We start from the raw sequence: 56,129 nt of genomic DNA, 5'->3' as shown, positions 1-56,129 counted from the left end.
TGAAAATTCCAATTCTAAAAATCCCAAATTCCAAATCCGGAGTTTGGGATTTTTGTTTTTAACCGCAAGGGGCGCAAAGGTTTTCGCAAGGTTGGCAAAGTTTAATTCTAGCTTTGCGAACCTTGCGCTTTTTTCCTTGCATGCTTTGCGGTTAAGATATGAAATAGACCTTTAAACATGTATCAAAGGAATTAGTATTTAATACAGCTGAAAAACGTCCAGGCAATAAAAAAAAGCTGTAAAGGAATTCTAAACCACAAATAAGATATTCCGGGTCCGTTGGTGCTTCCGTTTTGAAAATCAATATTTTTTAAGGCGCCGTTAATATTAGCAGGCAATACTAAAAGTAGAAAAACAATTAAGATCCAGCCACAGTACATTTTTGTATTTGGAATTAAAAGTCCAATTCCCATCAGGATTTCCAATATTCCCGTAATGAATACCAATTCTCTTTTTAAAGGAAAAAAATCCGGCAGCATCATTATCATGCCTTTTGCGTATATAAAATGCCCGACAGCTGTAAAGACCATCATTATGCACATAGCAATTCTCCCGGCCAAAGGCAGATTGTAGTTGTGGCTGCCTGTTTTTGTAAAAATTATAGATACGATAAAACTAACAAGTAAAATAAATAATGGTTTCATGTTTGTTGATTTTTGTATTGCAAATTTGCACTGTAATTCAATGCCAGACAATGAACCCGGGTTAAGAAATTCGTTTTCTTATTCTGCTTAACGCTTGTGGTGTGATACCAATATAAGAGGCAATATATTTAAGAGGAATCAGCTGGAGTAAGTGAGGCTGCTCGGTAAATAAATTCAAATAGCGCTGTTCTGCCGATTCTGTGAGCAGTGATAGTTCTCTTTTTGATTTTTTTAGAAAAAGGGCTTCACTGGCCATTCTGCCGATAGTATTGCCGATGGCTGTTTCGGCATAGATATACTGAAGGTCTTCGTAACTAATACTCCATAAAATGGTATTTGTTATAGCTTTTATGTGATAACCGGAAGGTTTTTGTGTCAGAAAAAAATCATAGGCGCTTACAAAATTTCCTGAAAATGCAAACCCAAAGGTAAGATCATCTTCAGAAGCCGGAATACTAAATTGCACGATTCCTTTTTCGATGAAGGATAGATATTTTTCCTTTTGGCCGGCGGTCACTATATATTCCTTTTTCAGGAATTCTCTTTTTAAAAGTCTGGAAGAGAAAATGTGCCAGTCCGAATCCGAAATTGGTACAAGTTTTTCAAAGTATGTTTTTATCTCCTCCATTTCTATTTATCTCTGAAAATTGTATTTTAATAATTTAAAGAATAAAAGTAAAATTTAAAAATGTATTATTTCAAAAAAAGTAATAGATAAAGAAGCAGAAATTGGCGCATTATACGCCAATTTCTGCTTTAGTGTAAGATTCTTAAAACGATATGATTATATCTTCTTAGCCTTTAAATTAAAAATGAAGACTTGTTATACAACTTATATATTTTAAAAAACAACCGGTAAGGTTTATTCATTTTCCTTTAAATATTTAAGGATTTCATGAAAGGCATTTTTGCTTGTAAATCCGAATTTCTCATCCAGAACGGAAGCTGGAGCCGAATATCCAAAATGTTCAAGTCCGAAAACTTTTCCTTTGCTTCCCACAAGATTTTCAAGATTAACGGGAAGTCCGGCTGTTAAACCGAAAACCAGTCCGTCTTTCGGAATAATACTTTCCTGATATTCTCTGGATTGTGATCTGAAAAGGCCTTCTGAAATAATTGAAGCCACATTTATTTTGATTTTACTACTGTTTTCTAACTCATGGGCAGCTTCAATAAGTGTACTTACTTCTGATCCGTTTGCGATTAAAGTAAGGTCTGGATTTTCATTCGATTTTACCAAATAACCGCCTTTTTTGGCGTTGGAAGCATCTTCGAATCTTGAAGTTCCGCCTGACGGAATAGCTGCAATCTCCTGTCTTGAAAGAATCAGTCCTGTTGGCGTTTTCTTATTTTCAAGTGCCAGCTGCCAGGCTACTGAAGTCTCAATGGCATCGGCCGGACGAAGTGCTAAAAAGCTTTGTTTGCCCGAATGATTTTTTATTTTTTCCAATAATCTAATCTGTGCTTCCTGTTCAATCGGCTGATGTGTCGGTCCGTCTTCGCCTACACGGAAAGAATCGTGTGTCCAGACATATTTTACGGCAAGTTCCTGAATTGCAGCCAGACGAATCGCCGGTTTCATATAATCTGAAAAGACAAAGAATGTTGCTACTACAGGAATTACGCCACCATGAAGTGCTATTCCGTTGGCAATTGCCGCCATAGTGAGTTCGGCAACACCGGCCTGCAGAAATCCTCCGTTGAAATTATTCTTTTGTAAAACGGAAGATTTTTTCAGGAAACCGTCTGTTTTATCACTGTTGGATAAATCGGCAGAAGAAACAATCATGTTTTCGACATTTTCTGCCAGATATCCTAAAACTGCCGCAGAAGCATCGCGGGTTGCCGCGTTTGCTTTCTGGGTAATCGAACTGAAATCCAGTTCCGGTAACTCACCGCTGAAGAATTGTTTTATCTTTTTAGACAATTCCGGATTTTGGTTTTCCCAGGCCGAAATCTGCGCTTTTCGCTCTGAAGCTTCTCTTGTTTTTTGGTTTAAAATAGTTTTATAATGAGCTTCCACATCGGTATAAACAGCAAATGAATCTTCAGGATCTGCTCCGAGATTCTGCAGTGTTTTTACGAAATCAGCTTTTGTGGCTCCGATTGGTTTTCCGTGAAGTTCGCACTGCCCTTCGTAAATATTTCCATCCGACGTGACGCAGCCTTTTCCCATAATCGTTCTTCCGATAATCAAAGTGGGTCTTTCCAATTCGGCATGAGCCGCATTCAGCGCTGAACGGATATGGGTGTGATTGTGACCGTCAATTGTAATTACTTTCCATCCCCATGATTCATATTTCATTGCCGTATTTTCGGTAGTGACTTCATCTGTCATGGAGGAAAGCTGCACATCGTTGGAATCATAAAACATGATGAAATTGTTCAGTCCCAGATGTCCGGCAATTCTTCCTGCACCCTGCGAGATTTCTTCCTGAACGCCTCCATCGGTTATAAAACCGTATATTTTATGATCGAATAAATTATCAAATCTTGCCGATAAAAATTTCGCTGCAATTGCGGCTCCGACACCCATTGCATGGCCTTGGCCTAAAGGTCCTGATGTGTTTTCGATTCCTCTTTTAACATCAATTTCAGGATGTCCGGGAGTAACCGATCCCCATTGTCTGAAATTTTCTAAATCTGTTTTTTCATAATTCCCAAGCAGGTAATATTGCGCATACATCAGGGCCGAAAGATGTCCTGCATCCATAAAAAAGCGATCCCTGAAAATCCAGTGCATGTCAGAAGGATCGTATTTTAAGTATTCAGAATATAAAATATGCATAAAATCGGCCCCGCCCATTGAGCCGCCGGGATGGCCGGAATTGGCTTTTTCGACCATCGAAATGGCCAAAGCCCTAATGTTATCTGATGATAACTGGTCTATTGTCTTGTTCATTTTTTTAGTTTTTTTAATTCGTTAACAGCGATAGAATGTTATTTTTCTATCTGAATAATTTGAGAGATGAGGTTGTTTTTTATTTGGTTTTTTTCATCCGGCTGACCACCTCCAACTGCAAGTTTAACTTTTCCTTCATATTGCTTTAGGCTGCCTTCGGCGGTAACATAAGACAGGTCTTCAGGGGAAAGATTAAAGGAAATTGTTTTACTTTCGCCCGGTTTTAAATGAAGCCTTTCAAATCCTTTCAGACTTTTCAGCGGTGCTTTTACAGATGAATCCTGATTGATTACATACAGCTGGGCAACTTCATCCCCCTCAGTTTTACCGGTATTGGTTATGCTTACAGAGACAGAAACAGTTTCACCCTTTTTTATTTTAGAAGAAATGTTTAGCGCATCATATTTAAAGGAAGTATAGCTAAGACCATATCCGAAACCAAAAAGAGGAGTACCCTTAAAGTAACGGTACGTTTTATTGTTCATACTGTAATCAACAAAAGGAGATAAATCTGAATCGCTGGCATAAAAAGTTACGGGCAGTCTTCCGGAAGGATTGTAATCCCCAAAAAGAATATCAGCGACTGCCGTTCCTGCCGCCTGACCTCCATACCAGGCATTTAATACTGCGGGAATATTTTCTGCTTCCCACGGAATGGCAATTGCACTGCCGGTCATCATGACAAAAATCACTGGTTTTCCGGAAGTTTTTAGTACTTTCATCAGTCTGGTCTGTGCTTCCGGAAGCAGGATAGAGGTACGGTCGCCGCCTGCGAAGCCGGGAAAGTTAACCGGCATTTCTTCGCCTTCAAGCTGAGGGGATATTCCGCCCACATAAATAAAGGCATCGGCATCTTTATTTCGGGCTACTAATTTTGCAAAATCAGTTTTCTCAAAATTTCCGGTATGTAATGCTACGTTTGCTTTTCCCTCTCCCTGCCAGTATTCCAAAACTAACTTGTAAACGGTATTCTTTTTGGTATTTAAATTAAATGTTTTTTCTCCCCATCTGTTTTTTTTCCATGCGTCAATCACTTCTTTTCCATCGATTAAAAAACGATAGCCGTCATCAGCGCTTACTTCAAATGTAACAGAGCCATCCTTGTCTGCCTTAAAATTAGTACTGTAGCGTGCCGAAAAATGGTTTGCTTTAATGTTTTTAATAACAGCTTGGCCTTCCTGCCAGAAGTTGTTTATCTCTGATTCAGTCCGTATTGCTGCCGGATTTCCCGACAAATCGGTGTTGTCGTAATATTCTGCTTTAAAACCCTGTTTTCCTTCGTAAGAATAGTGATTTTTAAAATTCTGATATATTAATAAAGTATCATTGGTAAAGCCTGTTGCTTGTTCATAAACCACTTCAGTAATGCTGCCCACTTTTTCTTTGATGCCATTTAAAACAGTTGTTAATTTAGTTGGCGTTCCGTTGTAATTTCCCAGTATTGAAATAGAATTGTCTGCATTAGGACCAAGAACGACGATCTTTTTTAACTTTTTACTCAGCGGTAGTGTGTTTTTTTCATTTTTTAGCAAAACCATTGATTCTCTGGCCATTTTTAAGGCATGTTCAGCATGCTCGGTACTCTCCAGAACAGAAGACGGCGTCTGTGCATATTTAACCATCGTGACAGGATCAAACATTCCCAGCCTGAATCGTATCATAAATAACCTTTTAACGGATATATCGATTTGTTTCTCAGTGATTTTTCCATTTTTTACTGCCTGAACCAAAGCTTTGTAAGCATCTGTACCACAATCGATATCGGTACCGTGAAAAACGGCATCAGCCGAAGCTGATTCTGCATCAGGATGGGTTTTATGATTCTTAAAGAAGTCGTCAATTGCCCAGCAGTCCGAGGTCACATAACCATCAAATTTCCATTGGTTACGGAGGATATCTGTCATCAGGATGTCACTGGCACAACAGGGCTGTGTTCTAAAGGCGTTATACGCACACATAACTCCTGCGACTTTTGAGCCGGTCACTAACTTTTTAAACGCGGGAAGATAGGTATCCCATAATTCATAGGGTGTAACGTCAACATCAAAAGTATGACGCAAAGATTCAGGTCCGCTATGTACGGCGTAGTGCTTGGCACAGGCTGCTGCTTTTAAGTATTTGGGATCGTCTCCCTGCAGGCCTCTGACAAAGGAATCTCCCAAAATACTGGTCAGATAAGGATCTTCGCCATACGTTTCCTGTCCACGTCCCCAGCGCGGATCGCGAAAGATATTTATATTAGGGGTCCAGTACGTAAGTCCCATATAGCGTTCGTTGGTCCGGTTTGATTCCAGGGCTTTATTGTAGATGGCTCTTCCTTCCAGAGCGGAATAGTCGGCCATTTTAAAAAGAGAATTTTTATCAAATGTTGCAGCCATGGCTATTGCCTGAGGATAAACCGTTGTTTTATATGGAGTTCGTGCCACGCCGTGTAATGTTTCGTTCCACCAGTCATACGCTATTATTCCAAGCCGCGGGATTGCCGGGGAGGAATTGAGCATCTGTGCTACTTTTTCTTCAAGTGTCAACCGGCCTACCAGATCATTTACCCGTTCTTCAAAAGTCAGATTCGGATCCTGAAATAAAAACTTTCCGGGCTTTTCCTGTCCGAAGCAGCAACAGGTGATAAATAACAGTAGTATATATTTGGTTTTTTGTGATTTCATAAGCTTTGGTTTTTTAGCATTTATAAATGGAGTAATATAAATTTTACTTTTGTGTTCAAACAACCGATTGTGTAAAGAAATAACTTTTTTTTAAAATAAAAAAATTATGTTTTGTGAGATATTTGATAAAGTGATAATTTCTTATAAAAAATAATTAAATATTCAGAATAATGTTTGTAATATGCTAAATGTGTAACGAATGGATTGTTATATCATTAAAATACTTACATTTACTGATTATAGTATTATAATTCATGGAAGAGCACAGACATGTAACGATATATGATATTGCCGAGAAGCTTAATCTTGCAACATCAACAATTTCAAGAGCTTTAAAAGATCATCATACCATCAGTGATAAGACAATCAAAAAGGTAAAGCAGACAGCGAAAGAAATGGGATTTGTTCCTAACACTCTGGCAGCAGGCTTGCGGGGTAATACATCAAAAACTATTGGTATTTTAATTCCAACCATAACGCAGCCCTTTTTGTCTTCTTTAATAAGTGGTATTGAAATTACGGCCCAAAAATCTGAATATTCAGTTATCATTATGCAGTCGCATGACTCCTACGAGATGGAAGTAAATTTAGCTAAGTCTTTGTATAGTAACAGGGTAAGCGGAGTAATCTGCTCTCTTGCAATGGAAACCAAGGATACATCTCATTTTAAACAATTTTCTAATAACAATATTCCCCTCGTATTTGTTGACAGGGTACCGAGAGATTATGATACGTTTCGTGTTGTAATTAATAATTATCTGGCGGGTTACAAGGCAACAACGCACCTTATAGAACAAGGATGCAAAAGAATTGCACATCTAACAGCCGGATCAGAATTTGGTACACTTTATAATGAGCGAAAAAGAGGCTACATGGATGCTTTATTAGAGCATGAACTTCCTATTGAAGATAAACTGATTATAAATTTAAAAGAAATGACATATGAGGATGGGGTTAAGGCTTGTAATCAGTTATTTGACTTAAAGCCTCCTCCTGACGGTCTTTTTGCTCCTGGGGATATTCTTGCCGTAAGTGCAGTGCAGACGGCTAAAAAAAGAGGGATTAAAATCCCTGAAGAGTTTGCGGTAATTGGATTTAACAATGATCCAATCTCTGAAATCATTGAGCCTAATATTTCTACTATAACGCATCCTGCCGAGAAAATGGGTAAAGCCGCAGCTGAACTTATTATCAAAAATCTAAAATCGGTTAAGGAAGAGGATGCTAAAGAAATTACATTTTTAAATACACAAGTCCTCGTACGGGAATCTTCGAAGAGGATTTAAACATTATTTATTCCCTGCTTATAACCTGTTAATATGTCTGTATTAACAGGTTATTTTCTTTTTATATAATTCTCTTCTTTAATTCTGAAGCTGCTGATTTTAATTTCTGAAAAAAGGGTAAAAAATTAAAAAAATCGATTTTTATTTTTTTATTGTCATATTTTTGTATTTTAGCACAACCGATTGCAACTCGTTTATTTTTTTTAATCCTCTATTTTTTTAGCAGTTTTTTTGCTAAATAGATTGTTTTAAATATAATTTTTGATTTGTGGCTAAAGATTTAATTGAAAGAGAGCAAATAAAATGATAACTATAAAAAAAACTTTTTTCAGATCTGTTTTACTATTTTTCGCAGTTTGCTGGTCTGTATCGGCTCAAAAAGATTATAAATTATGGCTGCAATACAATAAGGTTGCTAACGCTGACCTGGCGGCATCATATCTTTCCACTATTCAGGGAATCGTTTCTTTGGGAAATTCCGGGACGGTAAAAATTGCCGGTGCAGAGTTAGCATCAGGTTTGGAGGAAATGTTGGGAAAGAAATTTGAGAATAAGGCAATAACTTCGGGAGGAACTATTATTATTGGATCTAAAGAATCGTTAAGTTTCGAAATCCGGAAAGAAATTGGAAATTTTGATCTGATTAATAATGAAGGTTTTATAATCAAATCAATTTCCGTGAAAAATAAAAAGCACATTTTGATTACGGGTAAAAAAGATATTGGGGTTTTATATGGCGTTTATAGTTTTTTGAGATTGATTCAGACTCATCAGGCTATTAAAAATCTAAATATCGCCGATGCACCAAAAACAAATATCAGAATACTGAATCACTGGGATAATTTAGACCGTACGGTAGAGCGCGGATATGCCGGCTTCTCCTTATGGAACTGGCAAAAACTACCGGATTTTATCGATCAGCGTTATATTGATTATGCGCGTGCCAATGCATCAATCGGAATTAACGGAACAGTTTTGACCAATGTAAACGCAAATGCCCTAATCTTAACACCTCAATATTTAGAGAAAGTGCAGGCTTTGGCTAATGTATTCAGACCTTATGGAATAAAGGTTTATTTAACAGCTCGTTTTTCGGCACCGATTGAAATTGGTGGTTTAAAAACGGCAGATCCCAAAGATGCTGATGTAGCAAAGTGGTGGCAGGATAAAGCAAAAGAAATTTATAAAAGAATTCCGGATTTTGGAGGATTTCTGGTAAAAGCAAATTCCGAAGGTCAGCCGGGGCCACAAAATTACGGAAGAGACCACGTTGACGGAGCCAATATGCTGGCCGATGCAGTGGCGCCTTTTGGAGGTGTAATTATGTGGCGGGCATTCGTATATTCCGAACATGATGCTAATGATCGAGCCAAACAGGCATACGCCGAATTTGTGCCTTACGACGGAAAATTCAGAGAGAATGTGATTGTTCAGGTAAAAAATGGTCCGATCGATTTTCAGCCTCGTGAACCTTTTCATCCCATTTTCGGGGCAATGCCTAAAACACCTTTGATGATGGAATTTCAAATAACACAGGAATATCTGGGGTTTAGTACGCATTTGGTTTTTCTGCCCAAATTATTTCAGGAAGTTTTAGAATCTGAAACCTATCAGAAAGGTAAAGGTACAACGGTTGCGAAAGTAATTGATGGTACTTTAACTTCTTCCAAACTCACCGGAATTGCCGGTGTTTCGAATATAGGAAATGATCTGAACTGGACCGGACATCCTTTTGCGCAGGCCAATTGGTATGGTTTTGGTAGACTGGCATGGAACCCTTATTTAGACTCGGAAACTATTGCTGATGAATGGCTGAGATGTACATTTTCTAACGATGAAAACTTCATAAAACCAATTAAAAAGATGATGATTGAATCAAGAGAAGCAGTTGTCAATTATATGACACCTCTGGGTTTACATCATATTATGGACACCGGTCATCATTATGGCCCCGGTCCGTGGGTTTCTAATTTATCAAGGCCGGAATGGAATCCGGTATATTACCATAAAGCAGATAAAAACGGAATAGGTTTCGACCGTTCTAAAACGGGAACCAATGCTACAGCACAATATGCTCCCGAAGTGGCGAAAATTTTTGACAGTATGGAAACCTGTCCGGAGAGCGATTTATTGTGGTTTCATCATGTTTCCTGGGATTATAAATTAAAAAACGGTCAGACACTCTGGAACGGTCTGGCACTGAAATATCAGGAGGGAGTGAATCAGGTAAAAGAAATGCAGAACATCTGGAATAAAACTCAAAAATACGTTGATGCTGATCGTTTTAAGGAAGTTCAAATGTTATTGGAAATTCAGTATAAAGAAGCAAAATGGTGGCGTGATGCCTGCCTGCTTTATTTTCAGCAATATTCGGGTAAGGAATTGCCGGCCGGAGTAGAGCCGCCAAAAGAGTCCTTAGACTATTTTAAATCACTAAAATTTCCTTTTGCACCGGGAAATTAATATTCAAATTAAAAAATTATGAACACAAAAACGGCAATTGTAACCGGAGGGAATTCAGGTCTTGGGTTTGCAACAGCAAAAAAACTCTGCGATAACGGGATCAGAACCTATATAATCGGAAGAACAAAAGAAAAAACGGAAGAGGCCTGCAAAGAAGTCGGACCCAATGCAATTCCGGTACTTTTTGATCTTAATAATATTAATGGAATTGCAGAAATGATTGAAAACCTGACCAGGGAAAATCCAATTGATATTTTGGTAAACAATGCAGGAATCAATCTGAAAAAAGAATTTTCAGATGTGACCGATGAAGATTTTTTATCTATAATTCACACCAACCTGCTTAGTGTTTTTGCAGTGAGCAGAGAGGTTGTAAAAAACATGAAAGAAAATGGAGGAGGAAGTATTGTCAACATTAGTTCTATGGCTTCACAATACGGAATTCCGAAAGTAATTGCCTATTCTGCCAGTAAGGGGGCAATTGAATCCATGACACGTGCAATGGCCGTGGAATTGGCGCCCTTTGGGATTCGGGTAAATTGTGTAGCACCGGGTTTCATCAAAACAAAAATGTCTGCAAAAGCACTGGACAATGATCCCGAAAGAAAAAATAAAGTACTTTCGAGAACGCCAATGGGTGTTTTGGGAGAACCATCGGATATTGCAGATGCCGTTTATTATTTTGCCCTGAACGAATCAAAATATACAACCGGAACTATTTTGCCCATTGACGGAGGAAACAGTATTGGTTTTTAAAAATCTTAAAGAATAAGATTATGATAAAAATGCAGCAAACCATGCGTTGGTTTGGTCCTCAGGATAAGGTGACTTTAAAAGATATAAGGCAAGCCGGAGCAACGGGAATCGTGACGGCACTGCATCAGATTCCGGTTGGAGAGGTGTGGACCATCGATGACATTGAAGAAAGGCAGCAAATGATTAGCGAAGCCGGATTAAACTGGACAGTTGTAGAAAGTCTGCCTGTTCACGAAGAAATAAAACGCGCGACCGGAAATTACCTGCAATACATTGAAAACTATAAAATTAGTGTCAAAAACCTGTCAGAGTGCGGTATAAAAATTATCACGTACAATTTTATGCCAATTTTGGACTGGGTTCGCACAGACCACAATTTCATCAATGAAGACGGGAGCAGAGCGTTGTTATATAATCAGGAAGCCTTTACTTATTTTGATGTTTTTTTATTAAAAAGACCCCATTCAGAAGATGATTATTCTGAAACAGAAAAAGAAAAAGCATTCCAATTTGGAAGTACACTTTCGGAAGAAGAAAAAGCATTACTTTTTAAAAATGTGTTATTAGGATTACCGGGCAGCAAAATTAATTTTACAGCGGAACAAATTCTTTCGCTATTAGATAATTACACGCATATTACCAATGAAAAATTAAGGGAAAACCTGATTTATTTTTTATCAGAAGTAGCTCCGGTGGCTGCTGCGTGTGATGCTAAATTGGCCATACATCCGGATGACCCGCCATTTTCGGTTTTAGGCCTGCCCCGAATTGTTTCTTCCGAAGAAGATATCAGAGCCATTTTGCTTGCTGTTCCCTTAAATTCTAATGGACTGTGTTATTGTACTGGTTCATTGGGAGCGCATCCGAAAAATAATCTGGAAAGAATTATTGATGATTGTGGTGACAGAATTCACTTTTTGCATCTTCGAAATACCTTCCGTGAAAGCGAAACTGTTTTCAGGGAATCAGAACATCTGAAAGGCGATACGAAAATGGAAAGTATTGTTGAAAAAATTCTTCTGCTAATGAATTCCACAAAAGTAAGTTTGCCAATGCGTCCGGATCACGGTTTTCTGCATGCGGTTGATGAAGAAAAAGAAACATATCCGGGATATTCTTTGACAGGAAGATTAAAAGGGCTTGCCGAACTACGGGGATTGGAAATGGGAATCGCTTATAAACTGAATGAATTATTGTAAACACAGCTAATAAAGATTAAAGACTTTACAATTTAATTTTCTTTTGTACCCGTTATAATTGAAATACTAAAATTAACTACTAACCTTAAACCAGGAAAAATGAGATTATTTAATTACTCTTTACTGCTCTTGTCTCTTATCATTTTAAGCGGCTGTAATGCAAAAAAAGAAAAAGAAAAAAATACGGCTTCTTTAAGTGACCGCTATAAAAATGATTTTTATATCGGAACGGCCCTCAGTGCAGATCAGATTGAAGAAAAAAATCCCGCGGTTGATTCATTAATCAAAAAAGAGTTTAATGCCATAACAGCTGAGAATATCATGAAATCGATGTTTATACATCCTTTTAAAGACCAATATGACTTTACCCTGAGTGATAAATTTATAGCGTATGGAGAGAAAAATAAAATGTTTATTCACGGTCACACCTTAATCTGGCACAGTCAGCTGGCACCATGGATGCAAAAAATTAAGGACAGTACGGAAATGAAGGCTTTCATGAAAGATCATATTACGACAATTGTTACGAAATATAAAGGCAGGGTTGATTCCTGGGATGTGGTCAATGAAGCTCTGAACGAAGACGGGAGTTTAAGAAAATCGATTTTTTTAAATACGCTTGGGGAAAGATATCTTGTTGATGCTTTCAAATTTGCGGCTGCTGCCGATCCGAAAGTAGATTTATATTACAATGATTATAATAATGAAGAACCGGCCAAAAGAGAAGGAAATATTAATTTAATCAAAAAAATAAAAGCAGGCGGAGGAAAAATTGACGGCGTTGGAATTCAGGCGCATTGGAAATTGCAGCATCCTTCATTGGAAGAAATTGAGAAAAGTATTTTAGCTTATTCTGCCCTTGGTATTAAAGTTGCTTTTACCGAACTTGATATTTCTGTATTGCCAAATCCAAAGGATTTAAACGGCGCTGATGTAAATCAGAATTTTGAATCCAATGCTAAGATGAATCCTTATCCTCAAACACTTCCGGATTCTGTACAGGTTAAACTGGCTGAGCGTTATGCTTCGATTTTTAAATTATTTTTAAAGCATAAAGATAAAATCAGCCGTGTAACATTTTGGGGAGTTCATGACGGACAGTCGTGGTTAAACGACTGGCCTATAAAAGGAAGGACAAATTACCCATTATTATTTGATAAAAACTTAAAACCTAAAAAAGCCTACAACAGTGTAATGGAGTTAAAAGAAACAAAACAGTAAAAATTTCTCCCAAAAAACTTTTTTTTTGAAAAGTACGCAACCGAATGTGCATTTTGTTTGTTTTAACGAAATAGTTAAAGATGAAGTTGCTGATTCTGTTTTTTTACATAAATTTACACAACCGATTGTTTTATAAATTACGTATTTTAAAATACCAATAAACTATTTGAAATCTTAGAAAGATAAAATTTGATTTCATACCAAATTAACCACATTACCAATGAATTACATTTCACAAAAATTATCCATTAAAGAAAAAATCGGCTATAGCTTAGGGGATCTTGCAGCAAATTTGGTTTTCCAGACTTTGATGACTTACCTGGCGTATTTTTATACTGATATTTATGGATTGTCTCCTACCGATTCGTCCATCATTATGCTTGTCGTGGGATTAGTGGCAGCTTTTGTTTTTAATCCTATAATAGGCGTACTGGCAGACAGGACCATTACAAGATGGGGTAAATTCAGGCCCTGGATTTTAATAACCGCTATACCGTTGGGCGTCATTGCATTATTGGCTTTTACAACGCCTGATTTTTCGTATCATGGAAAAGTAATTTATGCCGTTGTAACCTACACTTTATTACTGCTGTTTTATGCCAGTAATAATTTGCCGTATTCTGCCTTGAGCGGTGTAATTACAGGCGATATGAAAGAAAGAAACAGTTTGTCGTCGTATCGTTTTGTTGCCGTTATGTTTGCCCAGTTCTTTGTTCAGGTTTTTATGCTTGGGATTATTAAAAGTGCCGGAAACGGAGACAAAGCTGTAGGTATCGAAAAAGTAATGACCGTTTTGGCTATTATTGGTACCATCATGCTGCTTATTACTTTTTTAACGACAAAAGAGCGTATTATTCCAAAACCGGAACAAAAATCCAGTGTTCGTGAAGATTTAAGTGATTTGATGAAAAACAAACCCTGGGTAATTATGCTAAGTCTTACAATGCTGGTATTCATTACTCTGGCAATGAAAGGAGGGTCTTACGTATATTATTTTGAGAACTATGTCAATAAAGAACAGCTGGCACTTTTTATACAGCCAATTTTAGATGTGTTGTCAAAAATAGGATTGAATCATTTTGGGAATGATCCCGTTTCTGCAGGTTTTGGATTATTTAATGCGGGCGGAATTATCTTTATGATCGTGGGAATTACTTTGTCTAAAACTTTGGCTGATAAATACGGAAAGAGAAATATATTCGGTTTGTTTTTATTTATTTCGACCTTATTTATTATCGCCTTTTATTTCTTTCCGCCTACTGCTATCGGCTTTATGTTTTTCTCACAGATTTTGCATGGATTTTTCTATGGAATTACAATTCCGCTTTTGTGGGCAATGATTGCTGATGTTGCCGATTACTCAGAATGGCTCAATAACCGCCGTGCTACAGCTATTATCTTTTCGGCAATGATGGTAGGATTAAAAGCAGGTCTTAGTATTGGAGGTTCACTGACAACTTTGTTCCTGGGGTATTTCCAATATGTGCCAAATGCTCTGAGCCAAACAGATTTTGCGATAAACGGAATCAAATTACTGGTCAGTATTTTTCCTGCGATACCTTTTTTAACGGGTGTTGCGCTATTATTTTTCTACAAAATTGATAAAAAAACAGAAGTACAAATAGAGACTGATTTAAAAAGCAGAAGAACTTAATTATTTTATATAAAACAAAAATACCACTATGCCTGAAGATAGTATTGAAGAAATTAATTTCGATCAAATTAATAAAGAAGCGATTTCCCAGCCTTTGGTTTCCCATATTTACACTGCAGATCCGTCGGCACATGTATTCAATGGTAAGATTTATATTTATCCCTCTCACGATATTGATGCCGGTATTCCTTTTAACGATAACGGAGATCATTTTGGGATGGAAGATTACCATGTGTTTTCAATGGAAGACATTAATTCTGAAACTGTAGATAATGGTGTGGCGTTACATGTTAATGATGTGGCGTGGGCAGAAAAACAAATGTGGGCTCCTGATGCAGCTTGTAAAAACGGAAAATATTATTTGTATTTTCCGGCCAAACGTTCAAATGGAATTTTTCAAATTGGAGTTGCCATAAGCGACTCTCCTGTTGGTCCTTTTTTACCACAGCCTGAAGCTATTAAAGGAAGTTATAGTATTGATCCGGCTGTTTTTGAAGACACGGATGGAAAGCATTATATTTATTTTGGCGGCATTTGGGGCGGACAGCTTCAAAAATACCGAAACAATAATTATAGTCAGGATTATGAAGAACCTGCTGAAAATGAACCTGCTTTAGGTCCTCTAGTGGCTTTACTTAGTAATGATATGATCGAATTTGCCGAAGAGCCAAAGGAGATCAAAATTCTGGATGAAAAAGGAGAAGTTCTGCTGGCAGGAGATAATGACAGACGTTTTTTTGAGGCTTCCTGGGTACATAAATACAACGGAAAATACTATTTCTCCTATTCTACGGGTGACACGCATTTTATTTGTTATGCTATTGGCGATAACCCCTACGGGCCTTTTACCTATCAGGGCCGAATTTTAAACCCTGTAGTGGGCTGGACCTCACATCATTCGATTTGCAAGGTAGAGGAGGACTGGTATTTATTTTATCATGATTCGAGTTTGTCAAAAGGGATAACACATTTGCGAAGTATGAAAATGACAAAAATAGCATATGACGAAGATGGTTCAATTCTTACAATAGATCCTTACGGTATCAGAAGATCAGCAGAGTAAAGTTGACGAAAAGTAATAGGTTTAAATTTTATTTTCTATGAAAAAAGGAGATGAAAAAGTTAGAAAAATCGCCGGACAATATAGTGGAAATCGAATAGAAGTTGATTGTGTTATTTTCAATTTTGAAGAGGATAGTCTTAAAGTTTTACTGGTGAAACAAAAGGAGCACCAGGAAAATGTAAGCTGGGGACTGGCTCATGATTATATTAAAAAAGGGGAAACAATGTCAGGTACAGCCCAAAATATTATAAAGAAATATATTGGCTTTGATCAGTTTTTTTTAGCACAGCTAAAAGCTTTCGGCTATTCATCCCGATCTTCATCACAGGAAGATATTGCAATTGGATATTATGCATTGGTAAAAAGAGGGAGCGCAGTAAACAAAACCTTAAACGAGGATGTAAAATGGATCGGCCTTCATGAAATTACAGGTTTAAACGAGAGACATAAAATTATTTTAGATTACAGTGTCAAAGAATTGCGAAAGAGTATGTGCAGCAGCGCAATTGGATTTAATTTATTGCCCGAAAAGTTCACATTGTTACAGGTGATACATCTTTACGAAGAAATTTTAGAAATCGAAATAAACAAATCTAATTTCAGAAGAAAATTATTTCAGATGGATCTGGTAAATGATTCCAATGAAAAAGAAGCGGATGTCTCGCACAGGGCAGCACGGTTTTACAGTGTAAATTTAAAAAACAACGAAATGCTGGCTCAGAAAACACTCGATTTCAATTTTTATGGTAAATCACTTTTTATGGAGTAAATAATACCATTGCAGCAAACAGTAAGCAAAAAAGAGATTTAAAGTACGGAGAAAATATTGGTTTTTGTCTTACAATAAAACACCAATTAAAAAAAGTACCTGGATAAGGACTTCAGTTTTTTAACTGATTTTTCAGTATCAGGAACCAAAGCAGGGGCATTTATTACCTATTACGAAGATTCCGGGTAGTAGTGCCGACAAATTTAATTTAAAGAGAATCATTATAGCGTTATGTATTATATAGGATATGACATCGGAAGTTCGTCTGTTAAGATAGCGGTGGTAGAAGCCGAAACAGGCAAAAAAATAATTGTTTTGAATGAGCCTCAGAATGAAATGGAAATCATGTCGCTGCACCCGGATTGGGCAGAGCAGGATCCCGGGATTTGGTGGCAGCACATCTGTACGGCTACCAAAAGAGCCATTCGCGAAGCCAATATTGAGGCTTCAAAAATTCAGGGAGTGGGTATATCGTATCAGATGCACGGTTTGGTTATTATTGATAAAAATGGTGAGCCGCTTCGTAATTCCATTATCTGGTGTGACAGCCGTGCTGTAGAAATTGGGAATAAAGCTTTCGACGAAATCGGCCACGAAAAATGTTCAGAGCATTTATTGAATTCTCCGGGAAACTTCACCGCTTCAAAACTTAAGTGGGTGAAAGAAAACGAGCCTGAAATTTACAATAAGATTTATAAATATATGCTTCCGGGAGATTATATCGCCTATAAACTGACAGGAGAAGTCACAACAACTAAAAATGGGCTGTCTGAAGGAATGCTTTGGGATTATAAAGAAAACAAGGTAGCAAACTGGCTTTTGGACTATTACGGAATTGATCAGTCTTTGACACCAAAAATAGTAGAGAACTTTACCAATCAGGGAATCGTAAACGAAAAAGCCTCAAAGGAATCCGGTCTTCCTGTTGGCATTCCGGTTGTTTACCGTGCAGGAGATCAGCCTAATAATGCTTTGGCTTTAAACGTACTGAATCCGGGCGAAGTAGCAGCAACAGGAGGAACCTCTGGCGTTTTTTATGCGGTAAGCGAAATGTCTTCGGGGAATAAAACAAACAGAGTAAACAATTTTGTACATGTTAATTACGAATTAGATACGCCCCGAATCGGTAAATTGTTAAATATCAACGGAGCAGGAATTCAGTATCGCTGGCTTCGAAATAACATGGGAACAGAAACGTATGAAACCATGAACCGTAAAGCTTCAAAAATAGCGGTAGGATCAGAAGGTGTTGTGGTAATTCCTTTTGGAAATGGTGCCGAGCGTATGTTCAACAATAAAAACATAGGGACACATTTTTTAAATCTGAATTTAAATATTCACAACAGCGCACATTTGTTCCGGGCATCCCTGGAAGGAATTGCTTTTTCTTTTGTGTACGGGATGGAATGTTTAAAGGAGGATAAGGCTACAATAAATGTCATTAGGGCGGGAAATGATAATTTATTCCGTTCTGAGATTTTTTCCAATACGGTTGCCACTTTGATTGGGCACGAAATCGAAATTTACAATACAACAGGAGCAGTTGGTGCCGCAAGGGCAGTTGGCTTAAAAGACGGAGATTATAATAAATTTGGTTCAAGTATTACAACCAACGATCACGTAATGACCTTTTTACCGCTAAAAAATGCAGCACCTTATGAAGAGGCATATCAAAAATGGAAACAGGAATTAGAAATAATATTAACATATAAAAAATAAAGAAATGATAGTTTTAGGAAATAAAGAATACTATAAAGGGATTGGCCAAATTAAATTTGAGGGCAAAGAGTCAGACAATCCGTTAGCGTTTAAATACTATAATCCGGATCAGATTGTAGCCGGAAAAACAATGCGTGAGCACTTTAGATTTGCAATTGCCTATTGGCATACTTTCTGCGGACAGGGAAGTGATCCGTTTGGACCGGGAACTCAAAAATTTGCCTGGGATCAGTCACCGGATCCTATTCAGGCGGCGAAAGACAAAGCCGATGCTGCTTTCGAATTTATCAGTAAAATGGGATTTGATTATTTCTGTTTTCACGATTATGATTTAATTGCCGAAGGCCCCACTTTTGCTGAATCTGAAAAGCGTCTGGCGACCATTACGGAATATCTGAAACAGAAAAAAGCAGAATCGGGAATTAAATTGCTTTGGGGAACTTCAAACTGTTTTTCTAATCCGAGATTTATGAACGGAGCGGCAACAAATCCGGACTTTAATGTGGTGGCAAGAGCCGGAGGCCAGGTAAAACTGGCTTTGGATGCAACTATTGCATTAGAGGGTGAAAATTATGTTTTCTGGGGAGGAAGAGAAGGGTACATGTCTCTGCTGAATACAGATATGGGACGAGAACTGGATCATATGGCGCAATTTTTAACCATGTCCAGAGATTATGCAAGAGCGCAGGGGTTTAAAGGAACTTTCTTTATTGAACCAAAACCAATGGAGCCTTCAAAACACCAGTACGATTTTGATTCGGCAACAGCAATCGGATTTTTGCGTGAATACGGTTTAGATAAAGATTTTAAAATTAATATTGAAGTAAACCATGCTACTCTGGCCCAGCATACTTTTCAGCACGAATTAGAAGTAGCTGCAAAAGCAGGAATGTTAGGAAGTATTGATGCCAACAGAGGAGATTATCAAAATGGCTGGGATACAGACCAGTTTCCAAATAACATTCAGGAGACTACAGAAGCCATGCTTGTGTTTTTAAAAGCAGGAGGATTACAAGGCGGAGGTGTGAATTTTGATGCTAAAATCAGGAGAAATTCAACTGATCCGGAAGATGTTTTCCTGGCTCATATTGGTGGTGCTGATACTTTTGCAAGAGCATTATTGACAGCTGACAAAATTATTACTTCTTCTCCATATGAAAAACTAAGAAAAGAAAGATACAGTTCTTTTGATTCCGGAAAGGGTAAAGATTTCGCTGACGGAAAATTAAACCTGAAAGATTTATATGACATCGCAAACCAAAATGGTGAACTAACACTTCAGAGCGGTAAGCAGGAATTATTTGAAAATATTATCAACCAGTACATTTAATTATTAAAAGACGTCACTATTTTGAAGCTATAGTTTAATAGTGAAAACGAAATGGGAAAGAAAAAACAGATTCTTATGTTTGATGGCTTTAGAACGTTAAAGTCGTGCAAAGCAATTTTCATGGAATTTGATGATTTTTCCTGGTGAAATGAAGAGAATGTGTGTTACGGTTATGACTTTTTTATGGTAAGTGATTCAATAAATAGTTTTATGGTTAGTTACTGTTTTTTGTGATTACGCAACTAAAAAGAATGTCTGTTTGGTAAAATTCTTGATGTGGGTTATTTTTTATCATATGTTTTTTGAAGATTAAAACAAATCGGAATACACATTTTCTTTCACTAAAAAATAGTGGATTTGATTCATCATAATAAAGATTAACTTTCAAAAAAAAGTGAATTGTTGATCTCAAACTTAAACAAAAGAAAATGAAATTTTTTATAGATACGGCCAATTTAAACGATATTAAAGAAGCACAGGCGCTTGGCGTTTTAGACGGTGTGACAACAAATCCTTCTTTGATGGCAAAGGAAGGGATTACAGGAAAAGAAAGTATATTGAAACATTATCTGGATATCTGCAATATCGTAGATGGTGATGTTTCTGCAGAAGTTATTTCAACAGATTTTGAAGGAATGGTAAGAGAAGGAGAAGAACTCGCCAAGCTGCATCCGCAGATAGTGGTTAAATTACCGATGATTGCCGATGGCGTAAAAGCGTGTAAATATTTTTCATCAAAAGGGATCAAAACCAATGTGACTCTGGTATTTTCTGCCGGACAGGCATTATTGGCAGCCAAGGCAGGTGCTACTTATGTTTCTCCGTTTTTAGGAAGACTCGATGATGTCTCAACAGACGGAATGCATTTAATTGAGGAGATCAGGGAAATTTATGATAACTATGACTATAAAACCCAGATTCTTTCGGCGTCGATCAGGCATACCATGCATATTGTTAACTGTGCAAAAATAGGTTCAGATGTCATGACAGGCCCGCTCTCTGCTATTAAAGGATTATTAAAACATCCGTTAACGGATATAGGACTTAACCAATTTATTGAAGATGCAAAAAAAATGAATTTATAATTTTTTTCATCTACTTTAACGAATCAAAGTTTGCTGTTTTTAGTAAATTTATACCACTGCCAAAACTCCTTTTCAATTTAATTGGAAGGGAGTTTTTTCTTTTTAGCAACAACCGATTGCCTGTTGTTCTATTTTGATCTCTCTTTATTAAAAATGTAGCGGAACAATAGGTAATTGGCCTGTCTATCCTTTATTCCCTGTTTGTATTTTTGATTTTAACACTATTTTTACTTTAAAAAAGATGTTTATGGCCCTCTAGTTTCATTATTGGAGAGGCCTTTTTTCTTTTATGTTTTTTTTAGTGAAAGATGGAGAATGCCATAATATTATTAAAATTAGAATTAAAACCAATTGGTAAAATGAATATTGCTTAATATTTTGTCTTAATAATTATTTACTATGTTTTTTATAGTGCTTTTTTTTATCGATTCTCAAAAAAAAATAACAAACAACCGATTGTGTATAAATTGTTTTTTTTTATATTTGTAATAAATACACTTATTAACTAAACCAAAATCTAATTTTAACTATCTAACATCAATTTTTATGAATAACTTTTTTGTTACAAGTAAATTGAAGCATCAAAAATGCTTTTATTTTTTGATCTTAATGTTTGCGCTATCGCTCCACTCGGGTGCGCAGACAAAAGTTACCGGAACCGTATCAGATGCCAATGGTCCTATTCCCGGTGCTAATGTGAATTTAAAAGGAACAAAAAATGGAGTAAGCACCGGTTTCGACGGTACTTATACGATCAATGTGCCTTCTAACGGTATTCTTGTTTTTAGCTTTATAGGTTTAAGAAACAAAGAAGTAACAGTAAATGGACAAACCCAAATTAATGTAAGTCTTGAAGAAGATTCAGCGCAATTAAAAGAAGTAGTTGTTATTGGGTACGGAACGCAAAGGAAAGAAGCCGTAACCGGATCCGTAGCATCTATTGGAGGAAGCGAATTGAATGAAGTACCCGCTGCCAACGTAACCCAGGCATTACAAGGAAGACTTGCAGGTGTAGATTTAACTCAGACTTCGACAAAACCTGGAGCTGCCATGCAGATTCGTATACGCGGTACCAGATCTTTAACGGGAAGTAATGATCCTTTAATTGTTTTGGACGGAGTTCCGTTTGCAGGTTCTATAGGAGATATAAATCCTGTAGATATAAAATCTGTAGATGTTTTAAAAGATGCATCAGCAACAGCTATTTATGGTTCGCGTGGTGCAAACGGGGTAATATTGATTACAAGTAACAAAGGACGTAAAAATCAAAAAGCTACGTTTAATTATAATGGATTCAGTGGTATCAAGCAGGTTTTTGGTAAATACGATATGATGAATGGTGCAAAATTTGCGGCGCTTCGCGATTATACCACTTTATATACAGATGGTATTGATGAAGCAAGAGGTACCAATACAGACTGGCAGAAGTCGCTTTACGGCGCTGGTGAAATGGTTAGTCATGATGTAAGTGTTTCCGGAGGTACGGAGCGCGGAGCGTATAATGCGGGCTTGGGTTATTATAAAGAAGAGTCTGTTTTGCCTGGCCAAAAATACGAGCGCTACAGTATTAGAGCCGGATTAGATCAGCAGATAGGCAGCGCTTTCCGTATAGGATTTAATACGAATAGTAACTATTCTGTTACTAATGGAGATAATATAGGTACCGGGACTATTCTGGGAACCTCTCCATTAGCCAATCCCTACAATCCCGATGGATCTCTAAAAAGAACAGTTAGAATGGGAGCAGATGAAAACTGGGTTTACACCAGAGAATCCATTGATAATTTAGGAGAATCGTATGTGAATCAAACCAGAGCTTTCAGTTCTTATAATAATATTTTTGCCGAGGTGAAAATACCGGGAGTAGAAGGTTTGAAATACCGTATGAATACCGGTTTAAATTTACGTTTGTCCAATAGTGGTTATTATGAAGGGCAGGGAGTATTTGATGTAAATCCTACTACCATTTCTAATGCCTCTATCACCAACACATTATCAACGCAATGGCTTATTGAAAACCTTATCACATACGATAAAACTTTTGCAGAAAAACATACCGTAAATTTTGTTGGATTATATTCAAATGAGCAGTTTACAGGTAATACTTCACAAATATCAAGAAACGGAATTACTTCGGATGCATTTCAATTTTACAACTTAGGTCAGAGTGAAGAAGAAGCAGTTATAAATCCTGCCAATCAGGATTACACACAATGGGGATTAAGCTCCTATATGGCCAGAGCGATGTATTCTTACGATAATAAATATTTTATTTCGGGAACAATTCGTTCAGATGGTTCATCACGATTGTCCAAAGGAAATAAATGGGTAACTTATCCGGCAGTTTCTGCAGGATGGACAATTTCAAATGAATCTTTCATGAAAAAACTTTCATGGGTTAATTTATTTAAAGCACGTGCAGGTTACGGAGAAACTTCTAATCAGGCTGTAGATCCGTATCAAACTTTGGGAGCGTTAAGTACAAGACCTTATAATTTTGGAAATACGAATTCTACAGGTGTATATGTTACAACATTGCCTAATCCGGATTTAGGATGGGAATATTCTACAACATGGAATTACGGATTAGATTTTGCATTCCTTAACAATCGTTTGTCAGGAACAATCGAATATTACAAAACAAATACAAAAGATTTGCTGCAAAGAGTAAATCTTCCGGCAACATCAGGAGTTAGCAGTTATGTTGGTAATGTTGGTGAAACTGAAAATAAAGGTTTCGAAATAGCTTTAAACGGAGTTATCCTTGATAATCCAAAAGGGTTGAGCTGGACCGTTGGGTTCAATTTATATGCCAATCAAAATAAGTTAGTAAAACTTGCTTCGGGAGCACAAAGAGATGAGGCTAACTCATGGTTTGTAGGTTATAATATCAATTCTATTTATGATTACGAAAAAGTTGGCATCTGGCAGGAAGGCGATCCCTATATGTCTACATTAGAACCCGGACCTACTGGTATCAACCAACAAGGAACAGTGGTAGGATCTATCAAAGTTAAATATACGGGAGGTTTTAATCCGGATGGAACACCAACACGTGCCATTAATGCAAGTGACAGACAAATAATCGAAACAGACCCGGATTTTCAGGGTGGTTTTAATACCAATTTAACGTATAAAGGTTTTGATTTTTCTGCAGTTGGAGCATTCAAAAGCGGCGGTGTTTTAATCAGCACACTTTATGGAGGTAACAGTTACTTGAATCTTTTAAATGGCAGAAGAAGTAATGTTGATGTAGATTACTGGACACCGGATAACAGAGATGCTGAATTCCCTAATCCAAGAGGAATTAGAAGTGGTGATAATCCAAAATACATTTCTACTATGGGCTATTTTGATGCGTCATACGTAAAAATCAGAGCATTAACTCTTGGATATACTTTAGATCAGGAATTTATGAGAAGTTTTGGTATTCAGAAGCTGAGACTTTATTTTACAGCGCAAAATCCGTTTGTACTTTTCTCTCCTTACAACAGAAAATCAGGAATGGATCCTGAAACAAATTCTTTTGGAGATGAAAATCAGGCCGTAACAGGTACTTACCAGCGCAGGTTTTTGGTTATTGGAACCAATACACCTTCGACCAGAAATTTTTTATTCGGACTTAATTTAACATTTTAATCAAGAAGAACCATGAAACGATATATTTTTAAAAACTTAATTATAGGATCAGTAGCTTTGTTCTCCTTTGCGGGCTGCTCTGATATTTTAGAAGAAAAACCACATGATTTTTATGAACCTGGTTATTTTAAAACAGAACAGGGAGTGCTACAGGGATTAACCTCGCATTATGCACATTTGCGCTGGATATACGGGCAGGCTTATTATTACAATTCCGTTCAGACCGGTACAGATGAAGCTACTTACGGACAGCAAGCCGACGGAAATTTCAAAGATCATGACTTATCAGGAGTTGGGATTATAAATGCCACTTCGAGCAGAGCCGATGTCGTATGGAATAATTCTTATAATGATATTAATACGGCAAGCGGAATTATTGAAAATGGTGCAGCAGTAGGTGTATCAAGCAGCTTAATTGCCGAATCTAAATTTTTCAGGGCTTTTGATTATTTTTTATTAGTACAGAATTTTGGAGGCGTTCCCTTAGATTTAGGAACAGGCGAACTAAAATTTAATAGTAAACCGTCAAGATCTTCAAAACGAAATACCGTAACAGAAGTATATACCAAAGCTATTTTTCCTGATTTAGTAGCAGCAGTAAAAGAATTGCCTGATGCGCCAAGATTAACAGGTACGGCAACTAAAACTTTAGCTCGTTTAATGTTAGCAAAAGCTTATTTAACATATGCATGGTGGTTAGAAAATCCTAACAATATTCCTACTTATCCGGATACACCAAGAACAGATCCTGACGGGCACAACGCGCAATGGTATTTTCAGGAGGCTTATAATATAGCTTTGGAGGGAATTAATAATCCGGGATCTTATGCATTATTGCCTTATTATTATGATGTAAACTTAGGATCTAATGACCGTAACAAAGAATTAATGCTTTATGCAGACCATACAGAAGCCAGCGAATATTATAACGGAGCAAGTCTTACCTATGGCAGCGGAGGTTCACCGGATAATTTTGCAGGCTGGATGGGAACATGGAATTATACTGCTATAAGAAGTAAAAATGCTTCCGGAGCTTCAGTTTCTACAGTACAGCGCGCGGCTGATCAATTCTTAGGACGTCCATGGGTAAGGATGGTGCCGCCTATTGAAGTCTTTACAAAAACTTTTGCAGATAAAACAAACGATTCAAGATATGACGGAACATTTGCAACTGTTTATCGTGGCAACTGGAATTTGCTTGGAACAGGATTAACCGATGTAGCAACATTATATAATGCTAACGGATTACCGGTAAAACCGGGTGATGCTATTGTGACTTTTCTTAATGATGAACCGGCTACACCCATTACATATCCTGCCGGGGCAGGCGATAACGGTGTTGGTGCCGGAGTTCTGCCAGGCAGATCTGATTATGTAATTTCTCCACTGGGAATAAGCAGAATCGTATATCCGGGTTTATGGAAATTAGGACCATACCGTACCGATAATGCCGGAGGACTAGGACAGCCAAATGCCGGAAGTACAAGACCTTATCCGGTGGCTAAATTCTCAGAACTTTATTTTGTTGCTGCAGAAGCGGCGGTAAAAGGAGCAACAGGTACCATGAGTGCCAGAAGCCTTATCAATGTAATTCGTGCCCGTGCCGGAAAATGGCGTTGGGATAATAATGGTAAGGTGGCCAAAAATGCAGACAATAGTGCTTTGTTAATAAGTGAAACTCCCGCCGTAATTGATATTAATTATATTTTGGCTGAACGTTCCCGCGAATACTACGGTGAAGGATATCGCTGGTATGATTTGGTACGAACTCAAAAATGGAATGAACTTGCCGGAAAATATACAATCGGCGGATCAAATTACGGACAGCATACACCTGCAGTTGTAACAAGAACAATACAGCCTTATCATTATCTGCGTCCTATTCCGCAAGGGCAAATAGATGGTATGGAAATGTCTGATGCAGATAAAAAAGCTTACCAAAATCCGGGATACAATTAATAAATATTTTGAAAATAAACAAATTTATAAGTTAGTTGAAGCTTAGCCGAGGGATAATTTCCTCGGCTTTTAAATTGTGAATCCAATTTGGAAATAGAACACGAATGACCCGGATTTAAGCTGATTAGCGTGGATTTTTTTAGTTAAAATCTGGTAAATCTGTATAAAATAAAATAAGAAATCCGTTTAATCCGCGTCATCAGCGTTCAAAAAATGTTTCTATCTTTAATTTCAATATTTTAAATAAGGCACCTCTGTCAGGTGCTAAAAAAACAAGAAAAAATACAAAATGAAACAGCGACAATTAGTTCTCTTATTAGCCATAACGTTTCTCTTTTCTTTTAAAGGAGTTGCAGTTAAAGACACGATTATCAAAGGACAGAAGGGGAAACCTCCAGTTTTTTCTAATGTTATTTATCAGGGAGATGACAAGATTTATAAAAATTATCCATTAAAACCGGATGAGTTTTATACGCCAATCTTACAGGGATGTTATCCCGATCCTGCTATTACCAGAAAAGGAGATGATTATTTTATGGTTTGTTCTTCATTTGCGATGTTTCCCGGAGTGCCTATTTTCCATTCCAAAGATTTGGTAAACTGGACAGACCTGGGAGGTGTATTAAATAAGGTATCCGAATTTAATCCCCATGATACAGGCATTAGTGCCGGGGTGTACGCGCCGGGGATAACCTATAATCCTCATAATGATACTTTCTATATGATTGTAACAGCATTTTCAGGAGGTCTGGGCAATATCATAGTAAAAACAAAAGATCCCATGAAGGGATGGGGAAGTCCCGTAAAATTAGGGTTTGAAGGAATTGATCCCTGCATATTCTTTGATGATAACGGAAAAGGTTATGTCGTTCATAACGATGCTCCCGATAAAGGAAAGCAATTATATGAAGGCCATCGCGTAATTAAAATTTGGGAATACGATCTGGCAAATGATAAAGTAATTCCGGGAACCGATAAAATTATAGTAGACGGAGGTGTAGACCTTTCTAAAAAACCAATATGGATTGAAGCGCCTCATTTGTATAAAAAAGACGGTCGCTATTATTTAATGTGTGCAGAAGGAGGTACAGGAGGAAATCACAGTGAAGTTATTTTTGTGAGCGACAGCCCGAAAGGACCTTACCTGCCTTCCTCAAATAACCCAATTCTGACCCAAAGATATTTTCCGAAAGACAGAGCAAACAAAGTAGACTGGGCAGGGCATGCAGATTTAGTTCAGGGACCTGATAATAAATATTACGGCGTATTTCTTGGCATTCGTCCGAATGATAAAGACAGAGTAAATACTGGACGTGAAACTTTTATGCTTCCGGTAGACTGGTCAGGAACTTTTCCGGTATTTGAAAACGGATTAGTGCCTTTAGAACCAAAAATTAAAATGCCAAAAGGTGTTACCGAAAACAAAACAGGCAAAGACGGATTTTTCCCAAATGGAAATTTTACGTTTACCGAAAATTTTACTTCTGATAAATTAGATTACAGATGGATTGGGCTGAGAGGACCTCGTGAAAACTTTATTTCACTAACTAAAAAAGGACTGCAGATTAAGCCATTTGAAGTAAATATTAAAGAAGTTAAACCAACTTCTACACTTTTTTACAGACAACAGCACAATACTTTTTCTTTTGCAGCTACGATTGATTATAAACCCGAATCTGAAAAGGATCTGGCCGGAATTGTATGTTTACAAAATGAACGTTTTAATTATGTTTTTGGTGTAACAAAAAAAGGCAAGGATACTTATATCCTGTTGGAAAGAACAGAAAAAGGACAGTCCAGAGTTATTGCAAGTGCTAAAATTGAAATTAAAAAACCACTGCGTCTGCAAGTAAAGGCTGCAGGAGACAGTTATCAGTTTAGTTATGCTGTAAATGGTGTTGATTTTGAAAATTTAGGAGAAAGTGTCTCAGGAGATATTCTTTCAACAAATGTGGCAGGAGGTTTTACAGGAGCTTTGGTGGGATTGTATGCAACAGCTGCAAATGATGCTCAGCCGGAATAAAAAAAGTAATGCCAGGAAAGCTTAAAAAAAACACTTTTCGATTTTAAAGTGTAATGCTAAGAACTAAGGCCACCGTTGGCATTAATTCTATTAATAAATAAAATAGTGCACCATGATTCGATTCAAGTTGAAATTTCATGCGTTATCGCTCCTGTTATTTTTAGCAGCCCCTACATTTGGGCAGTCTGTTAAAAAGAAGCAACAGCAGACAACGCCGCAGTATGTCGTAAATCAAAAGGAGGCACAGGCTTTTGAGATCGCTGCGAATGGTATTTCAGCTTCAATTTATATGGATCCCAATGACTGGAAAGGCGTGATTCGTGCAGGAAAAGATTTGAGTGATGATATTCGGAAAGTTACCGGCAGCGCTTCCCCGGTTTTGGAGCATATAACACCGGGGAAAAACGCTATTGTGATCGGGACTATAGGCAAAAGCAGGACTATTGATAAATTAATTGCAGCAAAAAAAATAGATGTTTCCTCCATAAAAGGGCAGTGGGAATCCTTTTTAATTCAAACAGTAGACGGCCAGTTAATAGTAGCAGGAAGTGATAAACGAGGAACTATTTACGGCATATATGATATTTCCGAAAAAATAGGTGTTTCTCCCTGGTATTTCTGGGCTGATGTTCCCATTAAAAAAACAACTGAACTTTATGTAAAACAAGGCAGATACATTCAGGATTCGCCAAAAGTAAAATACCGTGGTCTTTTTATCAATGATGAGGAACCTTCATTCGGGCAATGGGCAAGAGGTGCTTACGGCGGTATCAATTCGAAAATGTATGCTACTATTTTCGAATTGCTGTTGCGTTTAAAAGCCAATTATTTATGGCCGGCAATGTGGGGAAAATCCTTTAATGAAGACGATCCTCTTAATCCGGTAACGGCCGATGAATATGGAATTGTAATGGGAACTTCACATCATGAACCCATGATGCGTTCCCAGAAAGAATATACAGAAAGGAAAAAAGAAATTGGGGAATGGAATTATGCCACGAACAAAAAAAACATTGATCAGTTTTTTTACGAAGGACTGCAACGCAATAAAAATTTTGATAATCTTATTACCATTGGCATGCGCGGTGAAGGTGATGTGGCAATGGGAGAAGGTAACGATGCAGAAAATATCAGGACACTTCAAAATGTGATTAAGGGACAGCGCGAAATTATTCAAAAAGTATATGACGACAACGCAGAGAATCATCCTCAGGTTTGGGCCATTTTTACAGAAGTACAGCGCTATTATGATGCCGGATTAACAGTACCCGACGATGTAACTCTTTTATTTTGTGATAACAATTGGGGATACATACGACGTACTTTTCCCGAGAAAGAAAAGAATCGAAAAGGAGGAGCCGGAATGTATTACCATATCGACATGAACGGAGGCCCCTGGAACGACCGCTGGATCAATACCACCACTATTCCGAAATTACAGCAGCAATTTAATTTAGCCTATCAATCCGGGATAGATAAAATATGGATTGTAAATGCAGGAGACCTTAAACCTAAAGAGCTTCCTATTGATTTTATACTCCGTTTCGCATGGAATCCTGATGCAATTCCGGCTGATAAAACCCGGGAGTACACAGTTGACTGGGCCAGCAGCATATTTGGAAACGAGCATGCAGAAGAGATTGCCGATATCGTATCAAAATATACTAAGTATAACCTTTGGCGCAAACCCGAAGCACAGGTTGCCAACATTTTCAGTATTGTAAATCATCACGAATCAGACCGCGTACTAAAATTATGGAAAGATTTGTCAGACAAAGCAGAAGCACTTCAGTCAAAAATACCCGCCGGAGCTCAGGATGCCTACTATCAGTTAGTTTTATATCCGGTAAAGGCTTCGGCCGGTGTCGCAGAAATTTATCTTGCAGCAGATAAGAATAACCTTTATCGAAAACAAGGAAGAATGACTGCTAACGACTACTACCAGCGTGCCCGGGCTCTTTTTGAAGAGGACAAAAAATGGAGTACCTGTTATAATGATTCCATAGCACAAGGGAAATGGAAAAACATGATGAACGACATTCATATAGGCTATAAAATATGGTCAATGCCCAAAGCCAATAGTCTGCCTGATATGCAAGAAATCAAACCATTGCCTGAACCCGCCATTGGAGTGGCTCTCGAAGGCAGCGAATTGTCATGGCCCGATACAGCTGAAAAAGCGGCATTGCCCTTATTTGACGGCCTGACCAAATCCAATTATTATATTGATGTATTTAACCGTGGCACAGGATTTTTTGAATTTTCAGCTATAGTAAATAAGCCGTGGGTTAAATTGAGTCAGTACAAAGGTGTAGTTGAAAACGAAACACGTATTCAGGTAGAGATTGACTGGGACGCTTTGAACAGCGGGACTTTTGATGCAGTAATTGAAATCAGACAGGGAAAAAAAGTAATACCGGTGCAAATTACCGCTGTAAAAGCAGCAGTACCGGAAATTAACGAGCCCTACTTTGGAAGTTTAACCGGAGAGTTTTCCATACCCGCAGATAAATACAATGCCAATATACCGGGAGAATCTGCCAAATGGGTGGTTTTGCCGGATTTAGGCAGATCAGGTGCCTGTATGGGAATTGACCCGGTTACCGCGCTAAGCGCAAGTACAGAATCCGCTTCACGATTAGAGTATAAAGTGTTTCTTTCGAAAAAAGGAAAAGCAAAATTTTGTATAGGTATTCTCCCTACCCAGGATATTAACCCGCAGAGAGGACTTCGAATTGCAGCAGCACTGGACAATCAGGCTCCGGAAATTGTAGATGCCCGCAAAGGCCTGGTAGATACTTTTGGGGAATATACCCCTTCAAATTTAGCGCATTCTAAAGTATTAAAACCACTGCCCGCCTTAAACAAGGATATTGATTTTATTGGAAATGGAAAACTCCGACGAAATGAGGTCTTTGATAATTTAAGATGGCTTGATGTCGAACTTGATGCAGAAGAACCGGGAATTCATACCTTAAAAATTTTTATGATTGATCCGGAAGTCGTGCTCGAAAAAATTGTAGTGAATCCCGATAATAAATATCCCAGTTATTTTGGAGCCGTTCCGGTGTGGCATAATGAAAAATAAAAATAGAAAGGCAGAAGAAAAAGCAGAATCCGTATTGTAAACCAAACAGTTTTAAAACTTTAAAAAATAAAAATGAAAAAGGACTATTTAAAAAGGCTATTGTTTTTACATCTTTTCCTTTTAATCTTAGGATGTAAAGGTACTGACAGCGCAATAAAAATGCCGAAGAACTCAAATACCGGGAGCTGGGTTGGTACCTGGGCCTGTGCCCAGATGCAGGTAGAACCAAACAATATGCCTCCTTCGCCGGGTCTTTCAGAAAATACACTGCGACAGGTCATCAGGGTTTCAATTGGAGGAAAGCACATGAGATTGCGTTTTTCTAATATATTTAGTGATCAGCCAACTGTTCTGAAATCTGTTAGCGTTGCAAATGTTGTCAATGCGCCGGCTATTGATCCGAAAACTCAAAAAATACTTAGCTTTAACGGAAATCCGGGAATTACCATGAATGCCGGACAGGAAGTGTTTTCAGATGCTTTTGATTTTGAATTGCAGCCAGGCCAGCTTTTAGCTATTACCATTCATTACGGTGCAACTTCATTAAAAACATCAGGACATCCGGGCTCGCGCACCACATCTTATATTCTTCAGGGGGATAATCTTAACAATGAAGCTTTTGACGGAGCGATAAAAACAGATCACTGGTATTCGATTATGGGACTGGATGTCAGTGTCGGTGAAAAACCGGCTGCTATAGTCTGTCTGGGAAATTCTATTACAGACGGGCGTGGCTCGGGCACCAATAAGCAAAACAGATGGACAGATATCCTGTCGGCCCGATTATCCGCAGATAAGAAAACCGAAAATATAGGAGTTCTGAATTTAGGAATTGGAGGAAATTGTGTCATTAAGGGAGGATTAGGACCTACTGCACTGGATCGTTTTGACAGGGATGTACTTTCCCAAAATGGTGCAAAATGGCTGATATTGCTGGAAGGCATAAATGATATTGGAGGAATTAAACGCGCTGAAGAGGCACCTGCTAAAGCTCAGGAGCTTATTGAAGCCTATAAAGTAATGATTGATAAAGCACATGCGAGGAATATTAAAGTTTACGGTTGTACTATTTTGCCTTTTCAGAAATCATTCTATGATGCTCCTTACAGGCAGGAGGCAAGGAATCTTGTAAATGCATGGATTCGAAATAGTAATGCGTTTGATGCTGTAATTGATTTTGATAAGGCAATGGTTTCAGAAACAGACTCAGGAACTATTTTATCAAACATGCATGACGGCGACTTTTTGCACCCGAACGAACTAGGTTATTTTACAATGGGACAAGCTGTAGATCTTGATTTATTCAAGTAATAAAGTGTGCCGTTTCCTTTTTAAAATTGAATTATATTTTTCACTATTCAGCCTTCAAATGATTTTTGACAATAAAAAATATCTATATTATGAAATTAATAACTAGACTTTTCGCATTTGCAGTTCTTTTTTCAATAACACAAAAGGGGTATTCCCAGGATTCCAACTTTCATATTTATCTGAGTTTTGGACAGTCAAATATGGAAGGATATGCCAAAATAGAACCACAGGATAAAGTAGGTGTCGATGATCGGTTTCAGGTTTTACAGGCAGTCAATTGTCCTGAACTGAAACGTGAAAAAGGAAATTGGTACACCGCCATTCCGCCTTTGTGCCGTTGCAGTACCGGACTAACGCCGGTTGATTATTTTGGACGAAATCTGGTAGCCAATTTACCTAAAAATATAAAAGTTGGCGTAATCAATGTAGCCGTTGGAGGATGCAAAATTGAACTTTTTGACAAAGATAAAGCAGCAGAATATGTAGCAACGGCGCCAGACTGGATGAAAGGCATTCTTAAAGAATACGACGGAAATCCTTATGGGAGACTTGTCGAAATGGCAAGAATTGCGCAGAAAAAAGGGGTCATTAAAGGTATTCTACTGCATCAGGGAGAATCGAATACAGGAGATACACTTTGGACAAAAAAGGTCAAAATTGTCTACGATAATTTAATGAAAGATCTAAATCTGGATCCGAAGAAAGTGCCTCTGTTATCGGGAGAAACTGTAAACGAAGACCAGAATGGTAAATGTGGAAGCATGAATAAAATTATTGCGACACTGCCAAAAACGATTCCAAATTCGTATGTTATTTCATCTAAAGGATGCACGGCAGAACCAGACTTTTTGCATTTTAATGCTGCAGGTTACAGAGACTTAGGAAGACGTTATGCTGATAAAATGCTTTCGTTATTGGGATATAAATTGGCTGATGGAAAAACGCCTTTTATAGTGCAGGCTCCCCTTGGTTTTGACCAGTCAAATTCAAATATACCCACCGGAAAGGTAGAAAGCATCAGTTACGAATCCAAAACAGTTGGTTCGCTGAGAAAAGCAACCGTTTATACGCCTCCTGGATTCAATAAAAAGAAAAAATATCCGGTACTATACCTTTTACACGGAATAGGCGGCGATGAAAAAGAATGGCTAAACGGAGGAAATCCGCAAATTATATTAGACAACCTTTTTGCAGAAGGAAAAATTGAACCCATGATTGTAGTCATGCCAAACGGAAGGGCAATGAAAGACGACAGTGCAACCGGAAATATAATGGCGCCCGATAAAGTACAGGCTTTTGCTGCTTTCGAAAAAGATTTGCTAAATGATCTGATTCCGTTTATCGAAAAAAAATACCCGGTTCTCAAAGACAGAGAACACCGCGCGATCGCCGGATTATCAATGGGCGGAGGACAATCCTTAAATTTCGGATTGGGGAATCTGGATAAATTTGCCTGGATAGGCGCTTTCTCAGCAGCTCCCAATACTAAAATGCCCGAGGAATTACTCCCTAATCCTGAAGAAGCAAAAAAGAAATTAAAACTACTCTGGATTTCCTGCGGTGATAACGACTGGCTTATCGAAAACAGTAAGAGAACGCACCAATATTTATACAAAAATGATGTGCCTCATATCTATTATATCGAGCCCGGAGTCCACGATTTTAAAGTTTGGAAAAACGGTTTATACATGTTTTCACAATTCTTATTTAAACCAGTTGATCAGTCTGTTTTTGCTGCATATACAATTTTAGGCAACCCTGCGGAAACCAATATTCGTAATGCAAAGTATCCTCAAATATTACCGGATAACAGGGTGCTTTTTAAAGTCAATGCTCCCCAAGCATCAAAAGTACAGATCGATTTGGGAAGAAAATATGATCTGACAAGAGATTCAGAAGGATTTTGGACAGTAACTACAGATATAATCAACAAAGGATTTAATTATTATTCCCTGCTGATTGATGGTGTTGCAGTCGCAGATCCGTCAAGTCAGACATTTTACGGTATGGGGCGTATGGCAAGCGGTATCGAAATTCCAAATAAAGAAGGAGATTTTTATGCTTTAAAAGATGTTCCGCATGGTGACATTCGAATAAATCAATACTTTTCAAAAGCCACTAATTCCTGGCGTGAAATGTATGTGTATACACCGCCGGGTTATGAAAATGCTACAGAAAAATATCCGGTTTTATACCTGTTACATGGCGGAGGTGAAGATCAAACCGGTTGGGCTACACAAGGTAAGGCTAATTTAATTTTAGATAATTTAATTGCTGAAAATAAAGCAAAGCCAATGATAATTGCCATGCTTGACGGCAATATGGGAAATACAGGCGGAATTGCAGGTTTTAATGAAAATGCACTTAAAACTTTTGAAAATGAATTAAAAACCGGAGCAATACCTTTTGTAGAAAACCATTTTAAAGTTGCGAAAGACTCTAAAAACAGAGCCTTGGCAGGACTATCAATGGGTGGTTTGCAAACGCTTTATGCGGGCGTTAAAAATTCAGACCTGTTTTCGTATATCGGCGTTTTTAGTTCAGGCTGGTGGGCAAATAATACCACTTTATCTGATCCGCAATACGAGTTTATGAAAAATAATGTTGGGACGATTAATACGAACATCAAAGAATTTTGGATTTCTATGGGAGGTAAAGAAGATATTGCTTTTGAAAATTGTAAAATAATGATGAAAAAGTTCGATCAGCTCGGAATCAAATATAAATACAGTGAGTATTCAGGCGGACATACCTGGCCGGTTTGGAGGCACGATTTATTTATGTTCGCACCATTATTGTTTAATAAATAAAGTACAATGAATAGATTTTTAACATATATCATCACACTTCTTACATTTAGTTTTAATATTTCAACTGTAGCTCAGTCTTTTATAACAACTCAAAAAGCTGGAGATGTTGTCGTACTAAAAGAGAAATCATCACCTCTTTCTTTTTTTGTGAGTACTGGAACTGATGCGGGAATTTTGCGTGCAATCACTAATTTACAAGTTGATTTTGAAAAAGTTACGGGAGAAAAACCGTCGATCTTAAATCAGAAACCAAACTCATCATCACCACTAATTATTATCGGAACAATCGGAACCAATTCTGTTATTGATGATTTAGTTAAGGCAAATAAAATCGACGGAAAACAGCTCAAGGGCAAAAATGAAAAGTTTAGTATTCAGAACATTAAAAATCCATTTAAAGGAGTAGAAGAAGCCATTGTTATTGCCGGAAGTGACAAACGCGGAACGATTTACGGCATTTACGAATTATCGAAACAAATTGGCGTTTCGCCCTGGTATTACTGGGCTGATGTTCCTGTGGAGCAAAAAGAAGCTATTTATTTTGTAAAAGGAATATACAGTGACGGAGAGCCTGCGGTGAAATACAGGGGAATTTTTATCAACGACGAAGCACCGGCATTAAGTGGCTGGTCTAAAACCACATTTGGCGGATTTAACAGTAAGTTTTATGAGAAAGTTTTTGAATTACTGCTTCGGCTAAAAGCCAATTATATCTGGCCGGCCATGTGGGGAAATGCATTTTACGATGATGATCCCGCCAGCGGACCTCTTGCCAACGAAATGGGAATTATCATCGGTACATCACACCACGAACCCATGGCTCTGGCACAAACCGACTGGCACCGATATATTAAAAAAAATAACCTCCCGAATGTTTGGGATTATAATAAAAATAAAACCGTTCTGGATGAATTCTGGAAAGGAGGATTAGAACGCAGCAAAAATTGGGAAAAGCTTATAACCGTAGGAATGCGCGGAGACGGTGATGAAGCCATGAGCGAAGGAACCAACATCGCTTTGCTGGAAAATATCGTAAAAGAGCAACGAAAAATTATTGCTGACGTAACGCAAAAAAAGCCGGAAAAAACACCTCAGGTATGGGCTTTATACAAGGAAGTACAGGACTACTATGATCAGGGAATGCGGGTTCCGGACGATGTTATTTTACTTTTTTGTGATGACAATTGGGGAAATGTGCGCAAACTGCCCGATCTTTCCAAACCCCTTCATAAAGGCGGTTATGGCATGTATTATCATTTTGATTATGTGGGAGGCCCAAGAAATTCAAAATGGATTAATATCAGTCCGATACAAAGAGTCTGGGAACAAATGAATCTCAGTTATAAACACGGAGTTGATAAAATCTGGATTGTCAATGTAGGAGATCTAAAACCAATGGAATTTCCGATCAGTTTCTTTTTAGAAATGGCCTGGAATCCTCAAAAATTCAACTCCCGGAATCTTTTCGAGTTTACACGGAAATGGGCCGTTGAGCAGTTCGGACCGGAACACGCCAAAGAAATCGCCCGACTATTAAACACCTATCCAAAATTCAACCGAAGAGTAACTCCGGAGATGCTGGACAGTAACACCTACAGTCTGGAAAACTACAATGAATTTGAAAAGGTAGTGAATGATTACAAGAGTTTAACACTAGACGCTTATCGAATTTACAATGATATTCCCACTACTTATAAAGATGCCTATTTTCAATTGGTTTTATACCCTATAGATGCCTGCAGCAACCTTTACGAAATGTATTTTGCACAGGCCAATAACAGAAAACTGGCAGCGGAAAAAAACAGCCTTGCCAATATTTTTGCGGATCAGGTGAAAAGCAATTTTGCCAGGGATTCTGTTCTTCAGAATAAATACAATAATGAAATTTCCGGAGGGAAATGGACTCACATGATGGATCAAATGCGTATCGGATACAAAAACTGGCATGATTCTCCTAAAAACAGTATGCCTGAGGTCACTTATATTTCAGAAAAAGATGAGGTAATTCGAAAGCTATTTGTAGAAAAACAAGGCTATGTGGCTATAGAAGCAGAACATTTTTCTAAATCAAATAATTCCGATAATACACACTGGGAAGTGATTCCTGATTTTGGAAAAACAAAAAGCGGTATTACCCTATTTCCACAAAACAGGTATCCGGATCCGAAGGAGAATATTTTTGTTGAATATGAAATTGATTTTGTTTCAACCGGTGAATTTAATGTTGAGCTGCTTCTGGCTCCTACTCTTAATTTTAACAGTAATAAAGGGCTTCGTTACGAAGTCTCTTTTGATGGAGAAAAACCACAGCTTATAAATTTTAACGGACATTACCGTGGTGAATTAGGGAAGTGGCAGGCAGAACACCTGATACATTCGGCGACTAAACATACTATTTCGAAAGCAGGAAAACATGTTTTACGTTTTCGTGTTCTGGATCCCGGAATTGTTCTGGAGAAAATTTTGATCGATACCGGAGGGTTGAAGCCTTCTTACCTTGGCCCTCCTGAGAGTGAAATGATTTCTGAATAGGGTTTTTGAATTTTTGAATCTACAAGTTCACAGAGTATGGGATCAGCTAGTAAAGAAAGGACATCAAGTCCATTTATTTAAATAATATTATGAGAAATTTTTTAATGAAATATAGAATCTCCTATTGCTTACTGGGATTGTTTTTGGCTTCTTCTGCTGCAGCTCAGATGCAGTCCTTTAATTTGAAAGACGTCAGATTAAAAGACGGGCCGTTTAAAAATGCGCAGGATGTTGATCTTAAATATATTCTGGCGCTTAACCCGGATAAACTTTTAGCACCCTATTTTATCGCTGCTGACTTACCTCCAAAATCAGATCGGTACGGGAATTGGGAAAGTTCAGGACTTGACGGGCACATAGCAGGGCATTATCTCTCTGCTTTGGCCATGATGTATGCTTCTACCGGAAATGCAGAGCTTAAAAACCGATTAGATTATATGGTTTCAGAATTAGCGGTATGTCAGGATAAAAATGGCAACGGCTATGTAGGAGGAATTCCTCAGGGAAAGGTTTTTTGGAATCGAATTCATAATGGGGATGTAGACGGAAGTAATTTTGGATTAAATAATACTTGGGTACCACTGTATAATATCCATAAGCTTTTTGCAGGTCTGAATGATGCGTACCAATATACAGGAAATGAAAAAGCAAAGGACGTTTTAATAAAACTGGGTGATTGGTTTATAGAATTAATTCGTCCGCTTTCAGAAGAACAGATACAAAATATATTAAAAACAGAACACGGAGGCATCAATGAATCTTTTGCAGATCTGTACATCATAACCAAAAACATAAAATATCTTGAAACAGCCGAAAAAATTTCGCACTTAGCCCTTCTGAATCCCCTGCTGCAAAAAGAAGATAAATTAACGGGCTTACATGCCAATACCCAAATACCCAAAGTTATTGGTTTTGAGAAAATCGCAGTACTCTCAGGAAATAAGGAATGGTCAGAGGCGGCACAATTTTTTTGGGAAAATGTCACTCAAAAACGAAGTGTAGCTTTTGGAGGAAACAGTTTTGCGGAACATTTCAATCCTGTTGATGATTTTAGCAGTATGGTAAAGTCAAACCAGGGGCCTGAAACCTGTAACTCTTACAATATGGAACGTCTGAGTAAAGCGTTGTTTCTCGATAAAAATGATATATCCTATCTTGATTTTTATGAGCGTACACTTTACAATCATATTCTTTCAAGCCAGCATCCGGAAAAAGGAGGTTTTGTTTATTTTACACCCATCAGACCCAATCACTATCGCGTATATTCTCAACCCGAAACAAGCATGTGGTGTTGTGTGGGTTCAGGACTTGAAAATCATTCCAAATATGGAGAGTTAATTTACAGTCATACCGATAATGATGTATTTGTAAATCTTTTTATCGCTTCAACATTGCAGTGGACCGAAAAAGATATTGAAATAGAACAGCGTACAAAATTTCCATTTGAAAATAGTACAGATCTTATTTTGAAAATGAAGAAAAGCAAAACATTTTCCCTGAACATCCGCTGTCCGAAATGGGCTGAAAATTTTGAAATTTCCATAAACGGTAAAATTCAGAAAATAGAAGCTAAACCATCCAGTTACGTGATTCTTACCAGAAAATGGAAATCAGGAGATCAGATCACGGTTAAATTCAAAACCACTACACATTTGGAAGGTTTGCCAGATGGTTCCAACTGGAGTGCTTTTGTCAATGGCCCTATTGTATTGGCTGCGAAAACATCCAATAAAGATTTAGATGGATTATTTGCCGATGACAGCCGTATGGGACATATCGCAGCCGGTAAATATTATCCTTTGGATCAGGCGTATGAAATGATTGGTGAAAAGTCAGCTTATATCGCAAAATTGAAGGAATTAGGAAACTTGCATTTTCGTTTAGATTCGTTAGAATTACAGCCTTTTTTTGAAATTCATGACTCGAGATATCAAATGTATTTTCAAAATTATACCAAAGAACAGTATCAGGAAAAACATGCTTTATTGAAACAGCAGGAAATTGAAGCATTGGCTTTGGAAGCTAAAACTATCGATAAAATTAATTGCGGCGAACAGCAGTCAGAAGTGGATCATAGGTATAAAGGCGAAAAAAGTGATTCAGGTTATGATGATACAATGGCCTGGAGAAGTACACGATCGTATATTTCCTATCAGTTATTAAATAAAAATAAGTCCGGAAAATATCTGGATATAAGTTGTACAGACGATTCTAAAACAGATAAAATCACCATTTTTATCAATGAAAAACCCACGCAGATTATTTCTCTGCAAAATAAAACCATTCGATTAAATATCGAGAAAATTGAAATTGTAAACATTACAATAAAATCTATTGGCGGCAGCAATAGTCCGAAGTTTCATCAATTCAGAATTTTAAAAGATTAGAAAATGATGCCAAATAAAATAAAAATTAGAAGTGTTTTTTTTAGTCTTGTTCTGCTTTTTACCTGGTGTGACTATGCACAAAATAAGGCTCAGAATCCGGTTATTTTTGCCGATGTTCCTGACATGTCCATCATTCGTGTAAACGATATTTATTACATGAGCAGCACGACAATGCACATGAATCCCGGTGTTCCCATTATGAAATCGAAAGACCTGGTTAATTGGAAACTCATCAACTACGCTTATCAAACATTAGAAGACAATGATGATAGACTAAATTTAAACAACGGTAAAAACGATTACGGAAGAGGTTCATGGGCCAGCAGCCTGCGTTATCATAAGGGTATTTATTATGTAAGTACTTTTTCGGGGACAACCGGTAAAACGTATATTTTTTCTACAAAAGATATAGAGAAAGGCCCGTGGAAAAGAGCAGTTTTGAATAATTCTTACCACGACCATTCTATATTTTTTGACGATGATGGCAAAATTTATATGGTTTGGGGAGCAGGGAAACTGCAAATTGCAGAGCTAAATGCAGACTTATCAGCTGTACAAGAGCAGACAAAAAGAGTGCTGATCGAAAATGCCAGCGCTCCCGCCGGAAATAATATCATGCTGCAATCTGAAGGTTCGCAGCTTTTTAAAGTAAAAGGAAAATATTATTTATTTAACATAGTCTGGCCAAAAGACGGGATGCGAACTGTAATCATACACAGAGCCGACCATATTTCAGGCCCGTGGGAAGGAAAAGTGGCGTTGCAGGACTTAGGCGTGGCACAGGGAGGACTTATCAATACGCCGGACGGAAGATGGTTTGCTTATTTATTTCGGGATTCCGGAGGTGTAGGACGTATTCCTTATCTACTGCCCGTTACATGGGAGGCCGGCTGGCCAGTCTTGGGCGAAAATGGTAAAGTACCCGAATACCTGGATTTACCTGCGGGCAAAGGTTTAATTCCCGGAATTGTACAATCAGATGATTTTAACCGCAAAAAAAACGATGCAGATTTGCCTTTAGCATGGCAGTGGAACCATAATCCCGATAACTCGCTCTGGTCTGTAAAAGAAAGAAAAGGTTATTTAAGACTGAAAACAGCAAGAACAGACAGCAGTTTTGTTCAGGCTAAAAATACACTGACACAAAGAACTTTTGGGCCCGAAAGTACAGGAACTATTCTGATGGAGGTTTCTAAAATGAAAGAAGGCGATTTTGCAGGACTTTCTTTATTACAAAAGAATTATGCACTGATAGGCGTAAGAGCTGAAAAAGGTTCCAAAAAAATGGTAATGATTGAGATGGTCAAAGATAATCCCACAGAAATTCAAAGTATTCCTTTAACGCAGGATAAAGTTTATTTCAAAGCAGAATGTGATTTTAAAAACAAAAAAGACGAAGGAAGGTTTTTTTACAGTTTAGACGGCAAAAAATGGATCAGTATCGGAAATGCAGTAAAATTACCCTACACACTTCCTCATTTTATGGGATACCGCTTTGGCCTGTTTAATTACTCGACTAAAGCTGCCGGCGGATTTGTAGATTTTGATTATTTCCATATTGAGGGTCAGATTTCAAAAAATAAGTAGTATAAGATTTAATCGGTTCAAAATAGTCTTCCTAGTATTCAATTCAAATAGAGAAATCATGAAAATACGTTATCTGTTTATCATAAGTTTATTTTTTGTATTTAATTTAAATGCACAGCAATATCCTTTTAAGGATGCATCTCTTAGTTCGAAAAAGCGGGCAGAAGATTTAATTTCACGATTGACACTTGCAGAAAAAGCGTCATTAATGTGTGACCAAAGTGATGCAATACCCCGCCTTGGAATTAAAAAATTCAATTGGTGGAGTGAAGCTTTGCATGGTTATGCAAATAATGACAATGTTACTGTTTTTCCTGAACCCATAGGTATGGCAGCCTCGTTTGACGATCAGTTACTTTATCGTGTTTTCGATGCCGTGTCAGATGAAGCCCGTGCAAAATATAACCAATGGATACAAAACGGTAATGAGAACAAGCGTTTTCTGAGCCTGTCGGTCTGGACGCCTAATGTCAATATTTTCAGGGATCCGCGATGGGGCCGTGGTCAGGAAACCTATGGCGAAGATCCGTACCTTACTTCCCGAATGGGTATTTCGGTTGTTAAGGGACTCCAGGGGCCGGCAGATTCAAAATACCGCAAACTTTTAGCCTGTGCCAAGCATTTTGCTGTCCATTCAGGCCCCGAATGGAGCAGGCACGAATTGAATTTAAATAACGTAGACCCGCGCGAATTGTATGAAACGTATCTGCCGGCATTCAAAGCACTGGTACAGGATGCCGATGTGCGTCAGGTAATGTGCGCGTATCAGCGTTTAGACGATGAACCTTGCTGCAGTAATACCAGACTCTTGCAGCGTATTCTTCGTGATGAATGGGGATATCAGTATATGGTAGTTTCAGATTGCGGAGCAGTTACTGATTTTTATACCACTCACAAAGTTTCATCAGATGCAGTACATGCTGCTTCTAAAGCCGTCCTGGCAGGAACCGATGTCGAATGTGTCTGGGAAAAATATCCTTTTAAAAACTTACCGGAAGCTGTCGCTAAAGACTTAATAAAAGAAGACGATATCAATAAAAGTTTGCTTCGGGTTCTCACTGGCCGTTTTGATTTGGGTGAAATGGATGATGACGCGATAGTACCCTGGGCTCAAATCCCGGCCTCTGTACTTAACAGTAAAGAACATCAGCAGTTAGCGCTTGAAATGGCTCAGAAATCAATGACGCTTTTACAAAATAAAAACGATATACTTCCTTTAAATAAAGCGATAAATAAAATAGCTGTCATAGGTCCAAATGCAGATAATGAGCCAATGTTATGGGGAAATTATAACGGAACACCCGTTAAAACGATTACCATCAGAAATGGAATCCAGTCAAAAATTCCGGGAAATGAAATTTTTTACGATAAAGCTTGTGATCTGGTAGATGATAAAGTAAACCAAAGTTATTTTAACCAGATTTCATTTGAAGGAAAGAAAGGAATGAAAGCAACCTATTGGAATAATCCAAACAGAGAAGGGAACAGTGTTATATCCCAGCAGATTTTAAATCCGGTAAAAATGACTACTGCCGGGCAGCATGAATTTGCTTCAGGAGTTAAGCTGGAAGGATTTTCAGCAAAATACGAAACAGAATTTTTGGCACCGGCAAACGATACACTTGTTTTTAAAACGGGAGCTACCGGTGTTTTCGAATTAGTAGTTAACGGAAAATCAATCACAAAATATACCAATTGGCGTACTGTTCCGGGAAACATTCCCTTTGTAGTCGAAGCGGGTAAAAAATACAAAATCGAAATACTTTTTGCCCAGTCAAACAACTGGCAGGCTAATCTGGAATTCGATTTTGGAAAAGAATTTAATATTGATTTCAGTTCGTTAATTCAAAAATTAAAAGGCATCGACACTGTAATTTTTGCAGGAGGACTCTCTACCCTGCTTGAAGGAGAAGAAATGCCCGTTTCTTCCCCGGGTTTTAAAGGCGGGGACCGAACGGATATCGAACTTCCGGCTGTGCAGAGAAAATGTTTAAAAGAACTGAAAGCTGCAGGTAAAAAAGTAATTTTTGTAAACTGTTCCGGCTCTGCAATTGCTTTAACGCCGGAGACAGCAAGCTGTGATGCCATTTTGCAAGCCTGGTATCCGGGTGAATCCGGAGGTCAGGCGGTGGCTGATGTCCTTTTTGGAGATTACAATCCTGCAGGAAAACTGCCTGTTTCATTTTATAAAAACTCAGACAAATTAGGCGACTTTGAAAATTATTCCATGAAAGGACGTACGTACCGATATACAACAGATGTTTTGTTCCCTTTTGGTTTTGGGTTAAGTTACTCTAAGTTTCATATTGGCGCTGCAAATCTGAGTAAAACAAGTCTAAAATCTAATGAAAGTGCCGATTTAAACTTTTCAATAGAGAACGTCAGCAAGCGTAACGGAACAGAGATAGTACAGGTGTATGTTCGAAAAGTAAAAGATACAGATGGTCCTTTAAAAACATTAAAAGCATTTAAACGAATCGATTTAAAAGCAGGTGAAAAACAAAAGGTAACGATCAGTTTACCCGCTTCTTCTTTTGAATTTTATGATTCCGTTACCGGAGGGATGAAGGTAGCTCAAGGAGAATACGAGGTGTATTATGGCAATAGTTCAGATGCCAAAGCATTAAAAATGATTAAAGTAAGTGTTCAGTAGCAGGCATTCAACAGGTTCGGTTAAAAAATTAACGGGAGGTCCTGATTTAATACAATTTCAGTTCAGCGCTTTAAAAAGAAATTAAATAAGGCTTACTAAAATAATTCAAAATCATGAAAAAAGTAAAGTTATTACTAATATTTTGTTTGTTTATGATGATCGTTTTCAATGGAAATGCTCAAAGCGATATTAAGCAAAAACCCATTATTCAGACAAGTTATACCGCCGATCCGGCTCCGCTGGTTTATAAGGACACTGTATTTCTGTATACCTCACATGATGAGGATGATGCCACTGGATTTAAAATGCTTAACTGGCTGCTTTACAGCTCAACGGATATGGTCAACTGGACCGATCATGGTATTGTTGCCTCCCTGAAAGATTTCAATTGGGTGAAACCTGATAATGGTGCATGGGCGGTGCAGGCTATAGAACGCAACGGTAAATTCTACCTGTACTGCCCCATGCACGGACAAGGAATTGGCGTTTCGGTTGCAGACACTCCTTATGGGCCATTTAAAGATCCGCTTGGAAAGCGCCTGATTGAAACCGATCATTTATGGAATGATATTGATCCAAATCCGTTTATTGATGATGACGGGCAGGCTTATTTATATTGGGGAAATCCTGATTTATATTATGTGAAACTAAATCCCGACATGATATCTTATTCCGGGGAAGTAGTTAAAGAACCTGTAAAACCAAAGAACTATCAGGAAGGCCCGTGGGTTTATAAACACGAAGGACGTTATTACTTGTCTTATGCATCCACCTGTTGTCCTGAAGGAATTGGTTACGCAATGAGCAACTCACCAACAGGACCCTGGGAATATAAAGGCATGGTGGTCGAAGCGAGTGATAAAACAAGAGGAAATCATCCGGGAATTATTGATTACAAAGGAAAATCATATTGTTTTGGACATAGCTACGATATTTTAAAACGACAAACAGCTACCTTTTACGAAAGACGTTCGGTAGATATGGACGAGATAATTTACAACGAAGACGGAACAATAAAAACGCTGCCCTACTGGTCTGTAGACGGGCCAGAAGCAGTTGGGAAAATAAACCCGTTTAAGCGTGTTGAAGCCGAAACAATGGCATGGAGTGAAGGACTGAAATCTGAAAAAAAGAGTCAGAACGAGGTATTTATAACCAAAATAGACAACAATGATTTCATTGAGGTAAAAGAGGCCGACTTTAACAAAGGGGCGAGAAAATTTGAAGTTACCGCAGCTTCAATTAAAGGCGGGAAAATAGAAATTCGTTTAGACGGCCAAAACGGCCAGATCATAGGAATTTGCGAGATCGGAAATACCGGAGATGTAAATAACTGGAAAAAATTTCAGTGCAAGGTTAAAAAAGTAAAGGGATTGCATAGTATTTTCTTCGTTTTCAAAGGAGATGGAGCGTCTTTGTTTAATTTGGATTGGTGGACGTTTAAATCCTAATTTTAAGGTTTGGATAAAAACATTTACGAAACAAGTAAAAAGCTAATGGCATAATAAAAATGATATGTATTTTAAAAAAATCAGTTTTTTAATATTGTGTATTCTTTCTGTGGCGGGGTCTGCCCAGAACCCAATTGTACAGACCAACTACACGGCAGACCCTGCACCTATGGTATATAATGGCAAAGTCTATTTGTATACCAGCCATGACGAAGACGAGTCTACATGGTTTACCATGAACGACTGGAAATTATACACTACCGAAGATATGGTAAACTGGACAGATCATGGTGCAGTACTGTCTTATAAAAATTTCAGCTGGGCTAAAATGAACGCATGGGCAGCTCAATGTGCAGAACGCAATGGCAGGTTTTATATATACGTACCGATCACAAACAAAGAAGGGCAGGGATCAATAGGAGTTGCTGTTGCAGATAGTCCTTACGGTCCTTTTATTGATCCGTTGGGTAAACCTCTTATCCGCAATAGCAATGCGGATATTGATCCCACCGTTTTTATAGATGATGATGGACAGGCATATCTGTTTTGGGGCAATCCGGAATGTTATTTTGTGAAATTAAACGAAGATATGATTTCGTATAGTGGCGAGATAAAAACAGTTCCCAATACAATTGAATCTTTTGGGAAACGTCTGGGAAAAGAAGATCCTAAAAGACCTACCACTTACGAAGAAGGATCCTGGATTTATAAGCGGAATAATTGGTATTATCTGATTTTTGCAGCGGGACCTATTCCGGAACATATTGGTTATTCTGTGAGCAAAAGCCTGGCGGGTCCCTGGAAATATCAGGGTATTGTAATGCCAACTCAGGGTGGAAGTTTTACAAATCACCCCGGAGTCATTGATTTTAAAGGAAAAACTTATTTTTTCTATCATAACGGAGCTTTGCCGGGAGGCGGAGGTTTCACCCGTTCAGTAGCGGTCGAAGAATTAACGTTTCAGCCGGATGGAAAAATTAAGGAACTCACGATGACAGAAGGAATTAAGAAAGGCATCTCAGTCCTTAATCCCTATATTAAAACGGAAGCAGAAACAATAGCTTGGTCAAAAGATGTAAAAGCTATGCAAAATGAGCAGGTTGGGGTTTTTATCACAGCCCTGAAAAATGATGCTTTTACAAAGGTAAGAGACGTTGATTTTCGAAAAGAAGGACCTTCGACATTTACGGCACGTTTAGGGACTACCCATAACGGGAATGTAACCATGGAAATACGATTGGATAGCCTTGACGGGGAATTGATAGGCACCGTAGAAGTTCCAATGACCGGAGGGAATGATCGATGGGCACTTGTGAAAAGCAATGTCAAAAAAGTTTCAGGCATACATGATATTTATTTTGTGTTTAAAGGGAAAGCTTCCAGTCAGATTTTATATTTTGATTATTGGCTTTTTTCCAGGTAATCATCATAAGTGATCGAAAAAAAAATAGAAACTAATTAACCCATACTCTGTTATGAATTTTAAATATCTTTTATACTTGTGTCTGTTTTGTTTTTTTAAATTAAATGCACAATCAGTGATAAAGAGCCCCGATGGAAAAGTGAAAGTTTTTCTTTCGGTCTCTAACGGAATGCCTTTGTATCGTATTTCCTATAATGAAAAAACGTTCCTCGAAAATTCCCCGCTAGGTTTAAAAACAAATGTTGGTGATTTTACTACGGGACTGATTTTAAAAACCGATTCAGCTCAGAATAAATTGGAAGAAACGTATCAACTGCCCAATATAAAGCAAAGTACTGTGCATTATACGGCTAACGAAGCTCTGTTTTCCTTCCGTAAAGAAAATAAAGATGCTATTGATATAGTATTTAGGGTAAGCAACAATAATGTAGCCTTTAAGTATAAAATATATCCTCAAAATGAATCCCGCTCCTGTGTGGTTCAGGAAGAGGTATCCGGTTTTCTGCTGCCGGAAGGAACAACTACCTTTCTTTGTCCGCAAAGTAAGCCAATGACAGGCTTTGCCAGAACTGCACCAAGTTATGAAACATCCTATACATTAGATGCTCCAATGGGCAAAAACGGTATAGGTGAGGGGTATACATTTCCATGTCTTTTTAAAGTAAATAATAACGGATGGGTTTTAATATCCGAAACAGGCGTAGACAGCGGTTATTGCGGCAGCAGGTTAATAGGTCATGATAAAGGATTGTACACGATCGGATTTCCGATGACAGGGGAAAATAACGGAAACGGAACAACCGCTCCGGGCATACCTCTTATGGGGGAAACTCCCTGGCGGACTATTACAATTGGAGAAACTCTGGCGCCAATTGTAGCAACCACAATTCCCTTTGATTTGGTTAAGCCAAAATACGAAGCTTCCAAAGCGTACCAATATACCAAAGGTTCCTGGAGCTGGATCATGAAAATGGATGGCAACACTACTTTTCCGGTACAAAAACAATATATAGATTTCAGTGCTTCAATGGGATATCAGACCATTTTAATTGATGCGCTTTGGGACACTCAGATCGGAAAGGATAAAATTGCTGAACTGGCTGCATACGGCGCTGGAAAAGGCGTCGGTTTGTATTTGTGGTATAACTCAAATGGATATTGGAATGATGCACCTCAGGGCCCCAGAGGAATGATGGACAATTCGATAATCCGCCAAAAAGAAATGGCCTGGATGAAAAGTATTGGCGTAAAAGGAATTAAAGTAGATTTTTTCGGAGGAGATAAACAAGTAACCATGAAGTTATATGAAGATATCCTGAAAGATGCGAATGATTTTGGATTGATGGTTATTTTTCACGGTTGCACATTACCAAGAGGCTGGGAACGTATGTATCCAAATTTTGCGGCAAGTGAAGCTGTTTTAGCAAGTGAAAATCTGCATTTTGGACAAGGAAGCTGTGATAATGAAGCAGCCAATGCATCGATACATACTTTTATTCGAAATACAGTGGGTAGTATGGATTTTGGGGGAAGTGCCTTAAATAAATTTTATAATAGTGAAAATATTCCCAACAAAGGTTCAAAACGAATGACATCCGATGTGTTTGCCTTAGCAACTGCAGTACTTTTTCAAAGTGGTGTACAGCATTTTGCATTGGCACCAAACAATTTAACCGATGCTCCTGCGTGGGCTGTGAATTTTATGAAAGAAGTACCCACAACCTGGGATGAAGTTCGCTATTTAGAAGGATATCCCGGTAAATTCGTAGTGCTTGCCAGACGTAAAGGAACAAAATGGTACATAGCAGGAATCAACGCTCAAAAAGAAACACTGAAGCTTAAAATAAAGCTGCCAATGATTGATTCAGGTACCACGTTACAGTATTATTCTGATGATGAAAAGTTAAATGGAAAAGCTGAAAGCGTAAAACTTAAAAAAAACCAGGAGATTGAAATCAAAATTCCTTGTAACGGAGGAGTACTGCTGGTAAGTTAATTACAAAAAAAAGAATGGTGACCTGCAAGATCATACTATTAAAAAAGAATCAGGAATTTCCGGGTTTGCCAAATTTTAAGTGAATTATCCACTGGGATAAACAGGAATATAACGTCAAAAAAAAATGAGTTTGACACGCTGTATCTTAACCTTGAAAAGTTTTTTTTAAGATTAAATATAAATTTTTTATTCATTGAAAATCAAATAATTAAGTTGTGATTAAATAGCATATATTTAATTATAATTTACTAATCATTTTATAATGTCCAAAAAAAAATGTTTTAGAACAATTGTTCTCTTGTTTTTTACCCTAAATAGTGCGTTTTCACAAAATACATTTGAAAACTATCAGTTTAGGTTATTGAATAAAGAGACTTCAAAAAGCGGCATTTATACCATTACACAAGATCAATCTGGATTTATGTGGATTGGAACAAATGGTGCAGGTTTGTATAAATATGACGGGATAAATTATGTAGCTTATGAACAAAACTCCAAAATTGCGAACTCGATCAATAGTAATCTGATTTATGTTACTTACGTCGATAGTCATAACAGGTTATGGATTGGTACAGATGAAGGACTATGTCTTTATAATCGGAATTTGAATACTTTTGAAAGTATTGATCTTCAGAAAAAAAACAGAAAAGAAACCGTAGTCTCTGTCAAAAGTATCATTGAGGACAATCAGGGTAATCTTTTTTTAGGAACGTTTAACAGCGGTTTACTCAAACTAAATACGAAGTCCCGTGCAATCACGAGAATTAATCCCGATAGTTCTAATACAACGGATTACCTTATCAATTGCCTGGTAAAAGACAAAAATGGAATTATTTATTTAGGGACCAATTTTGGTTTAAAAGTAGTTGACGCACTAACCAATAAGGTTAAAAATGTAGGCACTGGAAAAGATAATCAGATGCTTTCAGAAAATATTGTGTCTATGTTTATTGACAGCAGTCAAACCTTGTGGATTGGTAATGGATACAGAGGACTGGTCAGGGTAGATTTAAAATCTAAAGTTAAAGAGGCTGTTTCCTATCCTATAACCAGAAAAAGAATCATGTCAATACTGGCAACCGATCCTAAAACAATTCTTTGTGCCACAGAAAATGATGGCTTAATCATTGTAAACGATCAGGGTGTTGTTCAAAAAAAATATGTCAACAACAAATTCAATTTCCGCAGCTTAGGTTCAAATTCTGTGTGGTCCTTATTTTTAGATAAAGAGAAAAGAATTTGGCTGGGATATTACAACAAAGGCTTAGGTGTTTTTGATAAAATGAACAGCAAGGTAAATGTGATCGAAAGCTTGCCCGGAAACCCACAATCTTTGCAAACCAATTGTGTGACCGGAATTGCCAAAGATCATAAAGGTCAGTTATGGATTTCTATGGAAGGCGGCGGAGTCGATATTTACAATCCATTAATTAAAAGCTTCAAACATATTACCAAATCTGACACAAGCCTTTATTCGGGACTAACCAATGACAATATAACCAATGTATTTATTGATAAAAAGCAGAATATTTGGTTATCCAGCTGGAATGAAGGAATTTTTGTTTTAAAGAAAGGAACCACAAATTTTATAAATTACAATACCAGAAATACTCCCGATCTGGCCTCCGATAATATTATGAGTATCAGTGAAGATTCCAGAGGGGTAATTTGGATAGGAACTTTTTCAAAAGGATTACATTATTATACTCCTTCTGATGGTAAATTTCATCACTGTAATTCAAAAGTATTTGAAACCAATAGGTTAATGAATGCAGACATCAGAAAGGTGATGGTAGATTCAGATGATGCTGTCTGGGTGGGATCAACAACAGGACTGTATAAGGTTAATACGAATGATTTTGTTTCTTTTTCAGTGACTTCTTTTCGGGATAAAATGTCTGCAAAGCTTGAAAATCATAAAAGCACGCATACAATCAATACCTTGTATGAGGCCAAAAACAAAGAAATCTGGATTGGTACTGACGGTGCCGGTTTATTCAGCTATAATAAAAAAACAGCTGCCTTGAAATGGTATGTGAATTTCAAAGGGCTGCATGAAAAATCAATTTCGTCCATTGTAGAATCAAATGACGGATGTATCTGGCTAAGCGGAAAGAAAGGAATTACAAGACTTGATTTAAAAAACAAAACAACAGTCAATTACTCTATATATGACGGTTTGCTGGGAAATGATTTTAATAACAATGCTGTCCTGAAAGATGAGAATGGATTACTTTATTTTGGAAGCTATGAAGGTTTAAATTATTTTAATCCGGCGAATTTGGTTAAAAGTAAAAAACAGCTCCCAATTTATTTAACGGACCTAAAACTTTTTAATAAATCGGTTGGACCGCTTGAAAAAAATTCGCCACTGATAAAAGTAATATCGGAAACAAAAAAAATAATCCTTAAACACGATCAGTCTGTATTTACAATTGATTTTATTGCTGTCAATTATTCTTTTCCCGCGAGAAATGAATTTGCCTATTATTTAGAGGGATTTGAGGATTCCTGGAATTATGTAGGCAGTAAACGTTCGGCAACTTATACAAATTTAGCACCGGGCAACTATACCTTCAAGGTTAAAGCAGCTGAAAAAAACGGAGTCTGGAGCCAAAAGCCTCTGGAATTAAAAATTGAAATTTTACCGCCCTGGTGGAAAACTTCCTTTGCGTATTTATTCTATTCTTTACTGCTGTTTGCAGCGATTCATTTTACCAATCAATACTATCAGAATCGTTTTAAACAAAAACAAATGATAGAATTTGAGAAAAAGAAAGCATTTCAAATTGAAAAATTAAATAATAAAAAGTTACAGTTCTTTACCAATATCTCGCATGAGTTCAGGACACCGCTTACTTTAATTTTAAATCCATTAGCAGATATAATCAGGAATAATAGCCAGGAATTACCGGATGGTGTGCTGAATAAATTGCAGACTATTCAGAAAAGTTCGGACAGGCTCTCCCGCTTAATCAATGAGTTAATGGATTTTAATCAATTGCAGTTTAATAAAATGACCCTGCAATTGCAACTTATTGAAGTGGTAGGTTTTACAAAAGAAATTGTCAGTTATTTTGATGAAGAAGCATTCAGTCGGGGCATTCAGTTGCAGTTTGAGTCTAATAAAACTACCCTGAAAGATTGGATTGACCCTAAAATGTTCGAGAAAATTATTTTTAATGTAGTGTCAAATGCTTTTAAAGTGACTCCGGACAATGGAAGAATTACGGTAAAAGTAGAAGTTAAGGAAGAACTGATTCATTTTCCTTTAATAAGTTCAGCTGGCACCTATCCCTCTTTTGAGGTTATTGTTGAAGATACGGGTTCGGGATTAGACAAAAAAGATATTAAGCGAATTTTTGACCGTTTCTATCAGGTAAATAATTTAAATAAAGCCTATTATGGAAGTACAGGAATAGGACTGGAAGTTGTTCGCGGATTTGTAGAATTACACAAAGGAATCATAGAAGTAGAAAGCGAATTGGGAGTAGGAACGACTTTTAAATTACTATTTCCTGTTGGAAAAGAATTCTTTAATGAAAACGAAATACTGGTGGAGGAATTTAAAAAGGAGAAAAAAATAAGCTTCACACCGATAGTTGAAAAAGCAGAGACTGAATCGCAGGATGATTACGAAAAACAGGACCGAATTTATACGATTCTGATTGTAGAAGACAATGTGGAACTGCGCAATTATTTAAAAAACGAACTCAAAAAAGAGTATAAAGTTATAGTAGCAGAGAACGGTCAGGTGGGTCTGGAATTAGCCTTGCAGAAATTACCTGATTTGATTTTAACAGATGTCATTATGCCGGTAATGAGTGGTTTAGAGTTGTGTAAAAATATTAAAGCAGATTTGAAAACCAGCCACATTCCGCTAATGATGTTATCTGCAAAAGCATTAATTAAAGACAGATTAGAAGGAATTGATTCCGGCGCCGATATGTATCTGAGTAAACCTTTTGATATGGATATTTTAAGATCCAGTTTAGTGCAGCTACTAAACAGCAGGCAAATTATGTTTAATAAATTCTATAACGGAATTACTCCAAAAGCAAAAGAAAAAACGACCACTTTAGATAATGAATTTATAAAAAATGTGCTGAATTACATTAACAAAAACATTAGTGAACCTGAATTAAGTGTAGAGGATTTGGCTTCGAAGGTATTTTTGAGCAGAAGCCAGTTGTATCGAAAAATTAAAACCCTTACAGGTATATCGGTAAATGAATTTATACGCACTGTTCGCCTGGAAAAAGCTAAAGAATTAATAGAATTGGGCAATGATAATATAACCGAAATTAGTTTTAAAGTAGGTTTTAGTTCTCCTTCTTATTTTACAAAATGTTATAAAGAAAAATACGGATATCTGCCTACACAAAACAATAAACAATAGCTTTTTTAAAGCAGTATTAAAGACGGTTTCGGCCGTCTTTTTTTTATTTAATAAAAAAATATCTGCAAATTACCAGGTTAAATAACAGCTTATAAAATGACATATTTGCCTTTCAATTAGTAAAACAACAACGAAGTGAGGGTAACTTTTGTTTTTTAATAATTATTAAATACTCAGTATTGACTTTTATTTTTTTATATATCGAATAAAATGATTGTTATTATTGTTAATATATTATTTTTCTTTTTGTCATTAAATAAATGTAAAAGACTGATTTTGTTGGTTTTTTTAACTATCATGCTACAAATTTGATAGTTTTTGCATCATTTTTACTATGTGAAATTTATGTTAACGTCATATTTTTGAGTAGATCAATATCACATGATTCCCAAATGATTAGTAACAATTTATAAGATGAAACAGAACCAAATTTACGTGCTGAAAACCTTTTCCCCAAATTAGAATGAAACGATAGCTGTAACTCGGAAAAACAATTTAGAAAACAGCAGTGATTCACGAAAACTCACAAAGGAAAATAAACAGAAAACTTTACGACCAATAATTATCTAAACCAAACAAAAACCAATTAATATGATTTTGAAATTAAAATTTGCAATAATTGCATTGCTAATAATTAGCAGTCAGAATATGATGGCACAATCAAAGACCATAAAGGGTGTGGTTACGGATCCTTCGGGATTTCCATTGCCTGGTGCCGGTATTAACGTACAAGGTTCCAAAAATAGCACATCAACAGATTTTGATGGTAAGTACACTTTAAACGGGATAAACGCAGGAGACAAAATAACGTATTCTTTCGTTGGTTTGATTTCGCAAACGATTACTGTGGGCAGCCAGACTGTAATTGATGTTAAATTGATGGAATCTACACAAGCCTTAAATGAAGTCGTAATAGCTTACGGTACTCAAAAGAGAACCAAGGTAACAGGAGCAATTTCAACAGTAAGTGCAAAAGATATTACGGCGGTACCTATTACCAATGCAGAGTCAGCTTTGCAGGGCAGGGCAGCAGGTGTAAGTGTTGTAAATGGAGCACCGGGTTCCAGCCCTACAGTAACTATTCGTGGTTTAGCGACCATGAATAACAGTTCTCCACTGTATGTAATTGACGGAGTTCTGACAGGAAACTTATCAGGACTAAGTCCTAATGATATTGAGTCCATGTCGGTTTTAAAAGACGCCTCAACAACAGCTTTATACGGTTCAAAAGCTTTTAATGGGGTCATTATGGTAACTACAAAAAAAGGGAAAAAAGGCCCGGGGAAAATAACATTTAGTTCATACGTAGGTTCTCAGACCGTGACCAAAAGATATGACGTTTTAAATACACAGCAGTATCTTCAGTACGCTAAAGATTTGGGAAGTGATTTAACGGCAAGAGCTGCTGAATTTGGAAATAGAAATACAAATTGGCAGGACGAAATATTTCAGGATGGTCTTATGCAGGATTATAATTTGAGTTTCTCAAGCGGTACCGAGAATGCTACAAGTCGTTATTCTGCGGGATATTTGAAACAGGAAGGATCCCTTATCGGTACAGGTTTTGAACGATATTCTTTCAGAGCCAATAATACGCAAAACGTTGGTAAACTAACTATAGGAAGTAATGTCGGACTGTCTTTTAGTACAACCAATCCGGAGCGTAGTGCAGGAGGAAGAACTTTGTTGGAGCATGCTATTAAAATGGCACCTTACTTACCGGTTTACAATGAAAATAATAAAGGTGGCTATCAGGGGCCTTCTCAGGGAAGTGACGGACAGGATGCAGAAAATCCTGTACGTGTGGCAAACTGGGGATACCAAAAAATTAACGGAGTATCTATAATAGGAAACATATTTGCTGAATTAGAAATATACAAAGGATTAAAATACAGATCGCAGGTTTCTTTAGATTATTACACCAGCAGAGATCATACATTTATTCCCAGCTATCGCGATGGTGCAGCCCATTTTCAGGATTATTCGTCAACTGCTGAAATAAATTCTCAGGGTCAGACTATTGTGTTTGATAATAGCTTAACATACAAAACAACTATTGCCGGTAAACACAATATTGAAGTATTAGGAGTTATAACGAAAATAGAAAATAAAAG

General features: G+C 37.4%; 30 protein-coding genes (1 of these 30 cut by a window edge). 26 read left to right on the top strand and 4 right to left on the bottom strand.

All coding sequences use genetic code 11. From position 1 onward, the window contains the following. Window positions 1-191: 191 nt before the first annotated feature. The 4 genes from GJU43_RS13535 to GJU43_RS13520 form a co-directional block, all read right to left on the bottom strand. On the bottom strand, window positions 192-644 hold the full coding sequence (locus GJU43_RS13535; protein ID WP_154341286.1) for a hypothetical protein: 453 nt from the start codon (window positions 642-644) through the stop codon (window positions 192-194). Window positions 645-705: 61 nt separating this feature from the next. Continuing rightward, window positions 706-1,272 (bottom strand): Crp/Fnr family transcriptional regulator, encoded by a 567-nt coding sequence (locus GJU43_RS13530; protein ID WP_154341285.1) that lies wholly within the window; start codon window positions 1,270-1,272, stop codon window positions 706-708. Window positions 1,273-1,506: 234 nt separating this feature from the next. Continuing rightward, window positions 1,507-3,546, bottom strand: coding sequence for a transketolase (locus GJU43_RS13525; RefSeq protein WP_154341284.1), 2,040 nt, complete (start codon window positions 3,544-3,546; stop codon window positions 1,507-1,509). Window positions 3,547-3,584: 38 nt separating this feature from the next. Continuing rightward, on the bottom strand, window positions 3,585-6,212 hold the full coding sequence (locus tag GJU43_RS13520) for a glycoside hydrolase family 3 C-terminal domain-containing protein (RefSeq protein WP_154341283.1): 2,628 nt from the start codon (window positions 6,210-6,212) through the stop codon (window positions 3,585-3,587). Between the two features lie 254 nt (window positions 6,213-6,466). Between GJU43_RS13520 and GJU43_RS13515 the strand changes: the two genes are divergently transcribed. The 26 genes from GJU43_RS13515 to GJU43_RS13390 form a co-directional block, all read left to right on the top strand. Continuing rightward, on the top strand, window positions 6,467-7,498 hold the full coding sequence (locus tag GJU43_RS13515; protein ID WP_154341282.1) for a LacI family DNA-binding transcriptional regulator: 1,032 nt from the start codon (window positions 6,467-6,469) through the stop codon (window positions 7,496-7,498). A 303-nt stretch (window positions 7,499-7,801) separates the two neighbouring features. Then, window positions 7,802-9,961: an alpha-glucuronidase family glycosyl hydrolase gene (locus GJU43_RS13510; protein WP_154341281.1), complete on the top strand. Its 2,160-nt coding sequence runs from the start codon at window positions 7,802-7,804 to the stop codon at window positions 9,959-9,961. 18 nt (window positions 9,962-9,979) lie between these two features. Continuing rightward, the gene (locus GJU43_RS13505; RefSeq protein ID WP_154341280.1) at window positions 9,980-10,717 is read left to right on the top strand and encodes an SDR family NAD(P)-dependent oxidoreductase; all 738 of its coding nucleotides are present in this window, start codon (window positions 9,980-9,982) and stop codon (window positions 10,715-10,717) included. A 29-nt stretch (window positions 10,718-10,746) separates the two neighbouring features. Further along, entirely contained in the window at window positions 10,747-11,916 is a 1,170-nt protein-coding gene (uxuA, locus tag GJU43_RS13500) for a mannonate dehydratase (RefSeq protein ID WP_154341289.1), read from the top strand. Between the two features lie 99 nt (window positions 11,917-12,015). Continuing rightward, on the top strand, window positions 12,016-13,137 hold the full coding sequence (locus GJU43_RS13495; protein WP_154341279.1) for an endo-1,4-beta-xylanase: 1,122 nt from the start codon (window positions 12,016-12,018) through the stop codon (window positions 13,135-13,137). Between the two features lie 220 nt (window positions 13,138-13,357). After that, complete coding sequence (locus GJU43_RS13490; RefSeq protein WP_154341278.1) at window positions 13,358-14,791, top strand: MFS transporter; 1,434 nt, start codon at window positions 13,358-13,360, stop codon at window positions 14,789-14,791. A 28-nt stretch (window positions 14,792-14,819) separates the two neighbouring features. Then, window positions 14,820-15,854, top strand: a complete 1,035-nt coding sequence (locus GJU43_RS13485) for a glycoside hydrolase family 43 protein (protein WP_154341277.1) — start codon at window positions 14,820-14,822, stop codon at window positions 15,852-15,854. A 37-nt stretch (window positions 15,855-15,891) separates the two neighbouring features. Further along, window positions 15,892-16,623, top strand: a complete 732-nt coding sequence (locus GJU43_RS13480) for an NUDIX domain-containing protein (RefSeq protein WP_154341276.1) — start codon at window positions 15,892-15,894, stop codon at window positions 16,621-16,623. 231 nt (window positions 16,624-16,854) lie between these two features. Beyond that, a complete protein-coding gene (locus GJU43_RS13475; RefSeq protein WP_154341275.1) occupies window positions 16,855-18,342 on the top strand; it encodes a xylulokinase in 1,488 nt (495 codons plus the stop codon). Between the two features lie 4 nt (window positions 18,343-18,346). Next, entirely contained in the window at window positions 18,347-19,672 is a 1,326-nt protein-coding gene (xylA, locus tag GJU43_RS13470) for a xylose isomerase (protein WP_154341274.1), read from the top strand. A gap of 428 nt (window positions 19,673-20,100) precedes the next feature. Further along, complete coding sequence (gene fsa / locus GJU43_RS13465; protein ID WP_154341273.1) at window positions 20,101-20,757, top strand: fructose-6-phosphate aldolase; 657 nt, start codon at window positions 20,101-20,103, stop codon at window positions 20,755-20,757. Window positions 20,758-21,303: 546 nt separating this feature from the next. Beyond that, window positions 21,304-24,396: a TonB-dependent receptor gene (locus GJU43_RS13460; RefSeq protein WP_154341272.1), complete on the top strand. Its 3,093-nt coding sequence runs from the start codon at window positions 21,304-21,306 to the stop codon at window positions 24,394-24,396. Window positions 24,397-24,408: 12 nt separating this feature from the next. After that, complete coding sequence (locus GJU43_RS13455) at window positions 24,409-26,355, top strand: RagB/SusD family nutrient uptake outer membrane protein (RefSeq protein ID WP_154341271.1); 1,947 nt, start codon at window positions 24,409-24,411, stop codon at window positions 26,353-26,355. Window positions 26,356-26,644: 289 nt separating this feature from the next. Next, window positions 26,645-28,378 (top strand): glycoside hydrolase family 43 protein, encoded by a 1,734-nt coding sequence (locus tag GJU43_RS13450; protein ID WP_154341270.1) that lies wholly within the window; start codon window positions 26,645-26,647, stop codon window positions 28,376-28,378. 112 nt (window positions 28,379-28,490) lie between these two features. Then, a complete protein-coding gene (locus tag GJU43_RS13445) occupies window positions 28,491-31,466 on the top strand; it encodes a glycosyl hydrolase 115 family protein (RefSeq protein ID WP_154341269.1) in 2,976 nt (991 codons plus the stop codon). Window positions 31,467-31,538: 72 nt separating this feature from the next. Continuing rightward, entirely contained in the window at window positions 31,539-32,777 is a 1,239-nt protein-coding gene (locus GJU43_RS13440; protein WP_154341268.1) for an SGNH/GDSL hydrolase family protein, read from the top strand. A gap of 89 nt (window positions 32,778-32,866) precedes the next feature. Beyond that, window positions 32,867-35,587, top strand: coding sequence for an alpha/beta hydrolase-fold protein (locus tag GJU43_RS13435; RefSeq protein WP_154341267.1), 2,721 nt, complete (start codon window positions 32,867-32,869; stop codon window positions 35,585-35,587). A 6-nt stretch (window positions 35,588-35,593) separates the two neighbouring features. After that, window positions 35,594-38,119 carry a glycosyl hydrolase 115 family protein gene (locus GJU43_RS13430; RefSeq protein WP_154341266.1) on the top strand — a complete coding sequence of 842 codons (2,526 nt, stop codon included), beginning with the start codon at window positions 35,594-35,596 and terminating at the stop codon, window positions 38,117-38,119. Window positions 38,120-38,208: 89 nt separating this feature from the next. Then, window positions 38,209-40,506 carry a glycoside hydrolase family 127 protein gene (locus GJU43_RS13425; protein WP_229655058.1) on the top strand — a complete coding sequence of 766 codons (2,298 nt, stop codon included), beginning with the start codon at window positions 38,209-38,211 and terminating at the stop codon, window positions 40,504-40,506. A gap of 3 nt (window positions 40,507-40,509) precedes the next feature. Next, window positions 40,510-42,093, top strand: coding sequence for a glycoside hydrolase 43 family protein (locus GJU43_RS13420; protein ID WP_154341265.1), 1,584 nt, complete (start codon window positions 40,510-40,512; stop codon window positions 42,091-42,093). 58 nt (window positions 42,094-42,151) lie between these two features. Beyond that, window positions 42,152-44,746, top strand: coding sequence for a xylan 1,4-beta-xylosidase (gene xyl3A, locus GJU43_RS13415; protein ID WP_154341264.1), 2,595 nt, complete (start codon window positions 42,152-42,154; stop codon window positions 44,744-44,746). A gap of 113 nt (window positions 44,747-44,859) precedes the next feature. Then, window positions 44,860-46,197 (top strand): glycoside hydrolase family 43 protein, encoded by a 1,338-nt coding sequence (locus GJU43_RS13410; RefSeq protein ID WP_154341263.1) that lies wholly within the window; start codon window positions 44,860-44,862, stop codon window positions 46,195-46,197. A gap of 64 nt (window positions 46,198-46,261) precedes the next feature. Then, complete coding sequence (locus tag GJU43_RS13405; RefSeq protein ID WP_154341262.1) at window positions 46,262-47,620, top strand: glycoside hydrolase family 43 protein; 1,359 nt, start codon at window positions 46,262-46,264, stop codon at window positions 47,618-47,620. 115 nt (window positions 47,621-47,735) lie between these two features. After that, window positions 47,736-49,616: a glycoside hydrolase family 97 catalytic domain-containing protein gene (locus tag GJU43_RS13400; protein ID WP_370455623.1), complete on the top strand. Its 1,881-nt coding sequence runs from the start codon at window positions 47,736-47,738 to the stop codon at window positions 49,614-49,616. A gap of 262 nt (window positions 49,617-49,878) precedes the next feature. Next, window positions 49,879-54,015 carry a hybrid sensor histidine kinase/response regulator transcription factor gene (locus GJU43_RS13395; protein WP_154341260.1) on the top strand — a complete coding sequence of 1,379 codons (4,137 nt, stop codon included), beginning with the start codon at window positions 49,879-49,881 and terminating at the stop codon, window positions 54,013-54,015. Between the two features lie 591 nt (window positions 54,016-54,606). Next, window positions 54,607-56,129, top strand: partial view of a TonB-dependent receptor gene (locus GJU43_RS13390; protein ID WP_154341259.1) — the 5' portion only. Its footprint extends 1,486 nt past the window's final position; 1,523 of the gene's 3,009 nt are visible here — the first part of the coding sequence; its start codon is at window positions 54,607-54,609; its stop codon lies beyond the right edge, outside the window.

The organism is Flavobacterium sp. LC2016-23 (assembly GCF_009674775.1).
Lineage (GTDB): Bacteria > Bacteroidota > Bacteroidia > Flavobacteriales > Flavobacteriaceae > Flavobacterium.
Note: the sequence above shows the minus strand (reverse complement) of the source record. Positions and strands in the feature narration are given on the sequence as shown.

Excerpts from the sequence above, each read along its gene's own strand:
- GJU43_RS13535 (WP_154341286.1), bottom strand. The coding sequence starts at position 644 with ATGAAACCATTATTTATTTTACTTGTTAGTTTTATCGTATCTATAATT.
- GJU43_RS13530 (WP_154341285.1), bottom strand. The coding sequence starts at position 1,272 with ATGGAGGAGATAAAAACATACTTTGAAAAACTTGTACCAATTTCGGAT.
- GJU43_RS13525 (WP_154341284.1), bottom strand. The coding sequence starts at position 3,546 with ATGAACAAGACAATAGACCAGTTATCATCAGATAACATTAGGGCTTTG.
- GJU43_RS13520 (WP_154341283.1), bottom strand. The coding sequence starts at position 6,212 with ATGAAATCACAAAAAACCAAATATATACTACTGTTATTTATCACCTGT.
- GJU43_RS13515 (WP_154341282.1), top strand. The coding sequence starts at position 6,467 with ATGGAAGAGCACAGACATGTAACGATATATGATATTGCCGAGAAGCTT.
- GJU43_RS13510 (WP_154341281.1), top strand. The coding sequence starts at position 7,802 with ATGATAACTATAAAAAAAACTTTTTTCAGATCTGTTTTACTATTTTTC.
- GJU43_RS13505 (WP_154341280.1), top strand. The coding sequence starts at position 9,980 with ATGAACACAAAAACGGCAATTGTAACCGGAGGGAATTCAGGTCTTGGG.
- uxuA (WP_154341289.1), top strand. The coding sequence starts at position 10,747 with ATGCAGCAAACCATGCGTTGGTTTGGTCCTCAGGATAAGGTGACTTTA.
- GJU43_RS13495 (WP_154341279.1), top strand. The coding sequence starts at position 12,016 with ATGAGATTATTTAATTACTCTTTACTGCTCTTGTCTCTTATCATTTTA.
- GJU43_RS13490 (WP_154341278.1), top strand. The coding sequence starts at position 13,358 with ATGAATTACATTTCACAAAAATTATCCATTAAAGAAAAAATCGGCTAT.
- GJU43_RS13485 (WP_154341277.1), top strand. The coding sequence starts at position 14,820 with ATGCCTGAAGATAGTATTGAAGAAATTAATTTCGATCAAATTAATAAA.
- GJU43_RS13480 (WP_154341276.1), top strand. The coding sequence starts at position 15,892 with ATGAAAAAAGGAGATGAAAAAGTTAGAAAAATCGCCGGACAATATAGT.
- GJU43_RS13475 (WP_154341275.1), top strand. The coding sequence starts at position 16,855 with ATGTATTATATAGGATATGACATCGGAAGTTCGTCTGTTAAGATAGCG.
- xylA (WP_154341274.1), top strand. The coding sequence starts at position 18,347 with ATGATAGTTTTAGGAAATAAAGAATACTATAAAGGGATTGGCCAAATT.
- fsa (WP_154341273.1), top strand. The coding sequence starts at position 20,101 with ATGAAATTTTTTATAGATACGGCCAATTTAAACGATATTAAAGAAGCA.
- GJU43_RS13460 (WP_154341272.1), top strand. The coding sequence starts at position 21,304 with ATGAATAACTTTTTTGTTACAAGTAAATTGAAGCATCAAAAATGCTTT.
- GJU43_RS13455 (WP_154341271.1), top strand. The coding sequence starts at position 24,409 with ATGAAACGATATATTTTTAAAAACTTAATTATAGGATCAGTAGCTTTG.
- GJU43_RS13450 (WP_154341270.1), top strand. The coding sequence starts at position 26,645 with ATGAAACAGCGACAATTAGTTCTCTTATTAGCCATAACGTTTCTCTTT.
- GJU43_RS13445 (WP_154341269.1), top strand. The coding sequence starts at position 28,491 with ATGATTCGATTCAAGTTGAAATTTCATGCGTTATCGCTCCTGTTATTT.
- GJU43_RS13440 (WP_154341268.1), top strand. The coding sequence starts at position 31,539 with ATGAAAAAGGACTATTTAAAAAGGCTATTGTTTTTACATCTTTTCCTT.
- GJU43_RS13435 (WP_154341267.1), top strand. The coding sequence starts at position 32,867 with ATGAAATTAATAACTAGACTTTTCGCATTTGCAGTTCTTTTTTCAATA.
- GJU43_RS13430 (WP_154341266.1), top strand. The coding sequence starts at position 35,594 with ATGAATAGATTTTTAACATATATCATCACACTTCTTACATTTAGTTTT.
- GJU43_RS13425 (WP_229655058.1), top strand. The coding sequence starts at position 38,209 with ATGAGAAATTTTTTAATGAAATATAGAATCTCCTATTGCTTACTGGGA.
- GJU43_RS13420 (WP_154341265.1), top strand. The coding sequence starts at position 40,510 with ATGATGCCAAATAAAATAAAAATTAGAAGTGTTTTTTTTAGTCTTGTT.
- xyl3A (WP_154341264.1), top strand. The coding sequence starts at position 42,152 with ATGAAAATACGTTATCTGTTTATCATAAGTTTATTTTTTGTATTTAAT.
- GJU43_RS13410 (WP_154341263.1), top strand. The coding sequence starts at position 44,860 with ATGAAAAAAGTAAAGTTATTACTAATATTTTGTTTGTTTATGATGATC.
- GJU43_RS13405 (WP_154341262.1), top strand. The coding sequence starts at position 46,262 with ATGTATTTTAAAAAAATCAGTTTTTTAATATTGTGTATTCTTTCTGTG.
- GJU43_RS13395 (WP_154341260.1), top strand. The coding sequence starts at position 49,879 with ATGTCCAAAAAAAAATGTTTTAGAACAATTGTTCTCTTGTTTTTTACC.